The organism is Saccharopolyspora rectivirgula DSM 43747, from assembly GCF_000497205.1.
In the GTDB taxonomy this organism is placed as follows: domain Bacteria; phylum Actinomycetota; class Actinomycetes; order Mycobacteriales; family Pseudonocardiaceae; genus Saccharopolyspora; species Saccharopolyspora rectivirgula.
On record NZ_AYJW01000014.1, the window covers coordinates 1 to 56,184 of the forward strand.

A 56,184-nucleotide genomic window follows, 5' to 3' on the forward strand; every position below is an offset into this window, starting at 1 on the left:
CGCCGGCGGCATCAGCGGAGCCCACATCAACCCGGCGGTGACTCGAACTTCATGCCGGTGATCGGCCACACGAAGGTGTTACCGCAGCTGCTCGGGGAGACCCAGCAGTTGATCTCCGAGGCCTGGCAGAAGATCGGTTGAGCTGGCGAGGGGGACCGGCCGGAGGTGCTGCCCGGTCCCCCTCGACGGTTGGCTCAGGGGCGCCGCTCGGCTTCGATCTCCAGGGAGACCTTGATCTTGTCGCCGACCACGGCGGTGTTGTCCGGTCCGACGCCGAAGTCGCGGCGGTCCAGGGCAGTGGTGGCGGACAGGCCGATCAGGCCGTTTTCGCTGATACCGTTCAGCTCGGTTCTCAACGAGACCGGCTTGGTCACCCCGTGCAGGGTGAACTCGCCGTCGATCACGAATTCGTCGTCCTCCTGCCGGATGCCCGTGGACCGGAAGGTCGCGGTCGGGTAGTTCGCCACGTCCAGGAAGTCGGCGTTGCGCACGTGGGCGTCCCGGTCCGGCATGGCGGTGTCGATCGAGCCGGTGCTGATCGTTGCGGTCACCGAGGAGTCCAGCGGGTTCTCCGCGGTGACCAGTTCGCCGGAGAAGTCCGTGAAGCGGCCCTTGGTCTTGGCGATTCCCATGTGGCGGACCGAGAATTCGATCGCGGAGTGCGCCGGGTCGATGTCCCAGGTGCCGACCTCGTAGCCCGGGATCGTGCTGCTGGCGGTCATTGGAAGCCTCTTTTCGCGTTCGGCGAGTGAGCGGGTGCTCACCCAGCAGAACAAATTTGAAGCTTCAACAATTCCGGGTGTGGGCGACACCACGGAATCCGTGTCGGCTCGAGCTGGTGAAGAAATTTTCGATCAGGATGGTTACTGTGCAACAGCAGTGACCAAAGATCGATAAACTGACGGTCTGGCGATGCTTAACATTTTTGCGCGGGATTCGATCTCTCGGTTAACCGACCCGGTCGGAGCCAGCTTGGTCCGACTCGGGCTGACGCCGAACGCGGTAACGGTGACCGGTGCGGTCGTCAGCACCGGTGCGGCGCTGTGGTTCTTCCCGCGTGGCCAGTTGTTCGCGGGAGCCGCGGTGCTCACCGTCTTCCTGCTCTTCGACCTGCTGGACGGGGCGATGGCGCGGGCGGGCGGGAAGGCCTCCCCCTACGGCGGGGTGCTCGACGCCACCTGCGACCGGATCGTCGACGGCGCCCTGTTCGGGGCGCTGGCGTGGTGGTCGCTGGTGGTGGACGGCAACTCGACGCGCGGGGCGGGGTTGCTGGTCTGCCTGGTCGCAGCGCAGGTCATCTCCTACGTCAAGGCGCGTGCCGAGGCCAACGGTTTCGACGCCAACGGCGGCCTGGCCGAGCGGGCTGAGCGGTTCATCGTCGTGCTGGTCGGCGCCGGGCTGCACGGGTTGGGCGTGCCCTACGTGCTGGACGTCGCCGTGTGGTTGCTGGTCGTGCTGTCCGCGCTGACCGTCGCGCAGCGGCTGCTGGCGGTCCGCCGGAAGTACGTCGCCACGCGGCAGGGGTAGGGCTCCCTACCGCTGCGCGGTGACGCTCTCCGGGGCGGGCTCGTAGCTGCCGAAGTGCCGGGTGAAGGTGGCGCTCCCGGAGCTGAGCGAGCGCACATTGACCGAGTACCGCACCAGCTCGCTGGCGGGCACGTGCGCTCGCACCACGGTCCAGCCGGGGTCTTCCGGTTCGGTGCCGACGACCTTCCCCCGGCGGCTGGACAGGTCGCCCAGCACCGCGCCCAGGTATTCATCGGGGATGCGCACGGTGATCTCGTCCACCGGCTCCAGCGTGATCAACCCGGCCTGCTCGGCGGCTGCTTTCAACGCGAGCATCCCCGCGGTCTGGAAGGCGGCGTCGGAGGAGTCGACGCTGTGCGCTTTCCCGTCCACCAAGGTGACCCGCAGGTCCACCAGCGGAACGCCGTCGTGGATGCCCTTCTCCATCTGGGCCCGCACGCCCTTCTCCACGCTCGGGATGAACTGCTTGGGCACGGCACCGCCCACCACCCGGTCGCGGAACTCGAAACCGGAACCCCGCGGCAGCGGTTCGACTTCGATGTCGCAGATGGCGTACTGGCCGTGTCCGCCGGACTGCTTGACGTGCCTGCCGTGTCCTTTGGCCGGTCGGGCGAACGTCTGCCGGAGCGGTACCCGCACCGGTTCGGTGTCGATGGCCGCGCCGCCTTCCCGGAGGCGCTGCAGCACGACGTCGGCGTGCGCTTCGCCGGTGCACCACAGCACCAGCTGGTGGGTTTCGGTGTCCCGCTCCAACCGCAGGTTGGGGTCGGCGGCGACCAACCGGCTGAGGTTGCGGGCCAGGGCTTCCTCGTCGCTGCGGGAGTGGGCCACCACCGCCACGGGCAGCAGCGGGTCCGGCAGCGGCCACGGTTCGAGCAGCAGCGGGGTCTCCGGATCGGAGAGCGTGTCACCGGTTTCCGCGGAGTTGAGCTTGGTCAGCGCGCAGATGTCGCCCGCCGTGCAGTGGGGGACTTCTCGGAGGGTGCCCCCGAGCGGGGAGTACAGGTGGGCGACCTTCTCGTTCTCGTCGTGCTCCGGGTGTCCGCGTTCGGCTTGGCCGTGGCCGGAGACGTGGACCGCCCGGTCCGGGCGCAGCGTTCCGGAGAACACCCGGGCCAGCGAAACTCGCCCGACGTAGCTGTCCGCCGCGGTGTGCACCACTTCGGCGGCGAAGGGGCCTTGCGGGTCGGGGGTGAGCTGGCGCGGGTTGTTCCCCTGGGGATCGGTGAACTCCGGGAGTTCCCGCTCCAGGGGAGAGGGGAATCCGCGCACGATCCCGTCGAGGACTTCCGCGAGTCCGACGCCGGTCAGCGAGCACGCCGGCAGCACCGGGTGCAGGCCTCCGCGGGAGACCGCCTTCTCCAGGTCTTTGATCAGGGTCGGTTCTTCGATCTCCTCGCCGGCGATGTAGCGGTCCATCAAGGACTCGTCTTCGCTCTCGGAGATGATGGCTTCGACCAGTTCTGCTTGCCACTGCGGCAGGTCTTCCGGGGTGCCACCGGTTTCCCGGGGTTGCCCGTAGGTGGTTCCGGTGAGCACTCCGAGCAGTCCGGCGACCTCCCCGTCCGTCCCGTGGCGGGGTAGGTACAGCGGGATCACGCCGAGGCCGAAGGCTTCCCGGCAGGACAGCAGCGCGGCGTTGAAGTCCGCGCGCGGTTGGTCGAGCCGGGAGATGACCACGGCGCGGGGCATGCCGACCCGGGCGCACTCCTTCCACAGCGCCCGGGTGGCGGCGTCCACTCCTTCCACGGCCGAGACCACGAACAGGGCGGCGTCGGCGGCCCGCAGGCCCGCTCGCAGTTCTCCGATGAAATCGGCGTACCCGGGCGTGTCCAACAAGTTGATCTTGTAGGCGCCGTGTTCGACCGGAGCCACCGACAGGGACACGGACCGCTGCTGCTCGATCGCGGCGGGCTCGTGGTCGCACACCGTGGACCCTTCGGTCACCGACCCCGCCCGCGGGATCGTCCTGGTGTGCGCCAGCAGCGCTTCGACGAGCGTGGTCTTGCCGGAGCCGGAGGGGCCGACCAGTGCGACGTTGCGGATCAGCGCCGGATCTGACGGCGCCGGGGCCGGCCGGGTCCCGGCTGTGACGGTTTGTTTGCTCCCCATGGTTTCCCCCTGCTGTTCCCGCTGTGAGACCGAGCACACACCTGGTGCGCCGGGAGTGCAAGGCCACCTGGGGCGATAGGGCCACCGAAGAAAAGTGGCCTACTGAAATGAGCCTCAATTGGCCCGTGCGAATGGTCCAGTTTTCTCGTAGCGTCGGCCTCGAGAAGCGAGCCAGTCCGAGGAGAGGTTGTCGGTGACTACCGTCCAGTCCGATCAGGAGCCCACCACCGCCCGCAAGTCCGGCACCGACGGGGTGAAGCGCGGGATGGCCGAGATGCTCAAGGGCGGGGTGATCATGGATGTGGTGACTCCGGAGCAGGCCAAGATCGCCGAGGACGCCGGCGCGGTGGCGGTCATGGCGCTCGAGCGGGTTCCGGCTGACATCCGGGCCAACGGTGGTGTGGCCCGCATGTCCGATCCCGGTCTGATCGAGGAGATCATCAACGCGGTCTCCATCCCGGTGATGGCCAAGGCGCGGATCGGCCACTTCGTGGAAGCCCAGGTCCTGCAGGCGCTCGGCGTGGACTACATCGACGAGTCGGAGGTGCTCACCCCGGCGGACGAGGACCACCACATCGACAAGTGGGCGTTCACCGTCCCGTTCGTCTGCGGCGCCACCGATCTCGGCGAAGCGCTGCGGCGGATCTCCGAGGGAGCGGCGATGATCCGCTCCAAGGGTGAGGCCGGCACCGGCAACGTGGTCGAGGCCACTCGGCACATGCGGCGCATCCGCAGCGACATCCGCAAGCTCGCCGCGCTCGAGGAGGACGAGCTCTACGCGGCGGCCAAGGAGTTGCGCGCCCCGCTGCCCCTGGTCCAGGAGGTCGCCCGCACCGGGAAGCTACCGGTGGTGCTGTTCACCGCGGGCGGCATCGCCACCCCGGCCGACGCGGCCATGATGCGGCAGCTCGGGGCCGAAGGCGTCTTCGTCGGCTCGGGCATCTTCAAGTCCGGGGACCCCGCCAAGCGGGCCGCGGCGATCGTGAAGGCCACGACCTTCTACGACGATCCGGACGTGATCGCCAAGGTCTCCCGCGGCCTGGGCGAGGCGATGGTCGGCATCAACGTCGATTCGCTGCCGGAGGCGGCCCGGTACGCCCAGCGGGGTTGGTGACCCGACGCCGTTGACCGAGCTGGCCGCCGGGGTCACCGGTCAGCTCGGTCAGTGGTGCTCCATCGCCAGCACGGCGGTGGTGCCCGGCTGCAGGGCCTGGTAGACGTGCGGCACGTCGCCGGAGAACGAGATGTAGTCGCCGGGCTCGAGCTCCACCGGGCATTCCGCCGGGCCGGTCAGCATCCGGCCGCTGGTGACGATCACGTGCTCGACGGTTCCCGGGATGTGCGCGTCGGCCTTCCTGGTGCCGCCCGGCTCCAGTTCCAGGGTGTACAGGTCCCGGCGCGCGCCGGCCGGGCATGCCGACAGCAGCGCGGCGGCGTAGGGCGACTGCTCGGAGCGGACCATCGGCACCTCGCCGGCGCGGATCACCCTCACCTGCGGAGCAGGTGGCTCCACCAGCCTGCTGAAGGGCACGCCGAGGGCCACGCCCACTGCCCACAACGTCTCCACGCTGGGGTTCCCGGTTCCGGATTCGAGCTGGGAGAGCGTGGACTTGGCGATTCCCGCGCGCTTGGCCAGTTCGCTGAGGGTCAGCCCGGCACGGTCGCGTTCCCGGCGCAGGGAAGCGGCGATGATCTCCAGCGGTGGGGTGCTGTCAGCTCTGCTCATGGCTGTTCGGTGTGTCGGTCCTTGCGTTCGTCTTGACGAACAAATGCCTTTTGTCCAGGCTAGCGAACGTGGGTTCAGCAGAGCGAACGGTTGTTCCGCTGTGGCGGGACGAACTCGTTCGGGACGTGCTCTCGATGGCCGCAGCCCTGGCCGTCGTGGCGGCTTCCCTGGGGGCCATCGCGGTCAGCAAGGGAATTCCGCTGTGGATGGTCACCCTGATGGGGTTGCTGATCTTCGCCGGCGGTTCCGAGTTCATGGCCGTGGGCATGATGGCGGCCGGGGCCTCCCCGGTCACCACCGTGCTCGGCGGACTGATGCTGAACGCCCGCCACTTCCCCTTCGGGCTGGCGGTCGGCGGACTGCTCGACGGCAGCTGGCCCCGCCGGCTGTTCGGCAGCCACATCATGATCGACGAATCGGTGGCCTTCGCCATGGCGCGGAGCGACCCGGCGGAGAAGAAGCGCGCCTACTGGCTGACCGGCGTCGTGCTGTACTGCACCTGGGCGCCGTCCATCCTCGTCGGCGGACTGGTCGGCCAGCGCATCGCGGATCCCGGGGCCCTCGGCCTCGACGCCGCGCTGCCGGCCGGACTGCTCGCGCTGATCATGCCGTCCCTGTCCGAGCACAAGACCCTGCGCGCGGTGGCCCTGGGCGCGCTGGCGGCGGTGTTGACCACACCCGTGCTGCCGGCCGGACTCCCGGTGCTGGTCGCGCTGGTCGGAATCGCTGCCGCTCTGCCGTTGCCGAAGCGAGCGAGGCGCCGGTCATGACGCTGGGTGTGATGTTCGCGATCGCCGCCGGCACCTACGCCATGCGCCTGGCCGGCCCGCTGCTGCGCGGCCGGGTCGAGTTCTCCCCCGAGCTGGAGAAGCTCATGTCCATCGCGGCCATCGCGCTGCTCGGCGCGTTCGCGGTGACCAGCGCGGTGTTCGAGGGCAGCGCGTTCGCCGGGTGGGCCCGGCTGCTCGGGGTCGCGGTAGGAGCGGTGCTGGCCTGGCGGCGGGCGCCGTTCTGGCTCGTGGTGGTCGCCGCGGCGGGCACCACCGCGCTGCTGCGGCTGGCCGGCCTGGAGTGATCGAGACCAAGGCCTCCCGACCCCGTGGCGGCGGCACGACACGCCCTATCTAAAGTCCTGCGTGCTGCTCCGGCTCAATGGTGGAGACCTCGCGCCGCCAGAGCTGTCCGGTGAGCCGGCGAAACCGGCTCTCGTCCCCGGGAGGCCGCTACGACTACCACAACGCGCTCCGAGAGAACCGCCGAGGGCTACCAGAAGGGCCTGGGCAGGCGCCAGGTCCAGATGATCGCGATGGGCGGCGCCATCGGTGTCGGCCTGTTCCTGGGGGTGGGCGGGCGCATGGCCCAGGCGGGCCCCGCGCTGGTGCTCGCCTACCTGCTGTGCGGGGTGGCCGCTTTCTTCGTCATGCGCGCCCTCGGCGAACTGGTCCTGCACCGGCCGGTCTCCGGCAGCTTCGTCGAGTACGCCCGGGAGTTCATCGGTCCCTGGGCCGGCTTCGCGGCCGGGTGGCTGTACTTCCTCAACTGGGCCGGGGCCGGCATCGCCGAGATCACCGCGGCCGGGATCTACATCAGCAAGTGGTTCCCCGACTTCCCGCAGTGGATCACCGCGCTGCTGTGCCTGCTGGGCCTGCTCGCGGTGAACCTGCTGTCGGTGCGGTTCTTCGGAGAACTGGAGTTCTGGTTCTCGACCATCAAGGTCCTGGCCATCGTGTCCTTCCTCGCCGTCGCGCTGTCCCTGGTGCTCACCGGTGCGGACGTGGGCGGCACCGCGGCCGGACCGGAGAACCTCACCGCGCACGGCGGCTTCCTGCCCGCTGGGCTCCCGGTGGTGCTGCTGAGCATGCAAGGCGTGATGTTCGCCTACGCCTCCATGGAGATGGTGGGCATCGCGGCCGGTGAAACCCGCAATCCGGAGAAGGTGCTGCCCCGGGCGATCAACAGCGTGGTGCTCCGGATCGCCGTGTTCTACGTCGGTTCCGTGGTGCTGCTGGCGATGGTGCTGCCCTGGACCGCCTACAGCGGCCAGGAGAGCCCCTTCGTCACCGTGTTCTCCAGCATCGGCATCCCCTGGGCGGGCGACCTGATGAACTTCGTGGTGCTGACCGCGGCGCTCTCCAGCTGCAACTCGGGGCTGTACTCCACCGGGCGGATCCTGCGCTCGCTGGCCCAGCGCGGCGAGGCCCCCGCCTTCACCAACCTGCTGAACTCCCGCCGGGCGCCCTACGGGGCCGTGCTGTTCACCGGCGGCGTGTTCCTGGTCGGCGTGCTGCTGAACTACGTGGTCCCCAAGCAGGCGTTCGACATCGCCACCTCGATCTCCTCCCTCGGGGTGATCGCCACCTGGGCCACCCTGCTGATCGCCCAGATGAAGCTGCGCAGCCGGGCGGAACGGGGTGAGCTGCGGCGTCCTGCCTACCGCATGCCCGGTTCGCCGTACACGAACTGGATCGTCCTGGTCTTCCTCCTCGGTATCGTTGGCCTGGCAGCTCTCTCCGAAGAGCTCGCTGTGCGGGCATCGTTCTACGCAGTGCCGGTAGTGGTGCTCGCGCTCGCTGTCGGCTGGCGAGTGGTCGCCCGCCGTTCAACCAGCCGCAGCAGTGCAGGAGAATGAGATTGTGACGACTGCTCGACCCGCGATCGGAGTCCTCGCCCTGCAGGGCGGCGTGGCGGAGCACCTCGCCGCTCTGGAGCGCAGCGGTGCGGAGGCCCGTCCGGTCCGCCGCCCGGAGGAGTTGGCCGCGGTGGACGGGCTGGTGCTGCCGGGTGGCGAGTCCACCGCGATGACTCGCCTGCTCGACAGCAGCGGGCTGCGCGAGCCGCTGGAGGACCGCCTGGCCTCGGGCATGCCGGCGTTCGGTTCCTGCGCGGGCATGGTCCTGCTGGCGCGGGACGTGGTGGACGGCCAGGAGGAAGCCGGCGGCCAGCCGGCGGTGCGCCCGTTCGGCGCCCTCGACGTCATCGTCCGCCGGAACGCCTTCGGCCGGCAGGTGGACTCCTTCGAGACCGAGCTGGAGTTCGCGGGGCTGGGCCCGGTGCACGCGGTGTTCATCCGAGCACCTTGGGTGGACAAGACCGGCGACGGGGTTGAAGTGCTGGCCCGGGTTCCGGAAGCCCCTGACGGGGCAGGCCAGCAGGAAGCCGCCGGTAGGATCGTGGCGGTTCAGCAGGGACCGGTGCTCGCCGTCGCCTTTCATCCGGAGCTGGTCAGTGGCGGTGAGCGCGTGCACCGTCATTTCGTGCAGATCGTCCGTGCGCACTGACTGACCAACCGCAGCGCGGTCGTAGAAGACGGAGGAAAGATGGCCGGCCACTCCAAGTGGGCCACCACCAAGCACAAGAAGGCCGCCCTGGACGCCAAGCGCGGCAAGCTCTTCGCGAAGCTGATCAAGAACGTCGAGGTTGCTGCGCGGACTGGCGGGGGCGATCCCGATGGCAACCCGACCCTTTACGACGCGATCCAGAAGGCGCGCAAGAACTCTGTCCCGCTGGACAACATCGAGCGCGCCCGCCGACGGGGTGCTGGTGAGGAGGCCGGTGGGGCCGACTACCAGAACGTCATGTACGAGGGCTACGCCCCCAACGGTGTCGCCCTGCTGATCGAGTGCCTGACCGACAACCGCAACCGCGCCTCCAGCGAAGTGCGCACCGTGATGAGCCGCAACGGCGGTTCGATGGCAGACGCCGGTTCGGTCGCCTACCTGTTCAACCGCAAGGGCGTCGTGCTGCTGCCGAAGAACGGTCTCAGCGAGGACGACGTCCTGGCGGCGGTGCTCGAGGCCGGTGCGGAGGAGGTCAACGACCTCGGGGAGAGCTACGAGATCCTCACCGACCCCAGCGACCTGGTCGAGGTCCGCAAGGCGCTGCAGGCGGCCGGTATCGAGTACGACTCGGCGGAGACCAACTTCCTGCCGTCGGTCAGCGTCCCGCTGGACGCCGATGCCGCCCGCAAGGTGTTCAAGCTGATCGACATGCTCGAGGACCTCGACGACGTGCAGAACGTCTACGCCAACTTCGACGTGTCGGACGAAGTCCTGCAGGAAGTCAACGCCTGATCGGGGCGGTGAGCTGTGGTGGGTCTTCCGAGCCGGAAGACCCACTGCTCCGCCCCGTCGGCCGTGGGCGGCGGTGACCGCCGGGCAGAATGGCGGCCGTGGCGGAAATGGATGAGAACCTGCGGAAGTGGTTGGTCGACACCGCGGACGAGCACGGTGCCGCGGTGCTCCACGTCCCGGGGGACGACCAGCGGGCCCCGTTCGCCTTCTCGGTGGGGGCCTGGCGCCGTTTCGGCAAGGCCGAGGTGGTGGTCATCGGCCTGCCGCAAGAGGTCGCGCACACCGTGGTCAACACCTACGTGCAGCGGGTGGGCGCCGGGGAGAAGTTCGTGCCCGGGCAGCTGTACGACCGGTTCCTGCGGGACCTGCCGGTGACCTTCGAGAAGGTGGCCAAGCAGCACTACCCGGAGTACTTCGGCAGCGCTTTCCTGGTGTACGGCGGTGACGACTTCCCAGCGGTGCAGCTGATCGTGCCCAGCCCTGACGAGGGCAAATTCCCGTGGGAGCAGGACGCTCCAGAAGGTTTCGCCACCTACCAGCCGGTGCTGACCGAGAGCGGCGCACCGGAGAGCTGGACCCCCGGCATTGACGGACCCTGAGCCGCGGGTACGACCGGAACGGGGGATGCGAGCTCCGGTGCGCTCGGTGCCGGTGTGTCGGGGTCGCCCGGCCGGAACTGATCGACTAGGGTTCGAACGAGTGTTCTGGAACGGAAGCGGGCAGGTGGCGGCGTGCGGGTGTTAGGCGTGGATCCGGGACTGACCCGGTGCGGGCTCGGAGTGGTCGACGGCGGGGCCGGGCGGCAGGTCAGCTGCGTCGCCGTGGGGGTGGCGCGCAGTCCGGCCGACCAGGAGCTGTCCAACCGGTTGCTCACGGTCGCCGACGAGGTCGAGCGCTGGATGGACGAGCACCACCCCGAGGTGGTGGCCATCGAACGGGTCTTCAGCCAGCACAACGTCCGCACGGTGATGGGGACCGCTCAGGTCTCCGGGGTGGTGGCCCTGGCCGCGGCCCGGCGCGGGCTGCCGGTGGCCTTCCACACGCCCAGCGAGGTGAAGGCGGCCATCAGCGGCTCCGGGCGAGCGGACAAGCGGCAGGTGACCGCCATGATCACCAGGATTCTGCGGTTGTCGGCCGAACCGAAGCCCGCCGACGCCGCAGACGCGCTCGCGCTCGCGGTGTGCCACCTGTGGCGTTCTCCGATGCTCAGCAAACTGGCCGCGGCCGAAGCCAGGGCGGCCGAGCTCGCCCGCAACCACAGAGCGCGGATGCGGCAGGCCCAGGCTGCTGCGCGGCCGGTGCAGGTCAGGACCGCCGCGCGAGGGGGGAATGCCCGATGATCGCTTCGGTTCGGGGCCGGGTGCTGTCGCTCGGCCTGGACCACGCCGTGATCGAAGTCGGCGGGGTGGGGATGGCGGTGCACGCCACCCCGGGAACGCTGAGCGGGTTGCGGCGCGGGGAGGAAGCCCTGCTGTGGACCTCGCTGGTGGTGCGCGAGGACTCCTTGACGTTGTACGGCTTCGCCGACGTCGAGGCCCGCGAGCTGTTCGAACTGCTGCAGACCGCCTCCGGAGTGGGGCCGAGGCTGGCGCTGGCCGCGCTGGCGGTGCTGCAGCCCGACCAGCTCTGCCGAGCGCTGGCGGACGGGGACGTGGCCACGCTGACCCGGGTGCCCGGGATCGGCAAGAAGAGCGCCGAGCGGCTGGTGCTGGAGCTGCGGGACAAGGTGGGCGCGATGAGCGCCGGCACGCCGCAGGCGGCGGCGGTGGACCACGGCCGGCTCCGCTCGGAGGTCACCGAAGCGCTGGTCAGCTTGGGTTTTTCCGCGAAGCAGGCGGAGCAGAGCGTAGAGTCGGTGCTGGCCTCCGCGAAGGGGGAATTGGACACCTCGTCGGTGCTGCGCAGGGCGTTGGCCGCCCTGGGACCGAAGTGAGCGTGGCGTGATGTACCAGGACGACACTTCCAACGAATGGTCCGGGACTGCCGATGAGGGAGTCACGCTGACCCCGCATCAGCACCCGGCGGAGCAGGACGTCGAGATGACCCTGCGCCCTCGGAAGCTCAGCGAGTTCGTCGGCCAGAAACGGGTCCGCGAACAGCTGGAGCTGGTGCTGCACGGTGCCCTCAAGCGCGGTGACCAGCCGGACCACGTGCTGTTCTCCGGTCCGCCGGGATTGGGCAAGACCAGCCTGGCGATGATCATCGCCAACGAGCTCGGTTCGGCCATCCGGGTCACCTCCGGCCCGGCCCTGGAACGGCCGGGAGATCTCGCCGCGATGCTGTCCAACCTCACCGAGGGCGACGTGCTGTTCATCGACGAGATCCACCGGGTCGCCCGGCCGGCGGAGGAGATGCTCTACCTGGCGATGGAGGACTACCGGGTGGACATCGTGGTCGGCAAGGGGCCCGGGGCCACCAGCATTCCGCTGGAGATCGCCCCCTTCACGCTGGTGGGGGCCACCACGCGGTCGGGAGCGCTCACCGGCCCGCTGCGGGACCGCTTCGGCTTCACCGCCCACATGGAGTTCTACTCGCCCGAGGAGTTGGAGCAGGTCGTCCGGCGCTCGGCCAGCATCCTGGGCGTTGAGCTGCGGGACGACGGCGCCGCCGAGATCGCCCGGCGCTCCCGCGGCACCCCGCGCATCGCCAACCGCCTGCTGCGCCGGGTCCGCGACTACGCGGATGTGCGCGCCGACGGCGTGGTGACCCGGGAGATCGCCCGGGCCGCGCTCGAGGTCTACGACGTCGACGAGCTCGGCCTGGACCGGCTGGACCGGGCGGTGCTGGGCGCGCTGGTGCACTCGTTCCACGGCGGCCCGGTCGGGATATCGACCCTGGCGGTGGCCGTCGGCGAGGAGGCCAGCACGGTGGAGGAGGTCTGCGAACCGTACTTGGTGCGAGCCGGTCTGCTGGCGCGCACTCCGCGGGGCCGGATCGCCACGGCCGCGGCCTGGCAGCACCTGGGGCTGACCCCGCCGAAGAACGTGCCGGGGAGCCAAGCGGGGCTGTTCGAGGAGGACGAATAGTCCGGGAACGACCGCCGGGTGTTCGCTGCCGGATTCGCGATCAACCGTAGTAGGGTTCCCGCCGTCTCCGGTGCGCCTGGCACACTGGAGGTTGTACATCCGAACAATTCGGGCGCAGTGCCACGGGCTGGGCCCCTGAGCGTCCGCTGAACGGAGCACAATGGAATCCCTCATTTTCCCGCTGCTGATCGTTCTGCTGGCAGTGCCGCTGTTCATGCAGGCACGCAGGCAGAAGCGAATGGTCCAGGAGCAGCAGAAGCTGCTGAACTCGCTGCAGGCCGGTGACCGGGTGATGACCACCTCCGGGCTGTTCGGCACGGTGGTCGGCACCTCGGAGGAGACCGTCGATCTGGAGATCGCTCCTGGCGTCACCACCACCTGGGTGCGGGCCGCCATCCGGGAGCGGGTCAGCGACAACGACCAGCCCACCGAGTCCGCCGGTGCCGACAGCGACGAGTCCTCCGGGGCGAAGGTGGCCGAGCCGATCGAGCAGCAGAAGAACAACTGAGGCTGCTGCCTCGCAGCCCCGTGCCCGGTGCAGGTGGCGGGGTGAGGAGTATTGTGCGGGCGCCGGGCTTGTCAGCCCCGGTGCCCGCATCCGTGTGGTGCCCGTTGTAGCGGTGTTGTTACCCGGGGCACAAGCTGGATGCGCGAGCCTGTCAGACTAGATCAAGTCAGTGCGGTGCCCCGTCGTCGTGTCCGCTCGACGCCGGTGGCGGGCGGCGCCGCTCGAAGATGAAGACGGCGAACAGGAGACCAACGCACCGTGGCACCTCCGGCCGGGCAGATCCGCCCAGGGCGTTACCTCGCGATCTTCGGTCTGATCGCGGCAGTGCTCTACGCATTGGTGTTCTTCACCGGTGACGGCAAGCCGACCCCGAAGCTCGGCATCGACCTGCAGGGCGGGACGCGGGTGACGCTGACCGCGCGCACCCCGGACGGCCAGCCGCCGCCCCGGGAATCGTTGGACCAGGCCCGCCAGATCATCGAGACCCGGGTCAACGGGATGGGCATCAGCGGCTCCGAGGTCGCCCGGGACGGCAACAACCTGGTGATCACCGTTCCAGGGGCCGGTGGGGAAGAGGCCAAGCAGCTCGGGCAAACCGCCGAGCTGAACTTCCGCCAGGTCGTCACGGTGGTCCCCGCCGGGCAGGTCCCGGCCGGCACCGAGCCGCAGCAGGACGCCCAGCCGCCGGACCAGCAGCAGGCCGAGATCGAGGAGGCCAAGCGGACCCGGCAGAGCACCGACCCCAACGTGCAGCAGCAAGCGCTGCAGGGCTTGGACTGCGCTGCCGAGGACCCGCTGCGCGGGAACGACGACCCGAAGCTGCCGCTGGTCACCTGCAACCAGGAAGGCACCGAGAAGTACCTGCTGGAGCCGGTCTTCTTGGAGGGCAAGGAGATCGACGAAGCGCAGGCGGTGCCGCCCAACCCGCAGCAGGGGCAGCCGGGCTGGACGGTCAACCTGAAGTTCAAGAGCGAGGGCGCCCGGATCTGGGGCGACTTCACCTCGAAGAACGTCGGTGAGCGGGTGGCCTTCGTGCTGGACACCGAGGTGGTCTCCGCCCCCACGGTGCAGGACGCGATGCCCGGTGGAACCACCACGATCTCCGGGAACTTCAACCAGGAGAGCGCTTCCAACCTGGCCGAGATCCTGAAGTACGGTTCGCTGCCGCTGGCGTTCGACCAGTCCGAGGCCGAGACCGTCTCCCCGACCCTCGGCGTCGCATCGCTGCGGGCCGGCCTGATCGCCGGCGGGGTCGGGTTGCTGCTGGTCGGTGTCTACTGCCTGCTCTACTACCGGTTGCTCGGCCTGTTGACGATCCTGTCGCTGATCCTGTCGGGCGGCATCGTGTACGCGGTGCTGGTGCTGCTCGGCCGGTGGATCGGGTTCACCCTCGACCTGGCCGGGGTGGCCGGTTTCATCATCGCGATCGGCATCACCGCCGACTCGTTCATCGTGTTCTTCGAACGGATCAAGGACGAACTGCGGGAGGGACGGACGTTCCGCTCCGCGGTGCCCCGCGCTTGGACGCGGGCTCGGCGCACCATCCTCTCCGCGGACGCGGTGAGCTTCCTGGCCGCGGCCGTGCTCTACGTGCTCGCGGTGGGGCAGGTGAAGGGCTTCGCCTTCACGCTGGGCATGTCCACCGTTTTGGACCTCATCGTCGTCTTCCTGGTCACCCACCCGCTGGTGGCGCTCGCGTCGAAGAACAAGTTCCTGTCCAAGCCCTCGCTCACCGGTCTCGGGTCAGTGCAGCGGATGGGTGCGCAGGTGCGCGCTGCCCGCAAGGCCACCGCGACCGCCAAGGAGGCGTGAACGTGACGACTCCGGGTACTGAAAGCCCTCGCCGGGAAGACTTCTTCCACCGGCTGTACACCGGAACCGGCGCTTTCGACATCGTCGGGAAACGAACCCGGTGGTACGTCGTGCTCGGGCTGATCGTGCTGGTGTGCCTCGGCTCGATCGGTTTCAAGGGCTTCAACTTCGGCATCGACTTCGTGGGCGGCACCAAGATCCAGATGCCCGCGGTCGGGGCGAGCGGGCCGATCGAGAGCCGAGCGGTGGAGGACGCCTACCGGCAGGCGCTGGGGCACTCCCCGGACGCCGTGCAGATCGTCGGCAGCGGCGATTCCCAGAGCATCCAGATCCGCTCCGAGTCGCTGACCTCCCAAGAGGTCGCGCAGGTCAAGCAGGAGCTGTTCGACCAGCTGCAGCCGTTGAACGCGCAGGGGCAGCCGAGCATCGAGACGATCAGCGACAGCGCGGTCAGCGGCACCTGGGGTGACGAGATCACCAGGCAGGCGGTGATCGCCCTCGTGGTGTTCCTCGCGCTGGTGTCGGTCTTCCTGGCCTTCTACTTCGAGAAGTGGATGGCGGTCGCCGCGATCATCGCCCTGCTGCACGACGTCGTCGTCACCGCGGGGGTGTACTCGCTGGTCGGTTTCGAGGTCTCGCCGGCCACGGTGATCGGTCTGCTGACCATCCTGGGCTTCTCGCTGTACGACACCGTGGTGGTCTTCGACAAGGTGAAGGAGAACACCCGAGGCCTGCTCAGCTTCTCCCGGCGGACCTATCCCGAGGCGGCGAACCTGGCGGTGAACCAGACGCTGATGCGGTCGATCAACACCTCGATCATCGCCTTGCTGCCGGTCCTCGGCCTGCTGGTGATCGGGGCTGGCATGCTGGGCGTCGGCGTGCTCCGCGATCTGGCGCTGGTGCAGATGGTCGGCATGATCGCCGGCGTGATCTCCTCGATCCTGCTGGCCACGCCGCTGCTGGTCGATTTCAAGATGCGGGACCCGAAGTACCGGGAGCACGCGAAGAAGGTAGAACAGCGTCGGAAGCAGACGCAGGAGAAGAACGAACAGGTGCAGGCGGACTCCGAGCGGGATTCGGTCGCCGCGCAGGCCGGGGCGCGACCGGCCCAGCGCGGTGCGCAGCGCAGGCGCGCTGGGCAGCCCGCTTCGAAATCCGCACGGCCGACTGGGAAGAGGCGGCGTTGACTAACAGCATTTCGGTGAATGTCCCTGCTGAGGTGGAGCAGAGCGCGCTGGAGCGCGCTGCCGGGTTGATCCGGGAGGTCCCGGACTTCCCGGAGCCCGGCGTGCTGTTCCGGGACATCGGGCCGATGCTCGCCGACGGCGAAGCTCTCGCCGCCGCCGCCAAGGCCATGGGGGCGGGCTTGGAGTTCGACGTGGTGGCCGGAGTGGAAGCCCGTGGCTTCCTGGTGGGAGCCGCGGTGGCCCGGGAGTTCGGCACCGGGATCATCGGTTTGCGCAAGCCCGGCAAACTCCCCGCGGTGGCCGACCGCATCGACTACACCCTCGAGTACGGCACGGCGACGCTCGAACTGCCGGCGGACACGCTGCGCGCCGGCCAGCGGGTGCTGGTGGTGGACGACGTGCTGGCCACCGGGGGCACCCTGGGTGCGGCGTGCCAACTGATCCGCAAGGCCGGGGCGGAAGTCGCTGCCGCATCGGTTGTGCTGGAACTCACCGAGCTGGGCGGCCGGGGCAATCTGACCGGCGAGCCGCTGCGAACGTTGCTGGCCATCTAGGCCCTGCGGGAGATCGGTGGGACTGAAATCGCGCCAGCAGCTCACAGCACCAGCCGACCGCTGAGCGCTTTGCGGCCTGCCGCGGAAGGTCTGCTCCGCCGTAGGCGTTATTCTCGGTGTCCGGGTCCTTGTCAACCCCGGACCCGGGACGAAAGCAGCGTCCGAGTGCCCGGGGGAGCGTGCGGTGAGCCAACACGTCGAATCTTCCGCTACGGCAGCTGAGCCGGGAACCCAACCGCGTGCGGCCTCGGCCACCCGCCGCGTACGGGCACGGCTTGCCCGGCGGATAACGGCTCAGCGGGCCACGCAGGTCAAGCAGGTGCTCGAGCCGCTGGCCGCGGTGCACCGCGAGATGCACCCGCAGGCCGACCTCGCCCTGCTGCAGCGCGCTTACGACGTCGCCGAGGAGAAGCACCGGGACCAGCGGCGCAAGTCCGGTGATCCGTACATCACGCACCCGCTGGCGGTGGCGACCATCCTGGCCGAGCTGGGAATGGACACCACGACGTTGGTCGCCGGCCTGCTGCACGACACGGTGGAGGACACCGACTACTCGCTGGAGAAGCTCGCGGAGGACTTCGGCGAAGAGGTCTCGCACCTGGTCGACGGGGTGACCAAGCTGGACAAGGTCAAGCTCGGTGCGGCCGCCGAAGCCGAAACCATCCGCAAGATGGTCATCGCGATGGCCCGGGATCCCCGGGTCCTGGTGATCAAGCTGGCCGACCGGCTGCACAACATGCGCACCATGCGGTTCCTGCCGCCGGAGAAGCAGGCCCGCAAGGCGCGGGAGACCTTGGAAGTGCTGGCTCCGCTGGCGCACCGGCTGGGGATGGCGACCATCAAGTGGGAGCTGGAAGACCTGGCGTTCGCGATCCTGCAGCCGAAGAAGTACGACGAGATCGTGCGGTTGGTGGCCAACCGGGCCCCGTCCCGGGACACCTACTTGAACAAGGTGATCGCAGAGCTCTCCAGCCAGCTCGACCTCGCTCGGATCACCGCGAAGGTGGAAGGGCGCCCCAAGCACTACTACTCGATCCACCAGAAGATGATCGTCCGGGGGCGCGACTTCGACGACATCCACGACCTGGTCGGGGTCCGGATCTTGGTCGACGAGGTCCGGGACTGCTACGCGGCGATGGGTGTGGTGCACGCGCTGTGGCAGCCCATGCCCGGTCGGTTCAAGGACTACATCGCGCAGCCCCGGTACGGGGTGTACCAGTCGCTGCACACCACGGTGATCGGGCCGGAGGGCAAGCCCCTCGAGGTGCAGATCAGAACGCACGAGATGCACCGCACCGCCGAGTACGGGATCGCTGCGCACTGGCGGTACAAGGAGACCCGGGGGCACAACAGCTCCAGCGGGAAGGCCGCGGTCGAAGTCGACGAGATGGCCTGGATGCGCCAGCTCCTCGACTGGCAGCGGGAGGCCGCTGATCCGGGCGAGTTCCTGGAGTCGCTGCGGTACGACCTGGCCACCCGGGAGATCTTCGTCTTCACCCCCAAGGGCGATGTGATCACGTTGCCCTCCGGGTCGACCCCGGTGGACTTCGCCTACGCGGTGCACACCGAAGTGGGGCACCGGTGCATCGGCGCCCGGGTGAACGGCCGGCTGGTGGCGCTGGAGCGCAAGCTGGAGAACGGCGAAGTCGTCGAGATCTTCACCTCCAAGGCAGAAGGGGCCGGGCCGAGCCGGGACTGGCTCTCGTTCGTGGCTTCGCCGCGGGCGAAGACGAAGATCAAGCAGTGGTTCGCCAAGGAGCGCCGCGAGGAGGCGATCGAGTCCGGCAAGGACGCGATCGCCAAGGAGATCCGCCGGCTCGGGCTTCCCGTCCAGCGCTTGGTGTCCGCCGACACCTTGGCGGCCGTGGCCCAGGAACTGCGGTACAGCGATGTCGCCGCGCTCTACGCCGCGGTGGGGGAGAAGCAGCTGTCCGCCAAGCACCTGGTGCAGCGGTTGGTGGCGTTGATCGGTGGGCCGGAGCAGGCGGCCGACGAGATCGCGGAGAGCTCCACCCCGTCGAAGCTGACCGGCCGGCGGCGCACCGGGGACCCCGGTGTGGTCGTCAAAGGGGCCGACAACGTGTGGACCAAGTTGGCGCGCTGCTGCACCCCGGTGCCCGGGGACGAGATCCTGGGCTTCGTCACCCGCGGTGGGGCGGTCAGCGTGCACCGCACCGACTGCACCAACGCGGAGGAGCTGCGCAAGACCCCCGAGCGGTTGGTGGAGGTCCGCTGGGCCCCGTCAGCGACCTCGGTGTTCCTGGTGGCCATCCAGGTCGAGGCGCTCGACCGGCACCGCCTGCTGTCGGACGTCACGAAGGTGCTGGCCGACGAGCGGGTCAACATCTTGTCCGCTTCGGTCACCACGTCTCGGGACCGGGTGGCGGTGAGCCGGTTCCTGTTCGAGATGGGCGACCCCAAGCACCTCGGTCACGTGCTGAAGGCGGTGCGCAACATCGAAGGCGTCTACGACGTCTACCGGGTGACTTCGGCGGCCTGACGGCGGGGCCGGTGGTGCGGCCCCGCCGGGGCCCCGGTCAGGAGTTCTCGACCGCTCGCTCGATGTGCACCGGCTGGACCGGTTTGCCGTCACCCGGCCCCATGACCGGTTCCACGCCGCCTTCGGCGATCTTGTCCAGCACCTGCAGACCCGGTTCGCCGATGGTGCCGAACACGGTGTACTCCGGCGGGAGGTAGGAGTCGGCGTAGACCATGAAGAACTGGCTGCCGCCGCTGTTGGGCTGGCTGGACTTGGCCATCGCCAGGGTGCCGCGCGGGTAGACCACCGCGCCGCTCTGCCCGTAGGGCTCCGGGGCGGGAGCCAGGTCGGTCGGCGGTTCGTCCTTGATCGAGTACCCGGGGCCGCCGCTGCCGGATGCAGTCGGGTCACCGCACTGCAGCACCTGCAGGCCTTCGGTGGTGGTCAACCGGTGGCACTCGGTGTCGTCGAAGAATTCCGATTCCACCAGGTGCTGGAAGCTCTGCACCGTGCACGGCGCCTGCGCGCGGTCGAGCGTCAGCGGAATGGTCCCCTGGTTGGTCTCCAGCGCCACCTCGACCGTGCCCTGGGCCGGGGTCGGATCGGGGTCGTCCGGCATGTCGACCTGCTTCGCGGCCTGCTGCTCAGGTGTTTCGGTGTAGCTGCACGGTCCGGGAGTGGTCTTCGGGCCTTGCGCGGTGGGGGAGGCGTCGGAGTCGTCGCCGCTGCGGGTGAAGAGGAAGATCCCCACCACGAGCGCCACCACCGCCACGATGGTCACGCCAGCGGTGATCGTCCGGCGGCGTTTCGCCTGCTGTTCCCGCCGCTGCAGCTGGCGTTCGAGCTTCTGCTTGGCCGCTTGGCGGCGCTGCTCGTTGCTGGGCAATCTGCTTCCTCCCAGTGTCCTGCCGGAATGCCTGGTTGCCGTTGTGGCGGAGTTTATGGGGTGCGGTGGTCGATCAAGCTGAGAGAACCTGAGAAGACACCGGGGAGCGAGCGTCCCGTTGTGCCGGTGGTGCAGCCGCGGCTCCTCCAGTTGAGCTGGGAGATAATCTAGGGAGGATCGACCCTGCCGGGTCCACTGCTCGTCTACGAAAGGTCGCACTTCGTGCTTGTCCTGGGTTTCCCGGTCGGACCGCTGCAGGCCAACTGCTACGTGCTCGCGCGGGGCGAGGGCGAGCCCTGCGTCGTCATCGATCCCGGTCAGGACGCGTTCCCCGCGCTCGCCGAACGGCTCCAGCAGCACCGGCTGACGCCGGAAGCGGTGTTGCTCACGCACGGGCACTTCGACCACGTCTTCTCCGCTGGCCAGGTGTGCCTGGAGCACGGTGTTCCGGCGTGGATCCACCCCGCTGACCGGTTCATGCTGGCCGATCCCGCCGCGGCCCTCGGGCCGATGGGCCGCCAGCTCTTCGGGGACGGTCTGGCGATCGAGCAGCCGAAGGAGGTTCACGACCTCGCCGACGGCATGGCGCTGGAGCTGGCTGGACTGCAGCTGGACGTTTCGCACACCCCGGGGCACACCGCTGGTTCGGTGGTGTTCGCCGCCCGGACCGAGGAGGGCGGGAAGCTGCTGTTCTCGGGTGACACGCTCTTCGCGGGCGGTATCGGGCGCACCGATCTTCCCGGCGGCGACCACCGGCAGATCCTGCGCTCGCTCAGCAGCAAGATCCTGCCCATGGACGACGACGTCGTGGTGCTGCCGGGGCACGGGCCCAGCACTTCCATCGGGCGTGAGCGCTCCGGCAATCCGTTCCTGCAGGATCTGCCGGAACCAGACACTACTGCGTGAGGACTGAACCACCGCTTATGAGTAACTTCACCGCCCCGAAAGGCATCCCGGAGTACTTCCCGCCGGAGTCCGCGGAATTCCTCGCGGTGCGCGAGACGTTGGCGGACGCGGCGCGGCGAGCCGGGTACGGCTACATCGAGCTGCCGATGTTCGAGGACACCGCGTTGTACGCGCGTGGCGTCGGCGAGTCGACCGATGTCGTCACCAAGGAGATGTACACCTTCACCGACCGCGGCGGCAGGTCGGTGACGCTGCGCCCGGAGGGGACCGCAGGGGTGATGCGGGCGGTGATCGAGCACGGCCTGGACCGCGGTCAACTCCCGGTGAAGCTGCACTACAGCGGCCCCTTCTTCCGCTACGAGCGCCCGCAGGCGGGCCGGTACCGGCAACTGCAGCAGGTCGGGGTGGAGGCCATCGGGGTCGACGATCCGGCGCTGGACGCGGAGGTCATCGCCATCGCCGACGAGGCTTACCGGCGGCTCGGCCTGACCGGGTACCGGATCGAACTGACCTCGTTGGGGGACAGCACGTGCCGCCCGGCGTACCGGGCCAAGCTGCAGGAGTTCTTGCGCAAGCTCCCGCTGGACGAGGAGACCAAGCAGCGGGTCGAGATCAACCCGCTGCGGGTGCTCGACGACAAGCGCCCGGAAGTGCAGGAGATGCTCGCGGACGCGCCGCTGATGGTGGACCACCTGTCGGCGGAGGCCAAGGAGCACTACGAGCAGGTCAAGGAGCACCTGGTCGACCTCGGTGTGGAGTTCACCGAGAACCCCCGCTTGGTGCGCGGGCTGGACTACTACACCAAGACCACCTTCGAGTTCGTCCACGATGGACTTGGTGCGCAGTCCGGGATCGGCGGTGGTGGCCGGTACGACGGCCTGATGGCCGAACTGGGTGGCCAGGAGTACTCCGGTGTGGGGTTCGGCCTCGGGGTGGACCGGACCTTGCTGGCCTGCAAGACGGAGGGCCTGTCGCTCGGGGAACCGGGGCGCTGCGATGTCTACTGCGTACCGCTCGGCGCGGAGGCCAAGCGCCGGCTGGTTTCGGTGGCGGGCGGGCTCCGGGCCGCTGGGATCCGGGTCGATCTCGCCTACGGCGGCAAGGGGCTCAAGGGCGCGATGAAGGCCGCGGACCGCTCCGGGGCGAAGTTCGCGCTCGTGCTCGGGGAACGCGACCTCGCCGCTGGCAACGCGCAGTTGAAGGAACTGGCCAGTGGTGAGCAGCGGGAGGTTCCGCTGGACGACGTGGTGGACAGCGTGCGCGCAGCGGTGGCGGAGCAGCGGTGGTGAACGCGGTGGAACCGGTCGAGCTCGATCTGCTGGACGCCCGGATCCGCAAGACCAGGGCGCGCAACGTGGTGATCACGGCGGTCGTGCTCGCCTTGGCGGCCGGTGGGGTCGTCGGCCTGTTCGCCGGTCCGCTCGGGTTCGCGATCACCGCGGTGGTCGTCGCATCCCCCTTGCTGTTGCTGGCCGTTGGGGAGAAGCGCAAGACGACCCGGCTGTCGGGGACGGAGATCTCGGTGCGCACCCTCGGCAGCAAGCGGGTGGAGCTGAAGGAGGCCACCCAGCTGGACGTCTTCGTGACCGACATGCGCGGTGTGCGGACGGTCAACTTGCTGGTCGCGGGCCCGCCCAGCGGCAAGGCCATCGCGGTTGCGCTGGCCATGTACGCCGGGACCGGTGGGCGCGAGCTCGGAGTGCTCGAGCTGCGCCGGTTGGCGGATGCGTTGGCCAGCACCGGGAGCACTCAAGCGCTGGTGCTCTCGGAGCTGCTGGTGGCCCAGCTCCGCGCTGAGGCGAGGGGGGACGCCGCGGCCGACCGCCCGCTGCACCAGCTGGCCGCTTCGGCGCCGGAGGGGCGGATGGCGCAGAAGCTCCGCCCGGATGCGGTGGCCAGTTTCGTCGCTGCGCTCGAGAACTGATCGCGGGGGCGGTGGCTAAGATTCACTTGGCTATGTGACGCCGCGGACGCATGGTCGCGGTTTCAGCACTCGAGGCGGCGGCTCGGCTGACCCGTTCAGCGACGGAGTCGCCGCTTTTGCTGTTCTGCGGGGTTTCGCGCGCGCTCTTGGTGCTGCTCGGGCGTTCTCGGACCGCCACGGCTGCTGCGATCGCGGTGGTGATCGGCACGGCGGCGATGATCCCGATGCTGCCCACCAGGGTCCGCACCAGTTCCTGGGCCACCGCCTGGGTGCTGATGATCTCCCCGAAGGTGCGGTCGGAGAGGGTGTAGGCCAGCAGCAGCGGGAGGGCGGCTCCGGCGTAGGCGAGCACGAGCGTGTTGACCGAAGAAGCCACGTGGTCCCGCCCGATCTGCAGCCCCGAGGAGTACAGCTGGCGCCAGCTCAGGTCGGGGTTGGCCTTCCGCAGCTCCCACACCGCGCTGGTCTGGGTGACCGTGACGTCGTCGAGCACGCCCAGCGCGCCGATCACGATGCCGGCCAGCAGCAGTCCGCGGGCGTCGATCGGGGTGTTGAGCGCCCCGATGAGGTCGGTGGTCTGCTCGTCGAGCCCGGTCAGCTTGGTGGTGGCCGAGAACGTGCTGCTGAGCAGCCCGATGAGGCCGAGGCTGAGCATGGTGCCGAGCACCGCGGTGGAGGTGCGCACCGAGAACCCGTGGGACAGGTAGAGCGTCGCGAACATGGTCGTCCCGGCTCCGGTGATGGCCACCAGCAGCGGGTTTTCGCCGGCCAGGATGGCCGGCAGGATGAAACCGATCAGCACCACCACGGTGAGGCCCAGGCTGATCAGCGAGAGCAGCCCTTGCCAGCGCCCCAGCAGCAGCACCGCGGCGGCGAAGACCAGTCCGAGCACCAGCAGCGGAGTGCCGCGCTGGAAATCGACCACCTGGTAGGAGGCGGGGTCTTCGGGGGCGGCGCCGGAATAGCTGAGGACGATCTCGTCTCCCACGGAGAACTTCGGGGTGGCCGGGTCCGTGGGCAGCACTTGCTGGATGGTGTGCCCGGGGCGGGGCCCGTTCTGCATTCGCAGGGTCAACCGCAGGCATTCCCCGGGGCCCTCCGCGCCGCTGGTGCAGGAGGAGGAAGCGGCGGCGATGACTTCCGCGTCCACCGGGTGTTGTCCGAGGCCCAGGTCGGCCCCGCTGCGCGCGTGGTGACCGAACGGGTACAGCAGGACCATGCCGATGACGGCGGCGAGGGCGAACGGGATCAACGCGATGGCCACGGCTCGCCGCACCGGCGCGGACGCGGGTTCGGCGGGTCCGTGCCCGTGGCCGTGCCCGTGCCCGTGTCCGACGTGCGCTGGAGCGTTGCGGCGCTTCGTCTGCTTGCCGGGAGCGGGGTTGCGGGTTGGCCGTTGGCGGTCGGTCACCCGTCAATTATCGGCCCGGGTGATCAACTGCTGCGCCTCCCGTGGCCGGTCTCGACGACTGGTCGCCGAGCGTGCTCGATTCGCTGGTCGGGGACCTGCGGGCGGCAGGGCTGGGGAGCGGATCGCCGGAGTGGTCGGGACCGGGCTGCTGCGGGCCGCTCCAGGAGCCGGGATCGCCGGTTGCTGGCAGCGGCCGAATTGAATTCCGTTTTCATTTTTGGTCGGGCGCGGAATGACCGCGGTTTTTCGCGCGAATCCGCTTCGGTTTGCGGTGCGCGACCAACGGCCTCGTGGGCGGTTGGCCCGTGACCACTAAGTCAAATTTATTAACCGGATATGACGCCAGGGCGAATTCCAGTTCTGGGAGCCAATTCTTTTTCGGGCAGGAGGGAGCCGGACCCGAGCCGGGTGCACTCTCCGTGTCCGAAGTCCGCTACCCCAGGTTATTTCGCGTGCGTCGGGTGGTCTTCCGGTTCCCAGCGGACGCCGAAGACGCCCAGGCCGAAGTCCAGTGCGACGGCGTGGGCCCGGCCGTAGCGGTCCACCACGAGCGGCTTCGGCGGCTCCACTTCCCGAGTGGAGGTGTCGCCGACGTAGCTCTCGCAGTGCTTCGGCGGATGCGTCGGGTCGAACTGCACTTCGATGACGTACTGCCGCACCGGGAGCCGGAACAACCGGCAGAAGCTGTGCTCCGGTTCGTTGGGGCCCGAGGGCGGATCGGTGATCTCGTACTCCAGCAGGAGCGTCTCACCGCGGGCGAGGGTGCGGTCGAACAGCAGCTCGGCCACCACCAGGTCGCGGGCGTGGTCGGTGAGCACCTGGCCGAGCCGGCAGTAGCGGATGGGGCGGATCACCGGCGGCGTCTCGGCGGAGGAGGCGCCGTCGAACATGATGATCCACCGGTCCACTCCGTTGGCTTCCGCGCGCACCAGCTTGTGCGTGCGGATCTTGCGGAGTTTGCCGTGCTGGTCGACGTGCACCACGTCGTGGTGGCTGAGCCGGGTCAGCTTGCTGTCGTGACTGGTGTCGATCTGGGTCAGCAGCTCCGCGGCGGTCTCGTGCTCCGACCACAGGGCGCTCAGCGGTGGCGCTTCCGCGGCGGCCTGCCGGGTGCGGCCGCGCGGGCGCGGTGGACCGAGCAGCGCGGACAGCGAACCGTCGGGAACCCCGAGCACCTGTTCCAGTTGCCGCAGGGCCAGCAGCGAGTCGGGCCTTTCCGGGCGGCGCCGACCGGATTGCCAGTAGCTGAGCGCGGTGATGCTGACGGGGGTGCCGCGCTGCCGTAATCGGTGCTGGATGCGTTCCAGGCTCAACCGGCTCGCTCGGATGGCCGCGCGCAGGGCGGCTTCGAACGGGCCGGTGCGCAGCAACTCGGCCAATTCCTCGGACAGGGCGTTGGGCTGGTCGTTGTCTTCGGTGACCGTGGTGGGTGGGGTGATCGGGTGAGCTCGGGCTTCAGGGCCGCTCATTGTTACTCCTCGTGTCCACCGGATCCGGGAAAACTAAGCTATGCAGTGATTCTTTCTGGTGCAACGACCGAGATCGGAAAAGTGTTTTAAGCCATTGCGGTGCAGTTGATCTGGATTAGAGCATTAATTGCCGCCTCCAAAGGGTCATCGGGCAATGCGCCCCCGTCCGGCTGCGGAGCACGTAAATACTGAGCCGCACTGCTCGAATTCGGTATCAGCCAAATGGCCGCCAGGCGGTCCTCGGCTGAGCGGCCGGTCGTGGCTTCCCTGCTCGGGTGGGACGCGCGCCCGGCGCTCCCGGTTCCCGGTTCCGGCGAAAGCGGGGGCGCCGCGCAGCCCAAGCCTGCTCGAGGCGCCTTCGGGCGCGTTGGATAGCCTTGATGGCCTGAGTCCTGGCTTCGGAGTCAGTCTGCTGTCCTTCCCGGACGCGGCCCCTTGCAGGACGTCGGAGTAAGCCAGCCAGCTTTGTCGCAGAAGAGGAGCTCAGTACCCGTGATGCGCACGCACGAGGCCGGATCGCTTCGCGCCGGTCATGCCGGGCAGTCCGTCACCCTCGCCGGGTGGGTGGCGCGTCGTCGCGATCACGGCGGAGTGATCTTCATCGATCTCCGTGATGCCTCCGGGGTCGCCCAGGTGGTGTTCCGCGAGGGCGAGATGGCCGAGCTGGCGCACCGGCTGCGCGCCGAGTTCTGCATCCGGGTCACCGGTGAAGTGGTCCGCCGCCCGGAGGGCAACGAGAACCCGGAGATCCCCACCGGCGAGATCGAGGTGACCGCCACTTCCCTGGAGGTGCTCTCGGAGTCGGCTCCGCTGCCGTTCCCGCTGGACGAGCACCTGGAGGTCGGTGAAGAGGTCCGGTTGAAGTACCGGTACCTGGACCTGCGCCGCCCGGAGCAGGCGCGGATCATGCGGATGCGCAGCGAGCTCAACCGGGTGGCCCGGCAAGTGCTGCACGGGCACGACTTCGTCGAGGTCGAGACCCCGACCATGACGAAGTCCACCCCCGAAGGCGCGCGGGACTTCCTGATCCCGGCCCGCCTGCAGCCGGGCAACTGGTACGCGCTGCCGCAGTCGCCGCAGCTGTTCAAGCAGCTGCTGATGGTCGGCGGCCTGGAGCGGTACTTCCAGATCGCCCGCTGCTACCGGGACGAGGACTTCCGGGCGGACCGGCAGCCGGAGTTCACCCAGCTGGACCTCGAGATGAGCTTCGTCGAGCAGGACGACGTCATCTCCTTGACCGAAGAGCTGCTGGCGGCCATCTGGAAGGAGCTCGCCGACCACGAGATCCCCCGGCCGATCCCGCGGATCAGCTACGCCGACGCGATGGCCCGCTACGGCACCGACAAGCCCGACCTGCGGTTCGGGCTGGAGCTGGTCGAACTGACCGAGTACTTCAAGGACACGTCGTTCCGGGTGTTCCGCGCGCCGTACGTCGGTGCCGTGGTGATGCCGGGCGGGGCCAGCCAGTCGCGGCGCCAGCTGGACGCCTGGCAGGAGTGGGCCAAGCAGCGCGGCGGCAAGGGGCTCGCCTACGTGCTGGTCGGGGAGGACGGCACCCTGTCCGGCCCGGTGGCCAAGAACCTCTCCGAAGCCGAGCGGTCCGGTCTGGCCAAGGCCGTGGGGGCCAACCCGGGTGACTGCGTGTTCTTCGCGGCGGGCGAGCCGGGGCCGTCCCGGGCGCTGCTCGGCGCCGCCCGGCTGGAGATCGCCGAGCGCTGCGACCTCATCGACCACGACGCCTGGGCGTTCGTCTGGGTGGTGGACGCGCCCATGTTCGAGCCGACCAGCGAGAGCGAAGAGGTCTCGGTCGGTTCCGGCAACTGGACGGCGGTGCACCACCCGTTCACCGCTCCCACCCCCGAGTGGATCGAGGACTTCGACAAGAACCCGGGTGAGGCGCTGGCCGCGGCGTACGACATCGTCTGCAACGGGAATGAGATCGGCGGCGGGTCGATCCGTGTGCACCGGGCTGACGTCCAGCAGCGGGTGTTCAACGTCCTGGGGATCTCCGACGAGCAGGCCCAGGACAAGTTCGGCTTCCTGCTGGAGGCGTTCAAGTACGGCGCGCCGCCGCACGGTGGCATCGCGTTCGGCTGGGACCGGATCTGCATGCTGCTGGCCGGTGCGAACTCCCTGCGGGACGTGATCGCCTTCCCGAAGACCGGTGCTGGTTACGACCCGCTCACCGGTGCTCCCGCGCCGATCACCGCCGCTCAGCGCAAGGAAGCTGGAGTGGACGTGAAGCAGCCGGCCGCCAAGCCGGGCGGGAAAGCTTGACCTGCTGCTCCGCAGCGGTGCGCGGCGGTGATCGCCCGGAAGCGGGTGCGCCGCGCACCGCTCGTTGAGCCGAACGGGTGGCGGGGAGAACTGCTCGCGGGCCTGCGGCGTTCTCCAGTTGTGCGACTGCGGTTGCAGGATTGTCGCCGCGGTGCAACCTGTTCCTCGCCGCGTTCCGTCAAGGTGTAGAAGCTGGCGCGGGACCGGGTAGCCCATGACCGCGGCGGCAGCCGCGTGCAGAACACGACTGCTGGTCACGGGGTGGCTGCGGTCTGCGCGTTACTTGACCGGTCATGCCCGTTCAGGTTCGGATGCTGGGGGTAGTGTCAGGAGACGATGAGTGTGGAGATCACCACCGGTCCCCCGGAGGTCCGTGTCCCTGGGAGCTCGGAGGTCACCGACACCGTCGGGGCCGCCGAAGCGGTGTTGCGGAAGCGGACGGGAGCACCGGTTCGGCTAGCGGATGCAGAGGATCTTGGCGGCAGCGACCGCTCGGTCGTGATGCGGGTCCGCGTTGCGGAGTCCCCGTTCGAACTGCCGCGAACTCTCGTGGTCAAGCACTACGGCGCATGTCCTGAACAAGCGCGTTCCGACCCGTTCGCGCACGAAGCGGCGAGCTGCCAGCTCACGACCGCGTTGCCCCCGGAGGCCCGGGTGGGGCCGGAGCTGATAGCGCACGACGCCGGCGAGCGGTTGTTGGTGCTGGAGGACCTCGGCCGGGGCGCGACGCTGGCCGACGTGCTGTTCGAGGACGACCCGCGGGTGGCCGAGCGGGCACTGCTCGCCTGGGCTCGGGCGTTGGGCAGGCTGCACCGCACCACGGCCGGCTGCGAGGCCGACTTCGACGCGCTGATGCGCCGGCTCGGCGCCAAGTCGTGGACCGATCCGGTCGCCGACGACATCGTCCGGTCGTTGACCGAACTCCCCGAGCTGTTCGAGCAGACGCTCAAGGTGCGGACCCCGCGCGCGGTGCTGGACCGGTTGACCGAGGCGGCCGAGCTGTTGCAGGCCGGTCGCCACCAGGCGTTCAGCCCGTCGGACATCTGCCCGGACAACAGCCTGGTCACCAGCACCGGGGTTCGTTTCCTGGACTTCGAGTGGGGCTGCGTCCGGGATGTCACGCTGGACGCCGCGTACTTGCAGTATCCGTTCCCGTCCTCGTGGTGCTCGTACGCGCTGCCGGAGAACCTGGCGGAGAGCATGCTGGCGACCTGGCGGTCGGAGGTCGCGTCGGTGTGGCCGGAGCTCGATGACGACGAGGTCCTGCTGCCCCGCTTGTTCAGCGCGCAGTTGCTGTGGGTGTGGGTTTCGACCTGGTGGTTCCTGCCCCGCACGGGTGAGTCGGACCGCCCGATCGCCCTGCACATGCCGTCCCCGCGGCGCAGCACCGCGCTGGTGGACCGTTGGCGGCGCTTGCGCACCGATGCCGAGTCCTCCGGTGCCCAGGAGATAGCGGATTACGCGTCGACCTTGGTCGAGGCCTTGGTGGACCGGTTCGGTGCGGGAGCGCTGCACTTGGTGCGCTACCCCGCGTTCCGCACCAGTGAGGATTGAGATCCGGAAGTGCGGCGGTGGTGGTCGCGCCAGCGCCGCTGCCGGATATCCGTTGCGATCGCATTCTTCTGCGCGACCGGCCATATATTGAGATGCGCATTATCCCATTTCGGTAATTTGCATCACATTTTTCCTGTTGAATGCGTGTTGTGTGGGGCATTCACCAGGGGTGGAGCTGGTGTTGTGGCGGAAAGCGCGAACTCGGCGGGTGAATTGGCCCGACTGTGCGGGGTGATCCTGTTGTGCGCGCGCGGGGAGCCAGTGCATAATGGCGATCAAGAGTTCCGGTTAATCCCGGTTAACCGAGTTGACCGCGTGCTATTCATTCCCGCTGCCGTCAAGGTCGCCGGATGGGCGGGCTGCGCTTGAGGAGGGATCGGTGCTAGGTAGGCGGCGATGGTGGCGAGCGGGGCTCTTCCTGCTCTTCACTGCGCTGCTCGGCCTGGTGGTTCCTGCCCAGTCGCTCGCCGCTGTGAGCCAGAAGTCGGTTTCGTCGGTGCAAGAGCACGAGATCAGCAAGCACCGAGCGGAGGAGACTTCTCGGGAACGGCGGTGCGCTCCTGCTGTTCGGCGATGGGTCGAGGAATTCACGCCTTTGCGTGACAGCTGGTCGTTCTCCGGGCGGGAACGCTGCCAAGAGCCGGCGGTCGGTTGGCGGTACGTCGCGGCGGGAGAGGTGAAGCGGAACCGGAGCAGACAGGCTTCGCTTCAGGTTTTCCGGAATTAGGAAGTCGGGCGTGAGCCGACCGAATTCCGTTATTCAACTGAAGCGAGGAAGCCATGGATTTCGAAAGCCTTGTGCGGCACGCCCGGCAATATGCTGGCGCGGTTTCTCAGGACTTGCGGCAGCAGTTGGCCGCCGGTCAAAACCCCCAAGCTCTTTTCATCTGCTGCTCGGATTCCCGCGTGATTCCAGCGCACATGACGAATGCTCCTCCGGGGAGCCTTTTCGAATTGCGCACTGCCGGGAACGTCGTTCCCGAATACACGCCTTACGAGCCGAGCAGCGAGATGGCCACGATCGAATACGCGGTCCAGATCCTGCAGGTGCCCAACATCGTCGTGTGCGGTCATTCCCACTGCGGGGCGGTCACCGCGCTGACGCTGGCCGGTCGCGGGCTGGAGAGCCTGCCCGCCATGCGGAACTGGTTGGGGATAAGCTCTTCGGGTGACGGGGCCGAGCTGACCGACCCGGCGGTGCGGGCGGAGAGCAAGCAGCACGTGCTGAACCAACTGCGCACGTTGCGCGAGTACCCGTTCGTCCGAGCTCGAGTGGAGCAGGGGCTGCTGCAGTTGCACGGCTGGTTCTACGAAATAGACACCGGCTTGGTGTACCAGTGCCCGCAGGACGACGAGAACGGCGATTTCTTGCCGCTGTGATCCAGGGCCGCTGATTTCGCGATTCCGCGCACCACCGCCGGCTACTCGTCGGTAGCCGGTCTGCTTCGGCGTGCTTTCTTCGTGGAGTGCTAAGTGAACAACAAGACCGAACCGGCCCGTGGCCGGCTCGCGATCCCGCGCTGGTCGAAAGAGGCCATCGCCGCTGATCTGACGGCTTCTCTGGTGGTTTTCCTGGTCGCCATGCCGTTGTGCGTCGGGGTGGCGGTCGCTTCCGGGGTGCCGGCTGAGCTCGGCATCATCACCGGCATCGTGGGCGGGCTCGTCGTCGGGGCGCTGCCCGGCAGCACGATGCAGGTGAGCGGTCCCGCTGCGGGGCTCACCGTGCTGGTCGCTTCCGCGGTGAACGAGCACGGCTTGTCGGCGCTGGGGCTCATCGTGCTCGGCGCCGGGATCCTCCAGGTCCTGCTCGGCCTGACCAGGTTGGGGATCTGGTTCCGGGCGATCTCCCCGTCGGTGGTGAAGGGGATGCTCACCGGTATCGGCCTGGTCCTCATCCTCGGTCAGGTCTACTCGGTCAGCGGTCAGCCGGCGCCGCAGGAGACCGTGGACAAGATCCTCGGCCTGCCGCAGCTGCTGGTCGACACCGCCACCACTCCGGAAGGCCAGGCCGGGCTCCTGCTGGCGGTGGGCACGCTGGTGGTGCTCGGCCTGTGGCAGAGGACGCCTTCCCGCTTGCGGTTGGTGCCGGCGGCCCTGATCGCCGTCGTGCTGATGAGCGCGCTCGCGCTCGCCACTGGACTCCCGGTGTCCAAAGTGGAAGTCGGTTCGCTGGTGGACGCCTTCAACCCCATCGTGCTGGACGGGGCGTTGGCCACCCCCGCGCTGCTGGCCTCCATGGTGGCGTTCGCGCTGATCGCCTCGGCGGAGAGCTTGTTCAGCGCAGTGGCGGTGGACCAGCTGCACGAGGGGCCGAAGACCGATTACAACAAGGAACTCGTCGCGCAGGGCGTGGGCAACGCGGTGTGCGGTTTGCTCGGCGCGCTCCCGATGACGGCGGTGATCGTGCGCAGCGCGGCCAACGTCCGGGCCGGTGCGCGGACCAAGATGGCCCGGGTGCTGCACGGGGTGTGGCTGCTGCTGTTCGTGGCGCTGCTGCCCGGTGTGCTGGGCTTCATCCCGCTCGCCGTCCTGGCGGCGCTGCTGATCGAGGCGGGCTGGAAGCTGCTCAACCCCCGGGAGGCCGTGGCGCTGCTGCGCCAGAGCCGCTCCGAGGGGCTGGTGCTGGTGTTCACCGCCGGCATGATCGTGGGCACCGATCTGCTGGTCGGCACCTTGGCCGGGTTGGCGGTGGCCGTGCTGAAAACGGCGGTGGAGGTGTCCCGGTTCAGCGTGGAAGCCGAGCACCACGACGACCACGTGCGGATCGCCTTCAACGGCAACGCGACGTTCCTGCGGCTGCCCCGCCTGCTGGAGCACCTGGAGCGGGTGCCCGAGCACAAGCACGTGCACCTGGACATGCGGCCGCTGCGGTACTTGGACCAGGCCTGCCACCAGGCGGTCCACCAGTGGGCGCAGCAACGCGGTGACGACAAGGTCGAAATCGCGCTGCCCGGGCAGGCCGAACAACCGGAACGGCCGGTAGCGTCGGTTGGGTGAGTGAGGGCCTGTTCGACGAGGGACTGTTCGGCGCTGACGCCGATGCTCGGGCCGGGGACCGGCTGGCCGAGAACGCACCGCTGGCGGTGCGGATGCGGCCGCGCACGTTGGACGAGGTCGTCGGCCAGGACCACCTGCTGCGGCCCGGTGCCCCGCTGCGCCGCCTGGTGGAAGGAGCGACCCCGGCCTCGGTGCTGCTGTACGGGCCGCCCGGTACCGGCAAGACCACCTTGGCGAACTTGGTTTCCCAGGCGACCGGCCGGCATTTCGTGGCGCTGTCCGCGCTCTCGGCCGGGGTCAAGGAAGTCCGGTCGGTGATCACCGAGGCCCGTCGGCGGTTGGGGCGCTCCGGCGAGGCCACGGTGCTGTTCATCGACGAGGTGCACCGCTTCTCCCGCACGCAGCAGGACGCCTTGCTCGGGGCGGTGGAGGACCGGACCGTGCTGCTGGTGGCCGCGACCACGGAAAACCCGTCCTTCTCCGTGGTCGCGCCGCTGCTGTCCCGGTCGCTGGTGCTGCAGCTGCGCAGTCTCGGTGACGAAGACGTGCGCGAGCTGTTGCGGCGGGCGGTCGCGGACGAGCGCGGGTTGGCCGGTGCGGTGCAGCTGACCCAGGAGGCCGAGGACCACCTGCTGGCCCTCTCCGGCGGGGACGCCCGGCGAGCGCTGACCGCGTTGGAGGCCGCCGCGGAATCCGCGCTGTCCACCGGCAGCGCGACCATCGACCTGGCGACCGTGGAGGCTACGGTGGACCGGGCGGCTGTGCTGTACGACCGCACCGGGGACCAGCACTACGACGTGGCGAGCGCGTTCATCAAGTCCATTCGCGGCTCCGATGTGGACGCTGCTCTGCACTACCTGGCGCGGATGATCGAAGCCGGGGAGGACCCGCGGTTCATCGCCCGCCGGTTGGTGGTGCACGCGAGCGAGGACATCGGCATGGCCGATCCGGCGGCGCTGCAGACCGCGGTCGCAGCGGCGCACGCCGTGCAGTTCATCGGCATGCCCGAGGGGCGTCTCGCGCTGGCGCAGGCGACCATCCACCTGGCGACGGCACCGAAGTCCAACTCGGTCATCACCGCGATCGACCAGGCGATCAGCGACGTGCGCGCCGGCAAGGGGGGCTCGGTGCCGCCGCACCTGCGGGACGGGCACTACTCGGGTGCTGCCCGGCTCGGCCACGCCCAGGGCTACCGCTACCCGCACGACCGCCCGGAGGGGGTGCTGGCCCAGCAGTACCCGCCGGACGATCTGGTCGGCCGCGACTACTACCAGCCGAGCTCGCGCGGGGCGGAGCGCACCTTGGCGGATCGGGTGCCGAAGCTGCGTGGAATCATTCGCGGTGATCACGAGCGCGGATGAGCCGCGCTGGAGCGATTGTCCGTGGCAGGGAGGTAGCGGGTGAGCAAGCGCATCGTGGTGACGGGCTGGCTTCCGGAGCCGGCGCTGGACATCCTGCGCCAGGCGGGCGAGGTGGAAGTCCACCAGGGCCAGCTGGCACCGGAGCAGGTGCGCGATGCGGTCCGCGGCGCGCACGCGGTGGTGTCGATGGTGCACATCAAGGTGGACCAGGAGCTGCTCGCCGCGGCCGGTCCGCAACTGGAAGTGGTCGCCAACGTCGGGGTGGGTTACGACAACATCGACGTGGCCGCCGCGGCCGCCCGGGGCGTCACCGTCACCAACACCCCTGGGGTGCTGGTCGATGCGACCGCCGATCTGACGATCGGGTTGATGCTGATGGTGACCCGTCGGCTGGGCGAGGGCGAACGGCTGCTGCGGGCCCGGCGACCGTGGTCGTTCCACCTCGGGTTCATGCTCGGCACCGGGCTGCAGCACAAGACGCTCGGCATCGTGGGGATGGGCCGGATCGGCCGCGCGGTCTGCCGGCGTGCGCGGGCTTTCGGCATGAAGGTCGTCTACAACAGCCGTCGACCGCTGCCGGAGCAGCTGGAAGCCGAGCTGGGTGTGTACCACTTGCCGCTGGACGAGCTGCTGAGCAGCTCCGACGTGGTGTCCCTGCACTGCCCGCTGACGGAGCAGACCCATCACCTGATCGATCAGCGGGCGCTGGAGCTGATGAAGCCGAGCGCGTTCCTGGTCAACACCAGCCGCGGCGCCGTGGTGGACGAAAAAGCCCTGGTCAAGGTGCTGCAGGAGCGGCGCATCGCGGGTGCCGCGCTGGACGTCTTCGAGCGCGAACCGCAGGTGGAACCGGAACTGCTGGAGATGGACAACGTGGTCGTGGTGCCGCACCTGGGGTCGGCCACCACTGAAACCCGCACGTCGATGGCGGAACTGGCGGCTCGCAACGTGGCCGCGGTGCTGTCCGGCGACGAGCCGCTGACCCCGGTCCGGGCATGATGCGCCGGTGCGTTCCCAACGAGTTACCTCGGGTGCGAGCTGTCGGGCGGTCAACGGTAACCTGACCCTCGATCAACACACCGGGTTGTGCGTGCACGCCGGTGGCAGGAACGACGTGGAACACAGGAGGGCACGTGACGCCCACGCAGATCGCCGCGCTGATCGCAGCAGGTGCGTTCGTGCTGCTGGTCGTGCTGCTGGCGATCCCGCTGGTCAAGCTCGGCCGCACGCTGGACGAGGCGACCATCGCGATCCGGAAGGCGCACGAGAACTCTGAGCCGATCTTCACCAACGCCAATTCGACGATCAGCCACGTGAACACCCAGTTGGAGCGGGTGGACGGCATCACCGCCAACGCCAAGACCATCAGTGGCAACGTCTCGGCGTTGTCCTCGCTGTTCACGGCTACACTGGGAGGGCCGTTGGTGAAGACCGCAGCCTTCTCTTACGGAGTGAGCAAAGCGCTGCGGGGTCGCCGCAAGCGGAAGCAGGAGCCCGCTGGCAGGAGTTTCCGCCGGAAGGGTAAAGGGGGGCGCAAGTGAGGCGCCTGTTCTGGTTCGGTGCCGGGATAGCGGCCGGAGTTGCGCTGACCCGAAAGGTCAACGAGACCGCCCGCAAGGCCACCCCCGCGGGCATGGCCGAGCAGCTGGGGGGCGCGATGCGCGAACTCGCCAATGCCGTCGGCACGTTCGGTGCTGAAGTGCGGGCGGGTATGCAGGAGCGGGAGCGGGAACTCCAGCACGTCATCGATCACAGCAAGGACGGCTCCGCCCAGCGGGTGGTTGGCGAGCCCCGGGCGGACAGCGGTTATCGAGCTCGCAGGGCGGGTCGCTGACCGGTGCCCGCGCACCTCGGCGCCCCGCCGCAACCGCAGCCGTGTCCCATACCGAGCCCAGCAAGGATTCACCGTGCAGACCCACGAGATCAAGAATCGATTCATCGAGCACTTCCGCAGCCGCGGGCACACCGTCGTGCCGAGCGCGTCGCTGATCCTCGACGACCCGACGCTGCTGTTCGTCAACGCCGGGATGGTCCAGTTCAAGCCGTACTTCCTGGGGGACGCGCCGGCGCCGTACCCGCGGGCCACCAGCGTGCAGAAGTGCGTGCGCACCGGTGACATCGATGAAGTGGGCAAGACCACCCGCCACAACACGTTCTTCCAGATGGCGGGCAACTTCTCGTTCGGCGACTACTTCAAGGAAGGCGCCATCGAGGCCGCTTGGGACCTGGTCACCAAGCCGCAGTCGGAAGGCGGCTACGGCTTCGACCCGGCACGGCTGTGGGTCACGGTCTACGAGCACGACCCCGAAGCCGCCGAGCTGTGGAAGAAGATCGCTGGGCTCCCGGCGGAGCGCATCCAGGCCCGGGACGCCAAGGACAACTACTGGGACATGGGCGTTCCCGGCCCCGGCGGTCCGTGCTCGGAGATCTACTACGACCGCGGTCCGGAGTACGGCCGGGAAGGCGGCCCGGTCGTGGACGAGGACCGCTACATCGAGATCTGGAACCTGGTGTTCATGCAGGACATCCGCGGGGAGCGGAGTCCGAAGGAAGGCGCGCCGGTGGTGGGCGAGCTGCCCACCAAGAACATCGACACCGGGATGGGGCTGGAGCGCGTCGCCTGCCTGCTGCAGGGCGTGGACAACGTCTACGAGACCGACCTGGTGCGCCCGGTCATCGCCAAGGCCGAGGAGCTGTCCGGTCGCCGCTACGGGGACAACCCGGAGGACGACGTCCGCTTCCGGGTGATCGCCGACCACGCCCGGTCCGGCGTGATGCTCGTCGGTGACGGCGTCACCCCGAGCAACGAGACCCGCGGCTACGTGCTGCGCCGCCTGCTGCGCCGGATCATCCGCTCCAGTCGCCTGCTCGGGGTGCGCGAGCCGGTGCTCGGCGAGTTCAGCAAGGTCGTGCGGGACGCGATGGCGCCCAGCTACCCCGAACTGGTCACCGAGTTCGACCGGATCGAGTCGGTGATGAACAAGGAGGAGGAGGCGTTCCTCGCCACGCTGAGCGCCGGCTCCCGCATCTTCGACCTCGCGGTCAAGGAGACCAAGAAGGCCGGCAAGAAGCAGTTGTCCGGGGACAAGGCGTTCCAGCTGCACGACACCTACGGGTTCCCGATCGACCTCACCCTGGAGATGGCCGCCGAGCAGGGGCTGTCGGTGGACGAGGAAGGCTTCCGGAACCTCATGGCCGAGCAGCGCCGGCGGGCCAAGGAGGACGCCAAGGCGCGCAAGACCGGCCACGGCGACCTCTCCACCTACCGCGCGCTGCTGGACGAGCACGGCACCACCGAGTTCATCGGCTACACCGATCTGCAGTCGCACAGCCGGGTGCTCGGCATCCTGGTGAACGGTCAGCCGGCCCGGACTGCCTCGGCGGGCACCGAGGTCGAGCTGGTGCTGGACCGCACCCCCTTCTACGCGGAGGGCGGTGGTCAGATCGCCGACACCGGTCGGCTGGTCGGCCCCGGGGTGGCGGTCGAGGTCGTGGACGTCCAGCGCGCGGTGCCGGGGCTCTTCGTGCACCGGGCGAAGGTCGTGGAGGGCGAACTGGGCGTCGACACCACCCTGGAGGCGGCTGTCGACGTGAACCGCCGGCAGGCGATCGCCCGCTCCCACTCGGCGACGCACCTGGTGCACGCGGCGGTCCGCGGTGCCTACGGCAAGCGGGCGGCGCAGGCGGGTTCGCTGAACGAGCCCGGCCGGATGCGCTTCGACTTCACCACGCCCGCCGCGGTGTCCAACGACGTGCTGGTGGAGGTCGAGCAGGAGGTCAACGACTACCTGCAGACCGACGTCGAGGTCCAGGCCTACGTGACCACGATGGACCGGGCGATGGAGCTCGGTGCGATCGCCCTGTTCGGGGAGAAGTACGGCGACCAGGTGCGCGTGGTCGACATGGGTGACTACTCCCGGGAGCTGTGCGGTGGCACCCACGTGCCGCGCATCGGCCAGCTCGGTGTGGTCAAGCTGGTCTCGGACTCCTCCGTCGGTTCGGGCGTGCACCGGGTGGAAGCCCTGGTCGGCATGGACGCCATGCGGCACATCAGCATGGAGCACATGCTGGTGACCCAGCTGGCCGAGCAGTTCAAGGTGCCGGTGAGCGATCTGCCGGAGCGGATCGAGAACGTGGTGACCCGGCTGCGGAACGCGGAGAAGGAGCTGAAGCAGCTGCGGGTGCAGCAGGTCCTGAGCTCGGCCGGGGAGCTCGCCGACAAGGGGACGGACGTCAACGGCGTCACCCTGGTCGCCGAGCAGGTGGCCGACGGGGTGGACGGTTCCGCGCTGCGGGCGCTGGCCAGCGAAGTCCGCAACCGGCTCGGGTCCCGGCCGGCCGTGGTGGCGCTGTTCTCCCCCAACGACTCCAAGGTCAACTTCGTGGTCGGGGTCAACGAAGCCGGTCAGGACAAGGGCCTGGCGGCCGGCAAGCTGGTGCCGTCGTTCGCCGGCGAGCTCGAGGGCCGTGGCGGCGGCAAGCCCGACATGGCGCAGGGCGGCGGCTCCAACCCGGCCGGTGTCAAGGCGGCGATCGCCGCGCTGCGCAAGGAACTGAGCGAGGTGGTCAGCGGGTGACCGGGCGACCCGGGGAGCTGCCGGGTCCAGGGCCTGGTCGCCGGCTCGGAATCGACGTCGGGGCGGTCAGGGTCGGGGTCGCCTTGAGCGACCCGTCCCCGGTGCTCGCGACTCCGCTGATCACGCTGCGGCGCGACGAGGCCGGGGAGAGCGACCTCGCTCAACTCGCCAGCCTCGTCGAGGAGCACGAAGTCGTGGAGGTTGTGGTCGGCCTGCCGATGACGCTGGCGGGCCGGCACGGCCCTGCCGCTGAAGCAGCGAAGGCTTACGGGGACGCGTTGGCGGAGCGGATCGCTCCGGTGCCGGTGCGTTTCGTGGACGAGCGGTTGACCACCGTTTCGGCGAGCCGGATGCTGTCCAAGCGCGGGGTGCGCGGGAAGAAGCAGCGGGCCGTGGTGGACCAAGCGGCTGCCGTTGAAATCCTGCAGACGTGGTTGGATACCCGGGGGCAGAGGACACGAGAGGATCTTTCGTGAACGATGATCTCGGATTGTTCGCCGATGACCCCGCCGAACCGCTGGAACGCCCCTCCGACCCGGAGCAGTTCCGCCGCCGCAAGCGGCGCCGGATGGTGACTGCTGTCGCCGGGATCTTCGTGCTCTTGCTGGTTGGCGGTGGCGTCCTCTACGGCGCCAGCCAGCTGATGGGCATCGGTTCCTACGAGGACTACGACGGGCCGGGCACCGGTGAAGTCGTCATCGAGGTCGAGTCCGGGGACACCGTCAGCGCCATCGGCAGCACCCTGGCCGAGAAGGACGTGGTGGCCAGCGCCAAGGCCTTCGTGGAAGCGGCCAAGAACCACCCGGGCATCAACGGCATCCAACCGGGCTTCTACCTGATGCGCGCCCAGATGTCCGGTGCTGCCGCGGTGGAGCGGATCATGTCACCGGAGGCCAAGGTCGGCCGGGTGGAGGTCCGCGGCGGGATGCGGCTGGAGGACCAGCTGGCCCCGGACGGGAAGACCACCCCGGGCGTGCTCACCCGACTCGCGGAAGCCACCTGCGTGGGCACCAACGGCGACTGCACCACGTCCGAGGAGATGCACCGCGTTGCGGAGACCGCTGATCTCGCTGCGCTGGGGGTTCCGGAGTGGGCGCTGGAGGAGGCTTCCCAGGCCGAGCCGCATCGACGGCTGGAAGGCCTGATCATGCCCGGCGTCTACGACGTGCGCCCCGGCGAATCGGCTGAGCAGGTGCTCCGCGAGGTGATCACCAGCTCCGCGGCCGTGATGGAGGCGGCCGGACTGCCGCAGGCGGCGGAGGAGACCGGGTATTCGCCGTACGAAGTCCTCATCATCGCTTCCCTGGTGCAGAGCGAAGGCATCGAAGGGGACTTCACGAAGATCTCCCGCGTGATCTACAACAGGCTCGAGCCGCCCGCGATGCAGCTCGGCCTGGACTCGACGATCAACTATCCGCTGGACAAGCCGAGCTTGCTGACCAAGGCGGAGGACCGGCAGCGGCCCGGACCGTACAACACCTACCTGAACTACGGTCTGCCGCCCACGCCGATCTCCGCCGCCAGCAAGGAAGCCATTGCCGCGGCCCTCAAGCCGGCGGACGGTCCGTGGAAGTACTTCGTGAAGTGCTATCCGGATGGAACTTCGTGCTTCGCCGAGACCCAGGAGGAGCACGAGAACTACATCAGGGAGGCACAGGAACGTGGCGCCTTCTGAGCCGAGGCGGGCAGCGGTGCTCGGGTCTCCGATAGCGCATTCGCTGTCGCCGGTCCTGCACCAGGCGGCCTATTCGTCCCTGGGGTTGCCGGAGTGGACCTACGAGCGGTTCGAGGTGGACGCTGCTGGGCTCGAGCCCTTCGTGGCGGGCCTCGGTCCGGAGTGGGTGGGGCTTTCGGTCACCATGCCGGGCAAGAAGGCCGCGCTGCGGGTGGCGGACGAGGTGAGCGCCCGGGCCGCTGCCGTCGGCGCGGCCAACACCCTGGTGCGCGGGGAAGACGGCTGGTCCGCTGACTGCACCGACGTGGATGGTGTGGTCGGCGCGCTGCGGCACGCCGGCGGTTTCTCGAGTGGCGGTTCGGGCTTGATCCTGGGGGCCGGTGGCACCGCGGCTGCGACGTTGGCGGCTTTCGCCGAGCTCGGGGTCACCGACGTCGTGCTGGCGGTCCGGGAGCCGGCGAGAGCGGCTGATGCGCTGCGGACCGCCGAGCGGGTCGGTGTTCAGGCCAGGGTGGAGCGGCTCAGCGGTGACATCCCCCGGCTCGCCGCGCAGGCGGACGTGGTGGTGTCCACGCTGCCTGCGGGGGTGCTGGACGAGCAGGCGGACGAGCTGGCGCGGGCCGCGGAGTGCGTGCTCGACGTGGTCTACCACCCGTGGCCAACTCCGCTGGCCGAGGCGGTGCACACCGCCGGTGGGCGGATCGCCACCGGGCTGGACATGCTGCTGCACCAGGCTTTCGGGCAGGTCGAGCAGTTCACCGGTCGCGCTGCCCCGAAGGAAGCGATGCGGGACGCGCTGGCCGAGGCGACCGGGAACCAGGTGCCGCTGCCGCTGTGACGCGGGCGGGCGCACCCGGCTCCTCCGGCCGCGGTGGCCCCGCTACTGCTGGTCGAGCTCGGAGCTGATGAGTTCGGCGAGCTCGTCGAGCGCTTCGTCCGCACCGCTCCCTTCGGCGGTGAGGACCACTTCGTCGCCGAACTCGGCGCCCAGCGTCATCAGCCCGAGGATGCTGTCCGCGGACACGGGGTCGACGCCGTCCTTGCGGATGGTGATCTCCACCGGTTGGGCGGCGGCCGCTTTGCAGACGAGCGCTGCCGGCCGCGCGTGCAGGCCGACCTTGCTGCCCACGGTTACCCGCCGTTCGGGCATGTCCTCTCCATTCCTGTCGTTGGTGATTGCCCCTACCACCTTTACTTGTTGGTGGTGCCCACTGACTCGTCCGAGGCCCCGGAAGCGGAGGTGTCGTCGGTCTCCCTGCCGGGGGTGCGCAGGTTCCACTTCGTGATCACGAAGCGGAACACCACGTAGTAGACGATCGCGTACCCCAGACCGATCGGGATCAGCCACAGGGACCTCTGCGAGATCCCGAAGTTCAGCAGGTAGTCGATGGCGCCGGCGGAGAAGACGAATCCGGAGTGGATGTCCAGGGCGTTCACCAGCGCGAGGCAGCTCCCGGTCAGCACCGCGTGGATCACCAGCAGCGGCCAGGCGACGAAGATGAAGGTGAACTCGAGCGGTTCGGTGACCCCGGTCAGGAACGCGGTCAAGGCGACCGAGAACATCACCCCGCCGACGGCTTTGCGCTGGTCCGGGCGGGCGCTGCGCCAGATCGCCAGGGCCGCGGCCGGCAGGGCGAACATGAAGATCGGGAAGAAGCCGGTCATGAACGTCCCGGCGGTGGGGTCGCCTTCGAAGAACCGGTTGATGTCCCCCTTCGTCCCCTGGTAGTCGCCGAAGAGGAACCACACCACGTTGTTCGGGATGTGGTGCAGACCGAGCGGGATCAACAGCCGGTTCACCAGTCCGTACAGGCCGCCGCCGATCACCGCTTGCTGGGCGATCAGGTCGCTGAAAGCGGTCAGCCCGGCGTCGAACAGCGGGTACAGCAGGCCGAGCACCACTCCGATCACCAGCATGGTGACCGCGGTGATGATCGGCACGAATCTCCGGCCGCCGAAGAAGGCCAGGTAGGCGGGCAGCTTCAAGCGGTGGTAGCGCTGCCACAGCCAGGCCGTGGTCAGCCCGGCGATGATGCCGCCCAGCACCCCGTACGGGCCTTCGTTGTAGGCGGTTCCGGCTTCTTGCCCGGTGATCGCCCACATCACCCCGGAGAGCACCAGGTAGCCGACGGCGGCGGCGAGCGCGGTGGAGCCGTCGGCCTTCTTCGCGAAACCGATCGCGACACCGATGGCGAACAGCAGCGGCAGGTTGTCGAAGAGGGCGCCGCCGGCGGAGCTGATGATCTCGGCCGGGGTGGCCAGCGCCGGGATCGCGCCGAGCAGGTCGTCCTGGCCCAACCGGAGCAGGATGGCCGCGGCGGGCAGCACTGCGATCGGCAGCATCAGGCTCCGGCCGAGGCGTTGCAGCACAGCCAGCCCTCTGTTGTTCCCGCCGTCCGATGTGGCGGCTCTGGTGCTCATGTGAACCTCCTGCTCAGTGGCTCGGGACCGGACTGGCTGTGCCGGTCCAGCTGGATCGTCACCTGGTACTTGTCGTTCCGGCACCAGGAAGTGGTGTCCTCGACGGGGCGCTGCGCGGTCCAGGTGACCCGGTGCACCACCAGCACGGGGCTTCCCGGTTCGACGTCGAGCAACTGGCTCGTCGTGGCGCAGGCGCGTTCCGCGGCCACGGTCTGGGTGCCGCCGACCAACTGCACTCCGTACACCTGGTCGAGCAGACCGTAGAGCGAACCGGTGAGGTCGTGGTCGAGCAGTCCTGGCACGACGTCCGGGGGGTACCAGCCGCTTTCGACGGCCATCGGGACGCCGTCCGCGATGCGCAGCCGGCGCACCTGGTACGCCGGCTGGCCGTCCGCCAGTCCGAGCGCTTCCGCGATCGTCGCGGGCGGGGTGGTTTCCGCGGTCCCGAGGACCTTCGTCTGCAGGTGCACGCCCTGCTGGGCGGCTCGCTCGGTGACCGAGCAGAGCTGGGCCCGGCCCACCGCTTGGGTGGTGAAGGTCCCCCGACCGCGGATCCTGATCACGTGACCGTCCGCGATGAGCTGTTCGATGGCGGTGCGCACGGTGATCCGGGAAACCCCGTAGCGGTCGGCCAGGACGCGCTCCGAGGGCAGCTGGCCTCCGGGGAACTGCCCGCTCAGGACCAGTTCTCGGAGGATTTCCCGCAACTGCACGTGCTTGGGGACAGGACCGGCAGGCAAGTTCTGGTGTCGGGTGGTCGAGGTTGGCCCACTCTTCACGTTCCCTCCAGTGTTGTCCCGGCATGGCGAGTTTTGCTCAGCACGCCGGTGTTCGCCTGGCGCCGTGTTGGTACTGTCCGGTCTGAACCAGGTGTGCGAACGATGCGCTGTACTCGAACGGGTGTCAAGATGCCCCCGGTCTCGTTGCCGCATCGACATTCGTCAGCGCAAGATCGTCGGTGCGGCATGTCCCGCACTCGAGGTTGAAGAAGGGAGCACGGGGTGGCTCAGGACAAGGCGGCGGCGATCCTGGCCGCGCTCGGTGGCGGGGATAATGTGGTGGAGATCGAGCCCTGCATCACCCGGCTGCGCTGCGAGGTCGAGGACGGTTCGAAGGTCGACGAGAAGGCGCTGAAGGACGCTGGAGCGCACGGGGTGGTGCTGCAGGGTTCAGTGGTTCAGGTCGTGGTCGGTCCGGAGGCCGACACGATCGCCGAGGACATCGAGGATCTGCTGTGAGCCTGGAGGTAGGAAGCCCGGTCGAGGGGCTGGCGCTGCCGCTGACCGATGTGCCGGACCCGGTGTTCTCCCAGGCCATGGTCGGGCCGGGAACGGCGGTCCGGCCCACGGGAGGTCCCAGCGATGCGGTCGCGCCGATCGACGGCACCGTGGAGACCCTGCACCCGCACGCCTTCGTGATCAAGGCGGCGTCCGGGACGGCGATCCTGGTCCACTTGGGGATCGACACGGTCAAGTTGAAGGGCGAGGGGTTCACCCTGCACGTCGCCAAGGGCGATGCGGTGCGCGCCGGACAGAAGATCGCGAGCTGGGATCCGGCGAAGGTGGAGTCGCACGGCTATTCGGCGGTCTGCCCGGTGGTGGCTTTGGACATGGCGCCGGAAGCCCTGGCCGACATCCGGGAGGACGGCCAGGTGCTGTTCGGCGACCCGCTGTTCTCGGTGGACGGCTAGGTCGGCCGACACGCGCGCGTTCCGCCCCGCGGTGCGCCTGCTCGGGCCGGTCCGGGGGCGAGGATCCCGGTGTGGTGGTCTTCTTCGCGGCCGCCGGGTTCGCGGCCGGAGCAGCAGGTCGGTGCTTGTTGGGGCGGGTGCGGCGCGGGATCCGTGCGCCCGGCTGGTGCTGCGAGATCGCGGTGGCGCTGCTGTGGGCGATGGCCGCAGCGGGTGCGCTGCTGACCGGTTTGCCCTGGTGGTGGATGCCGGTTCCGCTGGTGACCGGCTGGTTCGCGGTGCTGCTGGCCGTTTGCGATCTGCTCGTCCGGCGGTTGCCGGACTTCCTCACGTTGCCGGCCTACCCGGTCGCGGCCGCGCTGGTGGGGTTGATGGCTTGCCAGCAGCCGGCGCGGGCGCTGCCAGCTCTGGTCGGAGCGCTGCTGTTCGCCGGGGCGTACCTGTTGGTGCGCGTGGTGCTGCCGGGGTCGTTGGGGGCGGGAGACGTCAAGCTCGCCGGCAGCCTGGGCCTGGTGACCGGAGCGGTTTCGTTCGCCGCGGTGCTGGGAACGATGTTGGCGGCGGCCGTGCTGACCCTGCTCGTCGCCCGGCAGCGGAACCGCTCGGTGCCCCACGGACCGTTGATGTTGGCCCCGGCCTGGGTGAGCACCGCTTTTCCCGCGCTGGTGGGCGGGTGGCCCTGACCCAGCGCCGTGGCGCCGCGGCTGGCGTGGCAGGATCTTAGGTGTGCTGCGCTGGATGACCGCTGGAGAATCGCACGGGCCTGCCTTGGTGGCGGTGCTCGAAGGCATGGTGGCCGGGGTGGAGGTCACCTCTCAGGACATCGCGTACCAGCTCGAGCGGCGCAAGCTTGGCTTCGGACGCAGCCCGCGGATGAACTTCGAGGCCGACGAGCTGGAGATCATCGGCGGCATCCGGCACGGTCGCACCCAAGGCGGCCCGGTGGCCATCCGCATCGGCAACACCGAGTGGCCCAAGTGGGAGAAGGTGATGGCGGCCGATCCGGTCCCGGCCGAGGAGCTGGCTTCGCTGGCCCGCAACGAGCCGCTGACCCGGCCCCGCCCGGGGCACGCGGACCTGGCCGGCATGCAGAAGTACGGCTTCGACGAGGCCAGGCCGGTCCTGGAGCGCGCTTCGGCCCGGGAGACCGCGGCCCGGGTGGCGGTCGGCACCGTCGCCCGCCGGTTCCTGCAGCAGCTGCTCGGGGTGGAGATCGTCAGCCACGTGGTCAGCCTGGGCGGGGTCACCAACGAGGTGGACCTCCTGCCGCGTCCGGAAGACCTGGCGGCGATCGACGAGAACCCGGTGCGGGCGTTCGGCGACGAGGTCACCGAACGGATGATGGCCGAGGTGGAGGCCGCCAAGAAGGACGGTGACACGCTCGGCGGGGTGGTGGAGGTCATCGCCTACGGGCTGCCGCCGGGCATCGGTTCGCACGTGCACTGGGACCGCAAGCTCGACGCCCGCTTGGCGGGTGCGCTGATGAGCATCCAGGCCATCAAGGGCGTGGAGATCGGCGACGGCTTCGCGAACGCGCACCGACGGGGCAGCCGGGCGCACGACGAGATCCTCCCCGGCGGGGGCGAGAAGTGGGTGCGGCGCAGCAGCAACCGGGCCGGTGGTCTGGAAGGCGGCATCACCAACGGGGAGCCGTTGGTCGTGCGGGCCGCCAAGAAACCGATCTCCAGCCTTCCCCGGGCGCTGGCCACTGTGGATGTCCGCACCGGGGAGCCGGCGCAGGCCATGCACCAGCGCTCGGACATCACCGCGGTTCCGCGGGCGGCTGTCGTGGCGGAAACGATGGTGGCCCTGGTGCTGGCCGAAGCGGTGCTGGAGAAGTTCGGCGGGGATTCCCTGCCGGAAACGAAGAGCAACGTCGATTCCTACCTGGCGTCGTTGCGGGCGCGGGTGACTGAGCAGGGGCAGTGATGGCGCCTCGGGTGGTGCTCATCGGCCCGCCGGGAGCGGGCAAGACGACGGTCGGCCAACTGCTCGCCGAGCAGTTGCGGGTGTCCTTCCGGGACACCGACGAGGACGTCGAGCGCACGACCGGGCGTCGAATAGCGGACATCTTCACCACCGATGGCGAGGCCGTGTTCCGCAAGTTGGAGGAAGAAGCGGTCGCCGTGGCCTTGCAGGAGCACCAGGGGGTGCTCGCCTTGGGAGGCGGGGCGGTGCTCTCCGAGCGCACCCGCCGCGTGCTGGCGGACCACTTCGTGGTCTTCCTGTCGGTGGGTCTTGCCGAAGGGGCCAAGCGGGTAGGGCTGTCCACAGCACGTCCGCTGCTGGCCGGGGTGAATCCGCGCGCCACCTACCGGACGCTGCTCGAGCAGCGGTTGCCGGTGTACCGGGAGGCCGCGTCGGTCGAGGTCGCCACCGACCACTTGACCGCGCAGGAGGTGGTCGACCGGATCACCGCCGAGTTGCCGCCGACCGTCCCAGCGGGCAGCTGAGCACCGCCATGCCGGGTGCGGGCGAGATGTGGGAGGAAGCAGCAGGATGACCGAACCGGTCCGGATCACAGTTGCCAGCCAGCAGCCCTACGACGTGGTCGTGGGCAGGGGGCTGCTCGGTGAGCTCGTGGAGGCGGTGCGGGACGCTTCGGTCGTCGCGCTGATCCACCAACCGACCATCACGGCCACCGTGGAGGCGGTGCGGGAGGAGCTGGCCGAAGCCGGGGTGGACGCGCACCGGGTCGAGATCCCCGACGCCGAGGACGGCAAGGAGTTGGCCGTCGCCAGCTTCTGCTGGGACGTGCTCGGCAAGATCAAGATGGACCGCAACGGCGCCGTCGTGGGGTTCGGCGGCGGTGCGGTGACCGACCTGGCCGGGTTCGTGGCCGGCACGTGGATGCGCGGGGTCCGGGTGGTGCACGTGCCGACCACCTTGCTGGGCATGGTGGACGCGGCGATCGGCGGCAAGACGGGCATCAACACCGATGCGGGGAAGAACCTGGTCGGGTTGTTCCACGAACCCAGCTTGGTGCTGGCCGATCTGGCGACGCTGGAAGGCTTGCCCAGCAACGAGCTCGTCGCCGGCATGGCCGAGGTCGTCAAGGCCGGTTTCATCGCCGATCCGCGGATCCTGGAACTCATCGAAGCCGACCCGCAGGCGGCGGTGGATCCCGCGGGCTCGGTGATCGGTGAGCTGGTCCAGCGCTCCGTGCAGGTCAAGGCCGATGTCGTCGCGGCGGACCTGAAGGAGTCCCACCTGCGGGAGGTGCTGAACTACGGGCACACCCTGGCGCACGCGATCGAACGCCGGGAGCGGTACCGCTGGCGGCACGGCGCCGCGGTCAGCGTGGGGCTGGTGTTCGCCGCGGAGCTGGCCAGGTTGGCCGGTCGGCTGGACGACGAGACGGCCAACCGGCACCGCCAGGTGCTCGACTCGCTGGGGCTGCCCACCTCGTACGACCCGGACGCGCTCGGCCAGCTGCTGGAAACCATGCAGGTGGACAAGAAGACCCGGTCCGGGGTCCTCCGGTTCGTGGTGCTCGACGGGCTGGCCAAACCGGGGCGTTTGGAAGGACCGGACCCGTCGCTGATCGCCGCCGCGTATTCTGCTGTCAGCGGGGGCGGCAGGAAGAGCACGGGGGTAATGCTGTGAAGGTGCTGGTGTTGAACGGGCCCAACCTCGGGCGGTTGGGCACCCGGGAGCCGGGCATCTACGGCAGCACCACGCACGCCGATCTGGTCGCCATGTGCGAGCGGACCGGTGCGGAACTGGGGATCGAGGTCGAGGTCAGGCAGACCGACCACGAGGGACAGATGGTGCAGTGGCTGCACGAGGCCGCTGACCAGGGCTGGCCCGTGGTGTTGAACGCGGGGGCGTGGACCCACTACTCCATCGCGGTCCGCGACGCGGCGGCGCAGCTCACCGCGCCCATGATCGAGCTGCACATCTCGAACGTGCACAAGCGGGAGCCGTTCCGGCACACCAGCTACCTGTCCGACATCGCCACCGGGGTCATCGCCGGACTGGGGGTGCGCGGTTACCCGCTCGCGCTGAGGTGGTTGGCAGAGCAGGCCGGTTGACCGGCAGGGCGCCGGAGGGGACGGGAGTTCCCCCGGCGGGTGTTGCTGTCGCAGCACTGGGGGAGGGCTAGGTGATTCGTTCCGCGTTCTGCTGGCTGGCCGCGGTCGTGCTGCTTGTCGGCTGCGCCCCGGTGGGAGGGGCCCCTTCGCGGGAATCGGCCGACCGGACCGGTCCGCCACCGCCGATTCGGCTCATCGCGCAGAACTACCGCAGCAGCGCTGGAGTGGTGCTCTCCGGTGGGCCAGCGGCGCCGTACAACTACGGTCCCTCGGTGCTGCGGGAGGAAGGCCGGTACCGGGTGTGGTGGTGCAGCCAGCTCCCGGGGAGCGGCCCCGCCGGGGACGACATCCTGTACGCCGAGTCGGACGGCCAGGACGGGGTGTTGGCCTCCACCGGCACAGCGGTCTTCTCCGGGCAGCCCGGGGGGTTCGACGGGATGCACACCTGCGACCCGTCGGTGGTGAAGGTGGCCGGTCGCTACTACCTGTACTACACGGGGGCGGCCGGTGACCACGCGCACGGCAACGCCATCGGGGTGGCCAGCAGCGCGGACGGGGTGCAGTGGCAGCGGGAGGCCGGTGGTCGGCCGATCGTGACCGCTGCCGAGGAGGTGCGTCGGGAGAACGTCTACGGCGCGGGCCAGCCGTCGGCGCTCTACTTGGACGGTTGGTTCTACTTGATGTTCACCGACACCACCGCGTCCGGTGCTGGTTGGAACGGGGCCGGCCAGTTCGTGCTGCGCGCCCGGGACGCGGTGTTCAGCGAGCGGGTGGAGGCGCTCACCGACGAGGGGTTCCAGCCGGCCGATGAGGTGAAGCGGGCCAGGTCGGTGGTGGACGCCTTCAGCGCGGACTGGATGTGGGTGCCGGCTCTGCAGGCGTTCGCGATCGCGCACCAGACCGCGGAAGGAACCACGATCACCTTCTGGGACAAGGAGTTCACCCGACATCCCTACGAGCCGGTTCTGGTGTCGGGAGCGTGGCAGGAGGGGCCGGGCCTGGTGCGGCAGGGCAGCGGGCACGCCGTGGTCTCGCCGGAGGACCCGTGCGGCACCGTTCCGGTGGACCTGCTGCGCGCCACGGCGCTGAACCCGGCTCCGACGGAGATCCGGCACTTCGGGATCGACTTGGTGGGAGTCCGCGGCTGCCAGCAGCGCGCCCAGGCCGTGGCGGTGCTCAACGGGTTCGCCGTCCCCTCACCGGTGCGCACCGCGGACATCATCCACAATGGAGTCAAAGTTCGGGTGGAACGGCACTCGGTCGCTGCCGAGCTGGCGACGCGGGTGTTGCCGGAGAAGGTCCCCGCGCTCGACGAGATGCGGGTGGCGGCGACCATCGCCGCGGGAGCTCCCGCGCTGCGCTCACCCGGTGGCGAGCTGGGGGTGCTGGACGATGCCGGACGGCTGTGGTTGGTCACCCCGGAGGCGGTGGCGGCGAACGACTCCCCGGTGACCGATGTCTCCGCAGCCGAGTGGGACGCCCGGACCGTGGCCGGGGATCTGCGGTTCTGAGCGGGGCGACGGTTTCCGATCGGGGGTCCCGACTCCGCTACGGTGGGCGGGATGACCAGTCACGTCGCGCAGGCCAGCACAGAGCGGGGAGAGATCGTACTGCTTCGCCGGGGTGGTGCCCTGGAGCTGCGGGTCAACGGTGTCTTCGTGATGGACACCGTGCACACCGAAACGGAACGGCTGCTGGCCAGCCGGAGCTTGGCCGCGGTGTCCGGTGCGGACCTCCGGGTGCTGATCGGGGGTCTCGGGCTCGGGTTCACCCTGGGGGAGGTGTTGGCCGATCCTCGGGTGCGGGTGGCCGAGGTGGCGGAGATCGAACCCGACTTGGTGGCCTGGCACCGGCAGGGGCTCGTCCCGGAAACCGAGGAGGCGCTGCGGGACGCCCGGACCCGGATCACCGTCGGCGATGTCGCCGACGTCCTGCGCGACCGGGACGGTGGCCCGTACGACCTGATCCTGCTCGATGTGGACAACGGCCCCGGCTATCTGGTCTACGAGCGCAACGCGGCGATCTACGGAGCCCGGTTCCTGGAGCTGTGCCGCGACAACCTCACCGAGCGCGGTGTGGTCGCGGTGTGGTCGGCGAGCCGGGAGGCTGCGCTGGAGCAGACCATGACCGGGGTGTTCGGCGACTGCCAGGAGGTGGCCATCCCGGTGCGGCTGGGGCAGCGGGAGACGACCTACTACCTGTACTGCTCGGCCAGGTAGCTCAGCCGGCCAGCAGGTCCAGCTCCAGCAGGCTCGGTGCCAGCACACCTTCGTGCACCAGCAGGCGGCGCTTCCGGGCCAGACCCCCGCTGAACCCGCCCAGGCCGCCGTTGCTGGCCACCACCCGGTGGCAGGGCACCAGCAGCGGGCACGGGTTGCCGGCCAGGATCGTGCCGACCGCCCGAGCGGCTTCCGGACGACCCGCGAGCTGGGCCAGTTGCCGGTAGGTGACCGTGCTGCCGAAGGGGACCAGTTCTTCCAAGGTGCGCAGGACGTGGGCCCGCAACTCGGTGAGCGGGGTCCAGTCCACCGGGACGGTGAACTCGCGTCGGGTGCCGGCGAAGTAGTCGGCCAGCTGCCGGGCGGCGCTGGCCGCCCACCCGGTGTCGGGGAGCAGTTCCTCCTCCTGGTGAGCGGGCAGGACTTCGCGGGGGCTGCCGAAGCTGATCTGCCGGACGCCGGCCGGGGAAGCGACGACGGTCAACGGACCGACCGGGCTCTCCAGCCAGGAGCAAGTGGACTTCTCGGTCATGCCCGGACGGTAGCTCGCGGGTCGGACATTTCCGCTCGGGCGCGCTGGCGGCTTTCCGCCGGCTGCGCGCCGAGGGCAGGTTTTGCCGGTTTGCCGCGGTTAGGCTGCGAAACATGCCAGAAACGCACATCCGTCGCCGCCACGCCCTTCGCAACCTGCTCCGGGAGCGCGAGCTGGACGCGATGCTCGTGACCAATTTGCTCAACATCCGCTACCTCACCGGTTTCACCGGTTCCAACGCGGCCCTGCTGGTCCACGCGGCTGATGGTCCGAACAGCGAGGACCGGACCGTGTTCTGCACCGACGGCCGCTACCTGACCCAGGCGGGCGAGGAGGTCCCGGACTTGGCGACGGTCATCGAGCGGGCCAGCGATGTGGCGCTGGCCGAGCGGGCCGCCTCCAGCGCGGCCCTCTTCCGGCGCACGGGTTTTGAAAGCCACCACGTCAGCGTGGAGCACTTCGACCTGCTGGACCGCGCGTTCGGAGCGGTGGAGCTGGTCCGGGCGCCGGGGTTGGTCGAGCAGTTGCGGGTGGTCAAGGACGAAGGTGAGATCGAATCGTTGCGCAAGGCTTGCGCTGTCGCTGACCGCGCGCTCGCCGATCTCGTGGAGCAGGGCGGCATCCGACCTGGCCGGACCGAGCTGGAAGTCGCTCGTGAGCTGGAGTCCCGGATGATCGAGCACGGTGCGGAAGGGCCGTCGTTCGAAACGATCGTGGCGGCGGGGGAGAACTCCGCGGTGCCGCACCACCGGCCGGGGCAGTACGTGCTGCGGGACGGGGATTTCGTCAAGATCGATTTCGGAGCCCTGGTGGAGGGCTACCACTCCGACATGACCCGCACGCTGGTGATCGGGCAACCGGCGGACTGGCAGCGGGAGATCTACGAGGTGGTCCGCGCTGCCCAGCGAGCGGGCCGGGAAGCGGTGCGGGACGGGGCTGACGTGCGGGAAACCGACTCCGCCGCCCGGAAGGTCATCGAAGACGCCGGGTACGGCGAGTACTTCTTGCACAGCCTCGGCCACGGGGTGGGCTTGGAGATCCACGAGGCGCCAGCTCTCGCGCAGCGCGGGGACGGTAGAATCTCGTCCGGGATGGCGGTCACCGTCGAGCCCGGTATCTACCTGGCTGGGCAGGGGGGTGTCCGTATCGAGGACACGCTGGTTGTGCGTCCCAGCACGCCGGAGCTCCTGACCTTGACGACGAAGGAGCTCGTTACAGTTTGACGCGCTGTTGTGCGCGGGCGCCGCTCCGGTTCGCGCGCTGACGGAATGTGCCCACAGTCATCACCACAGGAGACTTCCACGTGGCGACCACGAACGACCTGAAGAACGGAATGGTGCTCAAGATCGACGGCCAGTTGTGGTCCGTCGTGAACTTCCAGCACGTCAAACCCGGCAAGGGCGGTGCCTTCGTCCGAACCACCCTCAAGAACGTGACTTCCGGCAAGGTGGTGGACCGCACGTTCAACGCCGGCGTGAAGGTGGAGACCGCCAACGTCGACCGCCGGGAGATGACCTACCTCTACAACGACGGCAGCGAGTACTACTTCATGGACCCCGAGACCTACGACCAGGTCTCGGTGCCCGCCGAGGTGGTCGGGGACGCCGCGAAGTTCATGCTGGAGAACACCAACGTGGTCGTTGCTCGGCACGAGGACAACCCGCTGTACGTCGAGCTGGGCGCGGCGGTCGAGCTCAAGGTCGAGCACACCGATCCGGGCGTGCAGGGCGACCGGTCGACCGGTGGCACCAAGCCGGCGGTCCTGGAGACCGGCGCGGAAATCCAGGTCCCGCTGTTCATCAACACCGGCGACACGCTGAAGGTCGACCCGCGGGACGGCCGTTACCTCAGCCGCGTCAGCACCAAATGACGGGTATGACTGGCACAGTCGGGCCGGTATCAGCTGGAAAGAGGGTGTGAGGTGGGTTCTCGGAGCAAAGCGCGAAAACGCGCCGTGGACATCCTCTACGAGGCTGATCAACGCGGCCTCGATGCGGCGACGCTCTTGGCCGACCGGATCGGAACTCCGGAAGTACCGCCGATCGGTGACTACACCATCACCCTCGTCGAAGGGGTCTCGGCGAACCGGGAGCGCATCGACGAGCTGTTGACCCAGCACGCCGAGGGGTGGACGCTCGCCCGGATGCCCGCGGTGGACCGGGCCGTGCTGCGGCTGGGCCTCTACGAGTTGCTGTGGAGCGAGGACGTGCCGGCCGCCGTGGCCATCGACGAGGCGGTGGAGCTGGTGAAGGCGCTGTCCACCGATGATTCACCGCGGTTCGTCAACGGCGTTCTGGGGCGCATCGCGGGTATCAGCGGCAAGCTCCGCAAAACCGCCCGCACCGCGAACTGAGACGCGAACTGAGACCACGAAAAAGGGCACCTGGGGTTTTTGCCCAGGTGCCCTTTCCATGCCGGTGTAGCGCCGTCTCACTCCTCTCGAGCTGGCCGGGCTTCCGGCGGCAGCACACCCCACTCGATGAGTTGTTCGGTGAGCTCGCCTGGCGTCATGTCGTAGATGATGGCCAGGGATCGCAGGTCCTCGGTGCGGATCGACAGCACCTTGCCGTTGTAGTCGCCGCGCTGGCTTTGGATGGTCGCCGCGTAGCGGGCCAGCGGGCCGACCTTCTCAGCGGGGAGCTGCTGCAGCCGCTCCAGGTTGATCACGACTTTGGTAGCGGGCTCAGCACCGGAGGGGACGCGGCCCTCCGGAAGCAGCTCGGCAACAGGAACCCCGTAGAAGTCGGCCAGTTCGGCCAGCTTCTGCACGGTCACTGCGCGGTCGCCGCGCTCGTAAGACCCGACGACCACGGCCTTCCACCGCCCGCCTGACTTCTGCTCGACGCCGTGCAGCGAAAGACCCTGCTGCTGGCGGATCGCGCGGAGCTTGGCGCCCAGCGCCTTGGCGTAGTCGCCCATGTGGCGTTTCTCCGTTTCATTCGCCCCGATAGCCGATACCTGACAACGGGGAGTAAAGCTCAGATCAATACGGAGAGTAATGTTCGCTCGCAAGTGTCACCAGGTCAAGTTGGTCTTGGGCGTAGATGGGGCGAGGAGCGCCACACCACCCGGACGATTGACCTGTCATCGCTGATAGCGTACAGGGTAGCTCGGCAGTCAGCAGGTGCCAGCGGCATCGGCGCTGCTGGGCCGCTCACACACCATCCTTTAAGGACCCGTCCAGTGAGGCGGGGAAGGAGGTCCACATCCGTGGCGTCACGCCAACAGGCGGGCGCGGCGGGCCAGGCGGAGCAGCGCGAGCTGCTCTCGTCCGGTGACGTTGCGCGAACAGTAGCCAGAATCGCCCATCAGATCATCGAGAAGACCGCTCTGGACACCGGTCGCACCAATACGGTTCTGCTCGGCATCCCCACTCGGGGCAAACCGCTGGCCCAGCGGCTCGCGGACCGCATCCACGAGTTCAGCGGTGTGTCCATTCCCACAGGCACGCTCGACATCACGCTCTACCGCGACGACCTGCGCAAGCGCCCGAACCGGCCGCTCGAACCCACCCGGTTGCCAGCGCAGGGCATCGACGACGCCCTCGTGGTCCTGGTGGACGACGTGCTGTTCTCCGGCCGGACCGTGCGGGCTGCGCTGGACGCGCTGCGCGACCAGGGGCGGCCGCGGAGCGTCCAGCTGGCGGTGCTGGTCGACCGCGGGCACCGGGAGCTGCCCATCCGGGCCGACTACGTGGGCAAGAACATCCCCACCGCCCGATCCGAGGAAGTCGCGGTGCAGCTCGCGGAGGTCGACGGCGTTGATTCGGTCGTCCTGCGCCGAGGAGGGCAGCGTTGATGCGCCACCTGCTCTCCGCTGAAGACCTCGACCGGGAGAACGCCACCGCGGTGCTGGACACGGCCGACAGCCTCAAGCGCACCCTGCTCGGCAGGGAGGTGCGCAAGCTCCCCACCCTGCGCGGCCGGACCGTGGTCACCCTGTTCTACGAGAACTCCACGCGCACCAGGGTCTCGTTCGAGACCGCCGGCAAGTGGATGAGCGCCGATGTGATCAACGTGTCGGCCAGCAGCTCCTCGGTCGGCAAGGGCGAATCCCTGCGCGACACCGCGCTCACCCTCTCCGCGGCGGGCGCCGACTGCGTGATCGTCCGGCACCCGGCGTCCGGCGCGGCGCACCGGCTGGCCGACTGGCTGGTCGAGACGGGGACCAAGGTCGTCAACGCCGGCGACGGCATGCACGAACACCCCACCCAGGCCCTCCTCGATGCCGCCACCCTGCGGGAACGGCTCGGCGACTTGGCCGGGCGGCGGATCGGCATCGTCGGCGACCTGCTGCACAGCCGGGTCGCCCGGTCGAACGTCCACCTGCTGCGCACCCTCGGCGCCGAAGTGGTGCTGATCGCACCGCCCACCCTGGTGCCCTGCGGTGTCGAGCAGTGGGGCGCGCCGGTCCACCACGAACTGGATCCCCAGCTGCCGAAGCTGGACGCGGTGATGATGCTGCGGGTGCAGGCGGAGCGGATGCACGGGGCGTTCTTCCCGTCCGCGCGCGAGTACTCCGTGGCCTACGGGCTCAACGAGGACCGGCTGCGGCTGCTGCCCGAGCACGCGGTCGTGCTGCACCCGGGCCCGATGATGCGGGGCATGGAAATCGCCCCGTCGGTCGCCGATTCCCCGCGCGCTGCCATCACCCAGCAGGTCAACAACGGTGTGCACGTCCGGATGGCGGTGCTCTACCACCTGCTGGCCGGAGAGGAGGTTCCCGCATGAGCCGGGTGCTGTTGAAGCAGGTCCGCCCGTACGGCGAGGGCGACCCGGTGGACCTGCTGGTGGAGAACGGCCTGGTCGCCGACATCGCCCCGGAGATCGACGCCGACGCCGACGAGCTGCTCCACCTCGGCGGGGCCGTCGTGCTCCCCGGCTTCGTCGACCTGCACACGCACCTGCGGGAGCCGGGCAGGGAGGACGCCGAGACCATCGAGACCGGCTCGATGGCGGCGGCTCTGGGCGGCTACACCGCGGTGTTCGCGATGGCCAACACCGACCCGGTCGCCGACAACGCGGTGGTGGTCGAGCACGTGTGGCGCCGGGGGCGGGAAACCGGGCTGGTGGACGTGCACCCGGTGGGCGCGGTCACCGTCGGCCTCAACGGCGAGCAGCTGGCCGAGCTGGGAACCATGGCCCGCTCCGCGGCTCAGGTCCGGGTGTTCTCCGACGACGGGCGGTGCGTGCACGACCCGCTGATCATGCGCCGGGCGCTGGAGTACACCCGCAGCTTCGGCGGGTTGAT

The 56,184-nt window shown here is 69.2% G+C and carries 57 protein-coding genes and 1 pseudogene (1 of these 58 only partly in view); 47 read left to right on the top strand and 11 right to left on the bottom strand.

Annotated elements, in window-relative coordinates:
• Positions 1-141: pseudogene (locus tag SREC43747_RS21875) on the top strand (HIT family hydrolase); the annotation flags it as partial.
• A gap of 53 nt (positions 142-194) precedes the next feature.
• On the opposite strand, the gene SREC43747_RS0105995 reads toward SREC43747_RS21875, so the two are convergent.
• Positions 195-722, bottom strand: coding sequence for a YceI family protein (locus SREC43747_RS0105995; protein WP_029720245.1), 528 nt, complete (start codon positions 720-722; stop codon positions 195-197).
• 190 nt (positions 723-912) lie between these two features.
• Here SREC43747_RS0105995 and pgsA point away from each other — a divergent pair, with 190 nt between their 5' ends.
• Positions 913-1,527, top strand: a complete 615-nt coding sequence (gene pgsA / locus SREC43747_RS0106000; RefSeq protein WP_029720246.1) for a phosphatidylinositol phosphate synthase — start codon at positions 913-915, stop codon at positions 1,525-1,527.
• A gap of 6 nt (positions 1,528-1,533) precedes the next feature.
• On the opposite strand, the gene SREC43747_RS0106005 is transcribed toward pgsA, so the two are convergent.
• Positions 1,534-3,639, bottom strand: coding sequence for an elongation factor G-like protein EF-G2 (locus SREC43747_RS0106005; protein WP_029720247.1), 2,106 nt, complete (start codon positions 3,637-3,639; stop codon positions 1,534-1,536).
• A 193-nt stretch (positions 3,640-3,832) separates the two neighbouring features.
• Here SREC43747_RS0106005 and pdxS point away from each other — a divergent pair, with 193 nt between their 5' ends.
• Positions 3,833-4,753 (top strand): pyridoxal 5'-phosphate synthase lyase subunit PdxS, encoded by a 921-nt coding sequence (gene pdxS / locus SREC43747_RS0106010; RefSeq protein WP_029720248.1) that lies wholly within the window; start codon positions 3,833-3,835, stop codon positions 4,751-4,753.
• Between the two features lie 48 nt (positions 4,754-4,801).
• On the opposite strand, the gene SREC43747_RS0106015 is transcribed toward pdxS, so the two are convergent.
• Positions 4,802-5,365 (bottom strand): helix-turn-helix domain-containing protein, encoded by a 564-nt coding sequence (locus tag SREC43747_RS0106015; protein WP_029720249.1) that lies wholly within the window; start codon positions 5,363-5,365, stop codon positions 4,802-4,804.
• Between the two features lie 68 nt (positions 5,366-5,433).
• Between SREC43747_RS0106015 and SREC43747_RS0106020 the strand changes: the two genes are divergently transcribed.
• From SREC43747_RS0106020 to SREC43747_RS0106085, 14 genes are all read left to right on the top strand, one after another.
• On the top strand, positions 5,434-6,135 hold the full coding sequence (locus SREC43747_RS0106020; RefSeq protein ID WP_152528328.1) for an AzlC family ABC transporter permease: 702 nt from the start codon (positions 5,434-5,436) through the stop codon (positions 6,133-6,135).
• The gene (locus tag SREC43747_RS0106025; RefSeq protein WP_029720251.1) at positions 6,132-6,440 is read left to right on the top strand and encodes an AzlD domain-containing protein; all 309 of its coding nucleotides are present in this window, start codon (positions 6,132-6,134) and stop codon (positions 6,438-6,440) included. The genes SREC43747_RS0106020 and SREC43747_RS0106025 overlap by 4 nt, the downstream gene beginning before the upstream one ends.
• Before the next feature lie 201 nt (positions 6,441-6,641).
• The gene (locus SREC43747_RS0106030; protein ID WP_051387755.1) at positions 6,642-7,994 is read left to right on the top strand and encodes an amino acid permease; all 1,353 of its coding nucleotides are present in this window, start codon (positions 6,642-6,644) and stop codon (positions 7,992-7,994) included.
• Between the two features lies 1 nt (position 7,995).
• Entirely contained in the window at positions 7,996-8,643 is a 648-nt protein-coding gene (pdxT, locus tag SREC43747_RS0106035; RefSeq protein WP_029720253.1) for a pyridoxal 5'-phosphate synthase glutaminase subunit PdxT, read from the top strand.
• Positions 8,644-8,682: 39 nt separating this feature from the next.
• Positions 8,683-9,435 (top strand): YebC/PmpR family DNA-binding transcriptional regulator, encoded by a 753-nt coding sequence (locus tag SREC43747_RS0106040; protein WP_029720254.1) that lies wholly within the window; start codon positions 8,683-8,685, stop codon positions 9,433-9,435.
• 89 nt (positions 9,436-9,524) lie between these two features.
• The gene (locus SREC43747_RS0106045; protein ID WP_029720255.1) at positions 9,525-10,034 is read left to right on the top strand and encodes a DUF4262 domain-containing protein; all 510 of its coding nucleotides are present in this window, start codon (positions 9,525-9,527) and stop codon (positions 10,032-10,034) included.
• Between the two features lie 132 nt (positions 10,035-10,166).
• Positions 10,167-10,775, top strand: coding sequence for a crossover junction endodeoxyribonuclease RuvC (ruvC, locus tag SREC43747_RS0106050; protein WP_029720256.1), 609 nt, complete (start codon positions 10,167-10,169; stop codon positions 10,773-10,775).
• A complete protein-coding gene (gene ruvA / locus SREC43747_RS0106055; protein ID WP_029720257.1) occupies positions 10,772-11,368 on the top strand; it encodes a Holliday junction branch migration protein RuvA in 597 nt (198 codons plus the stop codon). Before ruvC ends, ruvA begins: the two co-directional genes overlap by 4 nt.
• 10 nt (positions 11,369-11,378) lie before the next feature.
• Positions 11,379-12,461: a Holliday junction branch migration DNA helicase RuvB gene (gene ruvB / locus SREC43747_RS0106060; RefSeq protein ID WP_029720258.1), complete on the top strand. Its 1,083-nt coding sequence runs from the start codon at positions 11,379-11,381 to the stop codon at positions 12,459-12,461.
• Between the two features lie 160 nt (positions 12,462-12,621).
• Positions 12,622-12,969 carry a preprotein translocase subunit YajC gene (yajC, locus tag SREC43747_RS0106065; RefSeq protein ID WP_029720259.1) on the top strand — a complete coding sequence of 116 codons (348 nt, stop codon included), beginning with the start codon at positions 12,622-12,624 and terminating at the stop codon, positions 12,967-12,969.
• A 258-nt stretch (positions 12,970-13,227) separates the two neighbouring features.
• Entirely contained in the window at positions 13,228-14,781 is a 1,554-nt protein-coding gene (secD, locus tag SREC43747_RS0106070; RefSeq protein ID WP_029720260.1) for a protein translocase subunit SecD, read from the top strand.
• On the top strand, positions 14,778-15,968 hold the full coding sequence (secF, locus tag SREC43747_RS0106075) for a protein translocase subunit SecF (RefSeq protein WP_029720261.1): 1,191 nt from the start codon (positions 14,778-14,780) through the stop codon (positions 15,966-15,968). Before secD ends, secF begins: the two co-directional genes overlap by 4 nt.
• 14 nt (positions 15,969-15,982) lie before the next feature.
• Positions 15,983-16,522, top strand: coding sequence for an adenine phosphoribosyltransferase (locus tag SREC43747_RS0106080; protein WP_029720262.1), 540 nt, complete (start codon positions 15,983-15,985; stop codon positions 16,520-16,522).
• A gap of 184 nt (positions 16,523-16,706) precedes the next feature.
• Positions 16,707-19,022: a RelA/SpoT family protein gene (locus tag SREC43747_RS0106085; RefSeq protein WP_029720263.1), complete on the top strand. Its 2,316-nt coding sequence runs from the start codon at positions 16,707-16,709 to the stop codon at positions 19,020-19,022.
• 37 nt (positions 19,023-19,059) lie between these two features.
• Here SREC43747_RS0106085 and SREC43747_RS0106090 read toward each other — a convergent pair whose 3' ends face one another.
• Entirely contained in the window at positions 19,060-19,887 is an 828-nt protein-coding gene (locus tag SREC43747_RS0106090) for a peptidylprolyl isomerase (protein WP_029720264.1), read from the bottom strand.
• A gap of 222 nt (positions 19,888-20,109) precedes the next feature.
• Here SREC43747_RS0106090 and SREC43747_RS0106095 point away from each other — a divergent pair, with 222 nt between their 5' ends.
• The 3 genes from SREC43747_RS0106095 to SREC43747_RS0106105 are packed head-to-tail and all read left to right on the top strand — an operon-like array spanning position 20,110 to position 22,717.
• Positions 20,110-20,793, top strand: a complete 684-nt coding sequence (locus SREC43747_RS0106095) for an MBL fold metallo-hydrolase (protein ID WP_029720265.1) — start codon at positions 20,110-20,112, stop codon at positions 20,791-20,793.
• A gap of 17 nt (positions 20,794-20,810) precedes the next feature.
• Positions 20,811-22,082, top strand: a complete 1,272-nt coding sequence (gene hisS / locus SREC43747_RS0106100) for a histidine--tRNA ligase (RefSeq protein WP_029720266.1) — start codon at positions 20,811-20,813, stop codon at positions 22,080-22,082.
• Positions 22,079-22,717, top strand: a complete 639-nt coding sequence (locus SREC43747_RS0106105) for a hypothetical protein (protein ID WP_029720267.1) — start codon at positions 22,079-22,081, stop codon at positions 22,715-22,717. The genes hisS and SREC43747_RS0106105 overlap by 4 nt, the downstream gene beginning before the upstream one ends.
• 22 nt (positions 22,718-22,739) lie before the next feature.
• On the opposite strand, the gene SREC43747_RS0106110 is transcribed toward SREC43747_RS0106105, so the two are convergent.
• Both SREC43747_RS0106110 and SREC43747_RS0106120 read right to left on the bottom strand, forming a co-directional pair.
• Positions 22,740-24,128, bottom strand: coding sequence for a YibE/F family protein (locus SREC43747_RS0106110; protein ID WP_236623050.1), 1,389 nt, complete (start codon positions 24,126-24,128; stop codon positions 22,740-22,742).
• Between the two features lie 443 nt (positions 24,129-24,571).
• Positions 24,572-25,597, bottom strand: a complete 1,026-nt coding sequence (locus SREC43747_RS0106120) for a hypothetical protein (RefSeq protein ID WP_029720269.1) — start codon at positions 25,595-25,597, stop codon at positions 24,572-24,574.
• Positions 25,598-26,089: 492 nt separating this feature from the next.
• Here SREC43747_RS0106120 and aspS point away from each other — a divergent pair, with 492 nt between their 5' ends.
• From aspS to SREC43747_RS0106180, 12 genes are all read left to right on the top strand, one after another.
• Positions 26,090-27,874: an aspartate--tRNA ligase gene (gene aspS, locus SREC43747_RS0106125; RefSeq protein WP_029720270.1), complete on the top strand. Its 1,785-nt coding sequence runs from the start codon at positions 26,090-26,092 to the stop codon at positions 27,872-27,874.
• 336 nt (positions 27,875-28,210) lie between these two features.
• Complete coding sequence (locus tag SREC43747_RS0106130) at positions 28,211-29,428, top strand: aminoglycoside phosphotransferase family protein (protein ID WP_029720271.1); 1,218 nt, start codon at positions 28,211-28,213, stop codon at positions 29,426-29,428.
• Between the two features lie 780 nt (positions 29,429-30,208).
• On the top strand, positions 30,209-30,808 hold the full coding sequence (locus SREC43747_RS0106135; protein ID WP_029720272.1) for a carbonic anhydrase: 600 nt from the start codon (positions 30,209-30,211) through the stop codon (positions 30,806-30,808).
• 93 nt (positions 30,809-30,901) lie between these two features.
• Positions 30,902-32,425 (top strand): SulP family inorganic anion transporter, encoded by a 1,524-nt coding sequence (locus tag SREC43747_RS0106140; RefSeq protein WP_236623052.1) that lies wholly within the window; start codon positions 30,902-30,904, stop codon positions 32,423-32,425.
• Positions 32,422-33,786, top strand: coding sequence for a replication-associated recombination protein A (locus SREC43747_RS0106145; protein WP_029720274.1), 1,365 nt, complete (start codon positions 32,422-32,424; stop codon positions 33,784-33,786). The genes SREC43747_RS0106140 and SREC43747_RS0106145 overlap by 4 nt, the downstream gene beginning before the upstream one ends.
• A 39-nt stretch (positions 33,787-33,825) precedes the next feature.
• The gene (locus SREC43747_RS0106150; RefSeq protein ID WP_029720275.1) at positions 33,826-34,785 is read left to right on the top strand and encodes a 2-hydroxyacid dehydrogenase; all 960 of its coding nucleotides are present in this window, start codon (positions 33,826-33,828) and stop codon (positions 34,783-34,785) included.
• 134 nt (positions 34,786-34,919) lie between these two features.
• Positions 34,920-35,327: a DUF948 domain-containing protein gene (locus tag SREC43747_RS0106155; protein ID WP_029720276.1), complete on the top strand. Its 408-nt coding sequence runs from the start codon at positions 34,920-34,922 to the stop codon at positions 35,325-35,327.
• On the top strand, positions 35,324-35,620 hold the full coding sequence (locus SREC43747_RS0106160; protein ID WP_029720277.1) for a hypothetical protein: 297 nt from the start codon (positions 35,324-35,326) through the stop codon (positions 35,618-35,620). Before SREC43747_RS0106155 ends, SREC43747_RS0106160 begins: the two co-directional genes overlap by 4 nt.
• Before the next feature lie 73 nt (positions 35,621-35,693).
• Complete coding sequence (gene alaS / locus SREC43747_RS0106165; protein WP_029720278.1) at positions 35,694-38,363, top strand: alanine--tRNA ligase; 2,670 nt, start codon at positions 35,694-35,696, stop codon at positions 38,361-38,363.
• On the top strand, positions 38,360-38,839 hold the full coding sequence (gene ruvX, locus SREC43747_RS0106170; RefSeq protein ID WP_029720279.1) for a Holliday junction resolvase RuvX: 480 nt from the start codon (positions 38,360-38,362) through the stop codon (positions 38,837-38,839). The genes alaS and ruvX overlap by 4 nt, the downstream gene beginning before the upstream one ends.
• Entirely contained in the window at positions 38,836-40,038 is a 1,203-nt protein-coding gene (gene mltG / locus SREC43747_RS0106175) for an endolytic transglycosylase MltG (RefSeq protein ID WP_029720280.1), read from the top strand. The genes ruvX and mltG overlap by 4 nt, the downstream gene beginning before the upstream one ends.
• Entirely contained in the window at positions 40,025-40,876 is an 852-nt protein-coding gene (locus tag SREC43747_RS0106180; protein WP_029720281.1) for a shikimate dehydrogenase, read from the top strand. The genes mltG and SREC43747_RS0106180 overlap by 14 nt, the downstream gene beginning before the upstream one ends.
• 42 nt (positions 40,877-40,918) lie before the next feature.
• Here SREC43747_RS0106180 and SREC43747_RS0106185 read toward each other — a convergent pair whose 3' ends face one another.
• The 3 genes from SREC43747_RS0106185 to SREC43747_RS0106195 are packed head-to-tail and all read right to left on the bottom strand — an operon-like array spanning position 40,919 to position 43,238.
• Positions 40,919-41,188, bottom strand: a complete 270-nt coding sequence (locus SREC43747_RS0106185; protein ID WP_029720282.1) for an HPr family phosphocarrier protein — start codon at positions 41,186-41,188, stop codon at positions 40,919-40,921.
• Between the two features lie 41 nt (positions 41,189-41,229).
• Positions 41,230-42,459, bottom strand: a complete 1,230-nt coding sequence (locus SREC43747_RS0106190; RefSeq protein ID WP_037331455.1) for a PTS transporter subunit EIIC — start codon at positions 42,457-42,459, stop codon at positions 41,230-41,232.
• A complete protein-coding gene (locus tag SREC43747_RS0106195) occupies positions 42,456-43,238 on the bottom strand; it encodes a GntR family transcriptional regulator (RefSeq protein WP_051387758.1) in 783 nt (260 codons plus the stop codon). Before SREC43747_RS0106195 ends, SREC43747_RS0106190 begins: the two co-directional genes overlap by 4 nt.
• Before the next feature lie 222 nt (positions 43,239-43,460).
• On the opposite strand from SREC43747_RS0106195, the gene SREC43747_RS0106200 reads away from it, so the two are divergent.
• The 9 genes from SREC43747_RS0106200 to SREC43747_RS0106240 all read left to right on the top strand — a co-directional run bounded on the left by SREC43747_RS0106200 (position 43,461) and on the right by SREC43747_RS0106240 (position 50,402).
• Positions 43,461-43,697, top strand: a complete 237-nt coding sequence (locus tag SREC43747_RS0106200) for a PTS sugar transporter subunit IIB (protein WP_029720285.1) — start codon at positions 43,461-43,463, stop codon at positions 43,695-43,697.
• Positions 43,694-44,149, top strand: coding sequence for a PTS sugar transporter subunit IIA (locus SREC43747_RS0106205; RefSeq protein ID WP_029720286.1), 456 nt, complete (start codon positions 43,694-43,696; stop codon positions 44,147-44,149). The genes SREC43747_RS0106200 and SREC43747_RS0106205 overlap by 4 nt, the downstream gene beginning before the upstream one ends.
• A gap of 71 nt (positions 44,150-44,220) precedes the next feature.
• A complete protein-coding gene (locus SREC43747_RS0106210) occupies positions 44,221-44,832 on the top strand; it encodes a prepilin peptidase (RefSeq protein WP_051387760.1) in 612 nt (203 codons plus the stop codon).
• A gap of 43 nt (positions 44,833-44,875) precedes the next feature.
• Positions 44,876-46,078, top strand: coding sequence for a chorismate synthase (gene aroC / locus SREC43747_RS0106215; RefSeq protein ID WP_029720288.1), 1,203 nt, complete (start codon positions 44,876-44,878; stop codon positions 46,076-46,078).
• The gene (locus SREC43747_RS0106220) at positions 46,078-46,602 is read left to right on the top strand and encodes a shikimate kinase (protein ID WP_037331456.1); all 525 of its coding nucleotides are present in this window, start codon (positions 46,078-46,080) and stop codon (positions 46,600-46,602) included. Before aroC ends, SREC43747_RS0106220 begins: the two co-directional genes overlap by 1 nt.
• 46 nt (positions 46,603-46,648) lie before the next feature.
• Positions 46,649-47,755: a 3-dehydroquinate synthase gene (aroB, locus tag SREC43747_RS0106225; RefSeq protein WP_029720290.1), complete on the top strand. Its 1,107-nt coding sequence runs from the start codon at positions 46,649-46,651 to the stop codon at positions 47,753-47,755.
• Positions 47,752-48,183 carry a type II 3-dehydroquinate dehydratase gene (gene aroQ / locus SREC43747_RS0106230; RefSeq protein ID WP_029720291.1) on the top strand — a complete coding sequence of 144 codons (432 nt, stop codon included), beginning with the start codon at positions 47,752-47,754 and terminating at the stop codon, positions 48,181-48,183. Before aroB ends, aroQ begins: the two co-directional genes overlap by 4 nt.
• A gap of 71 nt (positions 48,184-48,254) precedes the next feature.
• The gene (locus SREC43747_RS0106235) at positions 48,255-49,694 is read left to right on the top strand and encodes a glycoside hydrolase family protein (protein WP_029720292.1); all 1,440 of its coding nucleotides are present in this window, start codon (positions 48,255-48,257) and stop codon (positions 49,692-49,694) included.
• Positions 49,695-49,745: 51 nt separating this feature from the next.
• On the top strand, positions 49,746-50,402 hold the full coding sequence (locus tag SREC43747_RS0106240; RefSeq protein WP_029720293.1) for a spermidine synthase: 657 nt from the start codon (positions 49,746-49,748) through the stop codon (positions 50,400-50,402).
• Between the two features lies 1 nt (position 50,403).
• Here the strand turns inward: SREC43747_RS0106240 and SREC43747_RS0106245 are convergent, their stop codons facing one another.
• Complete coding sequence (locus SREC43747_RS0106245) at positions 50,404-50,934, bottom strand: methylated-DNA--[protein]-cysteine S-methyltransferase (RefSeq protein ID WP_029720294.1); 531 nt, start codon at positions 50,932-50,934, stop codon at positions 50,404-50,406.
• Positions 50,935-51,047: 113 nt separating this feature from the next.
• Here SREC43747_RS0106245 and SREC43747_RS0106250 point away from each other — a divergent pair, with 113 nt between their 5' ends.
• The 3 genes from SREC43747_RS0106250 (at position 51,048) to nusB (ending at position 53,287) form a co-directional block, all read left to right on the top strand.
• Entirely contained in the window at positions 51,048-52,157 is a 1,110-nt protein-coding gene (locus SREC43747_RS0106250) for a M24 family metallopeptidase (protein WP_029720295.1), read from the top strand.
• A gap of 80 nt (positions 52,158-52,237) precedes the next feature.
• Positions 52,238-52,804 carry an elongation factor P gene (gene efp, locus SREC43747_RS0106255; RefSeq protein WP_029720296.1) on the top strand — a complete coding sequence of 189 codons (567 nt, stop codon included), beginning with the start codon at positions 52,238-52,240 and terminating at the stop codon, positions 52,802-52,804.
• 51 nt (positions 52,805-52,855) lie between these two features.
• Positions 52,856-53,287: a transcription antitermination factor NusB gene (gene nusB, locus SREC43747_RS0106260; protein ID WP_029720297.1), complete on the top strand. Its 432-nt coding sequence runs from the start codon at positions 52,856-52,858 to the stop codon at positions 53,285-53,287.
• Positions 53,288-53,364: 77 nt separating this feature from the next.
• Here the strand turns inward: nusB and bldD are convergent, their stop codons facing one another.
• On the bottom strand, positions 53,365-53,853 hold the full coding sequence (bldD, locus tag SREC43747_RS0106265; RefSeq protein ID WP_029720298.1) for a transcriptional regulator BldD: 489 nt from the start codon (positions 53,851-53,853) through the stop codon (positions 53,365-53,367).
• A 291-nt stretch (positions 53,854-54,144) separates the two neighbouring features.
• Here bldD and pyrR point away from each other — a divergent pair, with 291 nt between their 5' ends.
• The 3 genes in view from pyrR to SREC43747_RS0106280 are tightly spaced (each overlapping or abutting the next) and all read left to right on the top strand, a layout consistent with a single transcriptional unit that may run on beyond the window.
• Entirely contained in the window at positions 54,145-54,732 is a 588-nt protein-coding gene (gene pyrR / locus SREC43747_RS0106270) for a bifunctional pyr operon transcriptional regulator/uracil phosphoribosyltransferase PyrR (protein ID WP_029720299.1), read from the top strand.
• On the top strand, positions 54,732-55,664 hold the full coding sequence (locus SREC43747_RS0106275; protein WP_029720300.1) for an aspartate carbamoyltransferase catalytic subunit: 933 nt from the start codon (positions 54,732-54,734) through the stop codon (positions 55,662-55,664). Before pyrR ends, SREC43747_RS0106275 begins: the two co-directional genes overlap by 1 nt.
• A protein-coding gene (locus SREC43747_RS0106280; protein WP_029720301.1) for a dihydroorotase crosses the window boundary here: on the top strand, positions 55,661-56,184 show its beginning. The gene runs 775 nt beyond the window's last position; the window shows 524 of its 1,299 coding nt (coding positions 1-524); the start codon lies at positions 55,661-55,663; the stop codon falls past the right edge of the window. The genes SREC43747_RS0106275 and SREC43747_RS0106280 overlap by 4 nt, the downstream gene beginning before the upstream one ends.

What these genes read in the sequence shown, in the direction of transcription:
- SREC43747_RS0106045 (WP_029720255.1), top strand. Translation starts at nt 9,525, where the DNA reads ATGGCGGCCGTGGCGGAAATGGATGAGAACCTGCGGAAGTGGTTGGTC.
- SREC43747_RS0106130 (WP_029720271.1), top strand. Translation starts at nt 28,211, where the DNA reads ATGAGTGTGGAGATCACCACCGGTCCCCCGGAGGTCCGTGTCCCTGGG.
- SREC43747_RS0106240 (WP_029720293.1), top strand. Translation starts at nt 49,746, where the DNA reads ATGACCAGTCACGTCGCGCAGGCCAGCACAGAGCGGGGAGAGATCGTA.
- hisS (WP_029720266.1), top strand. Translation starts at nt 20,811, where the DNA reads ATGAGTAACTTCACCGCCCCGAAAGGCATCCCGGAGTACTTCCCGCCG.
- SREC43747_RS0106015 (WP_029720249.1), bottom strand. Translation starts at nt 5,365, where the DNA reads ATGAGCAGAGCTGACAGCACCCCACCGCTGGAGATCATCGCCGCTTCC.
- pgsA (WP_029720246.1), top strand. Translation starts at nt 913, where the DNA reads ATGCTTAACATTTTTGCGCGGGATTCGATCTCTCGGTTAACCGACCCG.
- ruvB (WP_029720258.1), top strand. Translation starts at nt 11,379, where the DNA reads ATGTACCAGGACGACACTTCCAACGAATGGTCCGGGACTGCCGATGAG.
- SREC43747_RS0106025 (WP_029720251.1), top strand. Translation starts at nt 6,132, where the DNA reads ATGACGCTGGGTGTGATGTTCGCGATCGCCGCCGGCACCTACGCCATG.
- SREC43747_RS0106135 (WP_029720272.1), top strand. Translation starts at nt 30,209, where the DNA reads ATGGATTTCGAAAGCCTTGTGCGGCACGCCCGGCAATATGCTGGCGCG.
- aroB (WP_029720290.1), top strand. Translation starts at nt 46,649, where the DNA reads ATGACCGAACCGGTCCGGATCACAGTTGCCAGCCAGCAGCCCTACGAC.
- SREC43747_RS0106275 (WP_029720300.1), top strand. Translation starts at nt 54,732, where the DNA reads ATGCGCCACCTGCTCTCCGCTGAAGACCTCGACCGGGAGAACGCCACC.
- SREC43747_RS0106040 (WP_029720254.1), top strand. Translation starts at nt 8,683, where the DNA reads ATGGCCGGCCACTCCAAGTGGGCCACCACCAAGCACAAGAAGGCCGCC.
- SREC43747_RS0106250 (WP_029720295.1), top strand. Translation starts at nt 51,048, where the DNA reads ATGCCAGAAACGCACATCCGTCGCCGCCACGCCCTTCGCAACCTGCTC.
- SREC43747_RS0106120 (WP_029720269.1), bottom strand. Translation starts at nt 25,597, where the DNA reads ATGAGCGGCCCTGAAGCCCGAGCTCACCCGATCACCCCACCCACCACG.
- bldD (WP_029720298.1), bottom strand. Translation starts at nt 53,853, where the DNA reads ATGGGCGACTACGCCAAGGCGCTGGGCGCCAAGCTCCGCGCGATCCGC.
- yajC (WP_029720259.1), top strand. Translation starts at nt 12,622, where the DNA reads ATGGAATCCCTCATTTTCCCGCTGCTGATCGTTCTGCTGGCAGTGCCG.
- ruvA (WP_029720257.1), top strand. Translation starts at nt 10,772, where the DNA reads ATGATCGCTTCGGTTCGGGGCCGGGTGCTGTCGCTCGGCCTGGACCAC.
- SREC43747_RS0106245 (WP_029720294.1), bottom strand. Translation starts at nt 50,934, where the DNA reads ATGACCGAGAAGTCCACTTGCTCCTGGCTGGAGAGCCCGGTCGGTCCG.
- SREC43747_RS0106190 (WP_037331455.1), bottom strand. Translation starts at nt 42,459, where the DNA reads ATGAGCACCAGAGCCGCCACATCGGACGGCGGGAACAACAGAGGGCTG.
- SREC43747_RS0105995 (WP_029720245.1), bottom strand. Translation starts at nt 722, where the DNA reads ATGACCGCCAGCAGCACGATCCCGGGCTACGAGGTCGGCACCTGGGAC.
- SREC43747_RS0106185 (WP_029720282.1), bottom strand. Translation starts at nt 41,188, where the DNA reads ATGCCCGAACGGCGGGTAACCGTGGGCAGCAAGGTCGGCCTGCACGCG.
- SREC43747_RS0106005 (WP_029720247.1), bottom strand. Translation starts at nt 3,639, where the DNA reads ATGGGGAGCAAACAAACCGTCACAGCCGGGACCCGGCCGGCCCCGGCG.
- SREC43747_RS0106220 (WP_037331456.1), top strand. Translation starts at nt 46,078, where the DNA reads ATGGCGCCTCGGGTGGTGCTCATCGGCCCGCCGGGAGCGGGCAAGACG.